Below are 57,671 nucleotides of genomic sequence, written 5' to 3' on the forward strand. Positions count from 1 at the left end.
CGCAGCTAAACCATGGCATTTTCTCGGTGATATCGGAGCCGTTATTGAAAAAAATGCCCATGCGAACCACTATTCCGTGGTTACTGCACTGGGAGGACATGGTGTTGGCAAAAAATTCCACGAAGAACCCTTTGTTAACCACATCGGCGAAAAAAACACCGGCATGCTCTTAGTTCCAGGTATGGTCTTCACTGTCGAACCAATGATCAACGCAGGAGATTTTGATGTATATACCGATGAAGACGACGGCTGGACTGTTTATACTAAAGACGGTTCTTTATCGGCACAATGGGAAAAAACTATTCTTATAACTGAAACCGGTACAAAAGTTCTTGCAGAATAAATTTTCTTTCCCGCCATGAAATCGGCAGTAATAACAGATTTATGATAAAACCCTCTTATATTTCAGTAAAATTCCGGTATTAAGGAGAGTTGCCTCAATGAAATCACCTAATGAGATAAACATCATAAAAATGAAAGATATCTCGATGGTATACGATAATGGCGCAATTGCCCTGGACAAGGTCAATATCAATATAACTCGCGGTGAGTTTGTCTTTATCGTCGGCACCAGTGGTGCCGGAAAATCCACTTTCATTAAATTATTGCTTCGTGAAATTCTTCCCACATCTGGGTTGTTAGTTGTAAACGGTTACAATATAAACAATATGTCTACACGTGAATTACCATATCTAAGGCGCAGTCTGGGTGTAATATTTCAGGACTACCGCCTGCTGCCCAATAAAACAGTCTATGAAAATGTTGCTTTTGCTATGCGAGTTATCGAATCACCCCGACGGCTAATTTTGCGTAGTGTTAACAGCGTACTGGATATTGTCGGGTTACGGGAAAAATATAAGTGTTTTCCCTCTCAATTGTCCGGCGGTGAACAGCAGCGTGTTGCTATAGCAAGAGCCATTGTAAATAACCCATCCGTAATAATTGCCGACGAACCGACAGGAAACCTTGACCCCGAAACTTCATGGGAAATAATGGATATTTTTCAGCGCATCAACGCTGTCGGTACCACAATAGTGATGGCCACACATGACAAGACAATTGTGGACACAATGCAAAAGCGTGTCATAGCCATAGAAAATGGACGCATCATACGTGATGAAGCTTCGGGAGGATATGGCTATGAAACTTAAGACCTCAGAGTATTTTATAAAAGAAGTTGCAACATCATTAAAACGTAATAATTGGATGTCTTTGGCATCAATAGGTACAGTTACAATCTCCTTATTCATTCTGGGTATGTTTTTGATGATTGTAGTAAATCTTGATCGTATGGCATCTACTCTGGAATCACAAGTGCAAATAAGTGTTTACTTAAAAGATGACATCAGTCAAAAGCAAAGTGAAGAGTTAAAAGAAAAACTCGAGGCCATGCAGGGAATTGACTCTGTTGCTTACATTTCTAAAGAAAAAGCAATGGAACGTTTCCAGGAAAGACTGGGTGATCAAAAATATCTGCTGGATTCACTTGACAGCACTAATCCTTTACCCAATGCTTATGAAATCACTGTCAAAAACCCTCAAATGGTAAAAACAGCCTCCAAAGAAATAGAAAAACTTCCCGGAGTTGATACTGCTGTCTATGCCCAGGATGTAGTGGAACATTTATTTGATTTGACACAACTAATAAGATCAATCGGCCTTGCGATAATAATTTTCATGTTCGGCGCTACTATCTTTATTATTTCCAACACGATCCGCCTGACTGTCTTTGCCCGGCGTAAAGAAATCGCTATCATGAAATATGTTGGCGCCACAGACTGGTTTATTCGTTGGCCATTTCTTTTGGAAGGTGTTGTATTAGGTTTCATTGGTGGCAGTGTTGCTATAATATTGTTGCGTCTTTCATATTTGGCTCTGACACAAAAAATTTACGATATGATGACCTTTTTCCCATTAATTCCACTTTACCCCTTTTTAACTTATATGACTATTGCTATAATTTTCAGCGGTATAATTATTGGCGCCTTGGGCAGTGTGATATCAATAAAACGTTATCTTAAAGTATGAGGGAGATTAGTATATGTTATTTCATAAACGTATTTGCCATATATTAATCACATTTCTAATAACAATCTGCCTTACCGATTCCGTTTTTGCCGAATCATTACAAGATAAACTAGATACCCTCAAACAACAGGCTACCAGCAAACAAACTGAAATCAATTCGGCAAAGTCAAAAGAAATGACCGTATCTGAACAGTTGCGCAGTATTGCTGAACAAGTCGACAATGCAACAACGGCATATAATGATGTAAAAAATCAGCTTGACGGCACTAACAAAAAAATTAACGACAATGAAATCCTATTAAAGCAGACCCAACAAAATCTTGATAAACGGGAAAAAATTCTCGGCAAAAGGTTACGTGATATTTACATGCATGGTCAAATCAGCTACATTGATGTTCTCGTTGGTGCTAACAATTTTTCTGATTTTTTAACTCGTATTGACCTTATAAAGCGCATCATTAAGTATGATTACGACCTTATAAGTGGTATACTACAAGAAAAACAAACTATAACCAACACCCAAAAAGACCTTGAAACCGAACATGCTAAAATAGAAAAACTTACTCAGGCTGCCAAGGAAAAAGCTGATATTTTACAAAACAAAAAAGATCAACAACAGGCTTTGCTTAATAAAGTTAAGAATGATCGTCAGACTGCCGAACAAGCTTATGATGAGATTATGGCAGCGTCCCGCCAAGTCGAACAAATGATTTTAGCTTACACCAGCAGCAATTCCGATGATTATTCCGGCTCTGGCAGCGGACAATTTATCTGGCCGATATCAGGCCCTATTACATCACCTTTCGGCTGGCGGATACATCCAATATATGGCACGCGCATTTTTCACAGCGGTATAGATATTGGCGGTGACTATGGTATGCCGATACATGCAGCAGCTGCTGGTACTGTCATCTATGCTGGCTGGATATCAGGGTATGGTAATGCTGTCATTATAAGCCATGGCGGTGATCTGCAGACTCTATATGGTCATAATCAATCCCTTAATGTAAGTGAAGGACAATATGTTTCCCAAGGCCAGGTTATCGCTTATTGTGGTTCAACCGGTAATTCTACCGGACCACATTGTCATTTTGAAGTACGTAAAAACGGCGAACCGGTAAATCCTCTCAATTATTTATAACCAGCTCCACAAACCGTCCTATACAATTCGTTCTCTATAAGGCCGGTACTAAACTCTATTGGATGTGATAATTATGAAAGTCAATAAAAAGTTTCTGGCGGCGCTGGTATTTATTGTATTTATAGCCTCTTCTTTAATTACTTTATCTATATTTTATTTTCTATTCGGTTTTAATAAATATAAACTTGCTGACACAGTGCGTTTTTTTGGGGCCTTGCGACTAATCCAGACTGATTATGTCAATAATGTGGATAATAGTAAATTAATTGATGGTGCTATAACCGGTATGGTTAATTCCCTGGGTGATCCACATTCTGTTTATCTCAATCAGGATCTTTATAAACGCTTGATGGAACAAACAGAAGGTTCATTCGGCGGAATCGGCGTCGTTATGCAATATAACAAGGATAACCAATCTGTTAATGTTGTTACAGTAATGAAAGACACTCCCGGCGAACAGGCCGGTATAAAACAAGGTGACGAAATAGTTGCCATAGATGACACCCCAACTAAAGATTTTTCTTTTGACCAAATAGCTTCACACATCAGAGGCCCTGTCGGTACCGATGTTACACTCACACTGAAAAATGCTGATGGACAGCGCAGTGTAAAACTAACCCGGGCAACTATTAAAACATCCACTGTAACACATCAGATGCTTAATAACAATATCGGTTACTTACGAATAGGTATGTTTTCAGAAAACACTGGTAAAGAATTTTCTGCAGCATATACTGATTTACAAAATCAAGGCATGAAAGGCTTGATAATTGATTTACGTTCAAATCCCGGCGGACTTTTAACCAGCTGCGTTGAAATTGCCAAGCAAGTAGTTCCCAAAGGTACAATCGTTTCAACTGTTGACCGCAGCGGCAACAAGGAAACTTATAGTTCGGAACTGGAACAATCTGCTTATCCGATTGTCGTCCTGATTGATGGTAACAGTGCCAGCGCATCTGAAATTCTTGCCGGTGCTTTGCAAGATACTAAAGCTGCCACTCTTGTTGGTACCAAATCTTACGGTAAAGGTTCCGTACAACAAATAATTCCTTTAGGTGAAGGAACTGCTATCAAGCTTACTATTGCTAAATATTATACGCCAAGCGGTCGTTCAATAGATGGTACCGGTATTGAACCCGACGTTCCTGTAGAACTTGATACCAGCGGTAACGTTGATAATCAGCTCAATACAGCTATAGATGTCATGAAACAAAAATTAGCACAATAAATCATGACCACCCGTAAAACGGGTGGTTTGCACAACGGCTATAAGCCGTTATTATTAGGCCAGCGTCTAAAGGCGCTGGCTTTCACTTTGTTCAAGCCGCATTGCCCTTGCCACTTTGGCCGCTCCTAAAGGAGCTATATATCAATTTCTAAATGGATCTGCATATTCTTTTACACTAAGTTTATCCAAAGCTATATCGTGTTTATCTTGTTCTTTTATATATTTTCTTATTGTAGCTTCGTTTAAACCTACTGTTGTTACGTAATATCCTTCTGCCCAAAAGTGCCGATTACCATACTTGTATTTTAAACTTGCATGTTTATCAAATATTTCTAAGGCTGATTTTCCCTTCAGATATCCCATAAAACTTGCTACACTTATTTTGGGTGGTATCCTTACTAACATGTGTACATGATCTGGCATCAAATGTCCTTCTATCAATTCAACTCCTCTATATTGGCACAATGTTTTTAGTATTTTACCAATATCCACACGGTATTGATTATAGATTACTTTTCGTCTATACTTAGGTGTAAATACTATATGGTATTTGCACAACCATTTTGTATGTGCTAAGTTATTGGTTTGATTTGCCACATGATCACCTTTCTTTTCCTTAATAGCAGCTTGAACACTACTATTATCTTACGAAAGGTGATTTTTTTGTATAACTTTTTACTGCCCACCCGCATAGCAGGTGGTTTTTCGTTTCGTACATAAAACGTACTCAACAGGCTAAAGCCTCATAATATAAATAATGGGGCAATGACAGTAATTCTTTTATTTTACTGCCATTGCCCCATTATTTTATTATTAATTTTTTATATATCATCATCAGTGAGTTTTTAACTATTCAAGTTATTTTGCATCAAGAAAAGAACCGTCAATAATTGATGCGGCATCTACATCCTTGTTTACAAGACCGAGATCCTTCCACAATTTAGCTGCCAAAGCAGTAACCTTATAAAAATCACCCTGATTATCAGCAGTTCCAAAATAAGCCTTATTACCAGCTTGGTCATAAAATTTTACATCATTTAACTCAGATTTTATGCTTTCCGGTTTTTCGCCCATTCTTTTTGCAATAATAGCTATAGCATCATCCGGGTTGGATTTCATATAATTAATAGCTTCATACCAGCCTGCTACAATTGCTTTTGCTACTTGAGGATGATCCTTTATATAGGATTTTTTCATAGCGAATGTATCTACTATTACGCCAGGGCTTGCCTTACTGTCTATTATGGTATGCCCAAAATCAGTTTTTTCCGCTTTTGAAAGCCATGGCTGCCAAGTAATAGCAGCATCAACTTTTCCTGCAACAAAAGCAGCTCCAGCATCCCCTGCTGACATATTCTGCACATCAAAATCCTTAAGTGTCATTCCTTTTTGCTGTAATAAATATTGAAACCAAAAATAATCAGCACCGCCTGTAGTATCAAGTGCAATTTTCTTACCTTTTAAATCCTCAATTGAATTATATTCCTTCTTAGCTACTATGCCATCACCGCCGGCTGAAGTATCTAATGCCAGAATTTGTGCTAAATCAATGCCTGCTGCCGCATTCATGACCTGCGTGGACATATCGGTGGATACACCTTGAATCCGATCAGCTGCCAGCGCTGTTTTGCTGTCAGTCTTGCTTTCAATTGACTGAATTTCAACATCAGCACCATGTTCTTTAAAAAATCCTTTTTCTTCAGCTATATAAAGTGGTGCGAAACCTATCCATGACGACTGTCCTATGATTACCTTGTCACTTTGTGCCGACCCCGATCCTGTCCCAGATCCCGAACCGGATGACGTACCTGTACTTCCACCACATCCTGCAGCCACAATCAGCATAGCTGATGCTATTCCAGCCGCAATCAATTTTTCCCATTTTAATTTCATAGTTGCTACCTCCCAAAATATATAAATTAAATAACCACCATATTGAATGAATAAATTATTCATTTCTTAATATAAAATAAAACAAAAACGCCTACTCCCTTACTTGGAATAAGCGCCTTTGCTTTGCCATTAGAGTAATACCATCACACCTTATTGTTAATATTTGTTTTATGATTTTCATCCGAAAAGGACTATAAGCCCATACTAAAATTGTAGCTTTTTATTACCAAAATCATCCTATTATTAGAATTTATTGCCTTTTTCTATTAGACTCATTTCACGAACCCAAAAAGCCATCTTTTTACCTGATTTATTATAATAAAGTATCTTACCGCCTGTAATATCTTCTATAGAATCAGGCTCACCATAATTAATTTCAATGGATTCTACCGCATTTTCCAATTCATAGGTATATCCTACAACCAGCCTGGTTTCCTGCTGATTCTCAGTAATAAACTTTCTTATCAAATACATAAAAATTCTCCTTTTTATACACTATTTAAAAGTTTCATACTTTCTTCCCTGATAATATCAGTTGCCCTTTCTTTATATTTGATAAACTCCTGTGATGTTTTTACATGATAGTTACGCGGCCTTGGCAGTCCTTTTTTTACATCCAGTATTTCTTTAATTTTACCGGGCCGGGCTGACATTATCGCTACCCTGTCAGCCAAAAATATTGCTTCATCTACATCATGAGTCACCATTATTATCGTTTTTGGTGATTTTTGCCATATGTTCAACAATAGTTCCTGCATAACTCCTCTTGTCTGCATATCCAATGCTCCAAAAGGTTCGTCCAAAAGAAGCACGCTGGGATCATTGGCTAAAGCTCTGGCAATTGCCACCCTCTGCCTCATCCCTCCGGAAAGAGAATTAGGATACTGCGTTTCAAAACCGTTAAGACCAACAAGATTTGTATAATGTTCTGCTATTTCCCTGGCTTCTTTAGAAGAAGCTTTTTTTTGCTTTAAACCAAATTGAATATTTTCAGAAATAGTCATCCATGGAAAAAGATTATATGCCTGAAAGACCATTCCTCTATCTGCCCCCGGACCTGTTATAACTTTCCCCTGATTTACTATTCGACCTTCCGTTGTTTTCTCTAATCCACAAATGATCCGCAGTAATGTCGATTTGCCACAGCCTGACGTTCCCAACAGCGATAAAAATTCATTGGGATGTACATGCAGACTAACATTATCCAATGCTAAAACATTGCCTTTTTTTATGTTATATATTTTAGTTACATTCTCTACCTCAAGTCCTAAATTGGTATTTTCTATATCTCTAATCTGCATTTGTATCCCTTCCTGTTATGCATTAATTATTCCAGAAGAAAAATTTCTTATGACAAAGTTTAAATAAAACATCAATAATCATTCCTATAAATCCTATAGATAAAATACCAACAAAAATATTAGCCGTATTCATCATCCTCTGTGACTGAATTATCATAAACCCTATGCCGGAAGATGCACCTACTAGTTCTGCAACTATTACATATGTCCATGCCCAGCCTAAAACAGTACGAAATGTATCCATTATATCGGGCAGCGCTTTTGGTAAAATTACTTTCCATAAAACATCAGCCTTTGATGTTCCCAGTGTATAAGAGACTTCAATCATTGACATCGGTACATTGCGCACATTAGTTGCAATCATCAAAATCAGCTGTGGAAAACTTCCCAGGATAATCACCGCTATCTTTTCCGGTTCATCTATTCCTATCCACAAAATAAACAATGGAATAAATGCTGATGCCGGCAGGTATCTGACAAAGGAAACTACATATTCCAAAAAAGCTGACATAGGTGCATAGGTTCCTATCATAAGTCCCAGCGGCAACGCTACTGCAGCCGCGATTATGAACCCTGCCATAACACGAAAAACCGTTATCCCTATATCTTTTATGAAATCTCCCTGAGTAAATAAACTTATAGCTGTTTTTATTACATCAGTAGGCGGTGGCAAAAAAAACGGATCAACCGCTCCTGTTAAAGTAAATGCCGACCACAGCAGTAAAATTATTGCAAATGCTATTGCTGCAACTGCAACGACATATGTAGATTTCATTTTTCCCTTAGGTGTAAATGCATCTATTAATGATCCCATTTTTTACCTCCATAATATTATAAATACTTAAGCTTATATATTATCCTTATATTGTGATTGTAATAAATCATTCACTTGCATTAATGATAATTTCATTTATGCCTAAGTATAATAAAAAATGGCACCTATCCTCTAAAGGATAAGCGCCATTGCTTTTTATGTACTCATTATAATATGCATTTATTAGGTTGTCAATTATACATTTTATCATGATATTAAAATATCTTTATTTTATTATATCAAACTTATATATTTATGCATTCAATATTCATTTTTCTTATTTTAATAATCTTTTAATGATAATATATATACTTAATTTTTACGAATGCAATTGCATTCGCTAATGCTTTTATATGAGTCTTTATTATATCCCGGGCACGAAGCAGATACCATTTCATCATTTTCTGCTTACTCCTCAATTTTAATGTCAATCTACCCGGTAACATAAACTTATTCATCAAACATTTTATCAACAAGAGTATTTATCATATCTTCGTCTGCCACAAAAGGTATAGTGATATGTCCCTTGCCTTCATATTTTTTATTAAATTCTTCTGCCACTTCCATGGCATGAGGATTGCGTGCCCAATTACGGCGGGCTACTCCTCCCATTACATCCCAGAGTATAGCTGATTTTATTATCTTATCAATTCTTTCACTGCCATCAAGTACCAGTCCAAATCCACCGTTTATAGCTTTACCTATACCGGTACCACCACCATTGTGCAGTGAAATCAGACTCATGCCGCGGGCCGCATTACCGGCATAGCACTGTACAGCCATATCAGCCATAACATTACTGCCATCTTTAATATTAGACGTTTCTCTGAATGGCGAATCTGTGCCGCTGACATCATGATGATCACGTCCCAGCATTATTGGTCCGACTTTTCCCTTCCGTACCATTTCATTAAATTTAAGAGCAATTTTTATTCTTCCTTCAGCATCCTGATAAAGTATGCGTGCCTGTGTACCAACTACCATTTTATTTTTTTCTGCATCACGTATCCAGTTATAGTTATCTCTATCCTGGTAACGGCGATCGGGATTGATACAGGACATAGCGGCCTTATCAGTCTGCACAAGATCTTTGTGCTTACCGCTAAGGCATACCCAGCGAAATGGACCATAGCCATAATCAAAAAGATGCGGTCCCATTATATCTTCAACATAGGACGGCAGAGTAAATCCATCTTTTTCATCAATGCCATTCTTGGATAATTCTTTTACACCGGCATCATATACTGCTTTAAGAAAAGAATTGCCATAGTCAAAGAAATATGTCCCTTTTTTTACACAGCTCATTATAAGCCTATACTGACGCCGCAGACTTTTATCTACAAGTTTTTTAAAAGTTTCACGGTCTTCTGACAGCATGCGTGTACGTTCTTCAAAGGTAATTCCCTGCGGGCAGTATCCACCCTCATAGACAACATGGCATGAAGTTTGATCACTCATAAGGTCGATTTTTATATCATTTTTTACAATATACTCTAAAAGATCAACTATATTGCCATTATAAGCTATAGATATGGTCGTCCTATTTTTCATATGCTTATTAGCTGATTTAAATACTTCATCAAGATTGTCATAGCATTCACTTACCCATCCCTGATCCAGACGCGTTTTAATACGGGAATAATCAACTTCGGCTATTATACCCACCCCATTAGCTATTTCAACAGCCTTAGGCTGTGCGCCACTCATTCCACCCATTCCTGAGCTTACGAATATATGTCCGCGCAAATCCTCGTCATTAGGAATTCCCAAGTGCAGACGACCGGCATTTAAAAGTGTGTTATACGTACCATGAACAATTCCCTGCGGTCCAATATACATCCAGCCACCGGCTGTCATCTGCCCATAATTGGCTACACCCATTTCCTCAGCGATTTCCCAATCCCTTTCATTATCAAACATACCAATCATCAAGGCATTAGTATTTATAACACGCGGTGCATTCGGTTTGGATGGAAACAAACCGATTGGCATGCCAGATTCTATTACCAGAGTTTGTTCATTAGTCATTATTTCCAGATACTTTTTTATCAGTCTATAACCAAGCCAATCATGGCATACACTGCCTGTTTCACCATATGTTACGAGTTCATAAGGATAAAGTGCCACTTCAAAATCAAGATTATTATCGATCATTACCTGAAAAGCTTTTCCTTCAATACAGTTTCCCTTATATTCATCTATCGGTTTACCGTAGATGCGTCCTTGCGGCCGCCACCTATATGCGTATATACGACCATATGTTTTCAATTCATGTAAAAATTCCGGTGCAGCTTTTTCATGCAGTTCTTTAGGCAGATAACGCAGTGCATTTTTTAAAGCTGTTTTCGTCTGATCATTGCTAAGTAGAAACCCGCGGCTCGGTGCACGGCGAATGCCTTTTTTGACTTCCGGCATATCTGGAAAAACATTGTCCAGCTTTACATCAGTTACTAATTTTGCCATTCCAAATTACTCCCTTGCATAATTTTTTAAAATAACAGTTTGCCATTTTTTATAACATGCTCAACTATATTTACACCAGTTAGATAAACTAAAAAACGATAATCCGGTTTGTTTAAAAGCAGAATATCTGCCTTTTTACCTATTTCCAGGCTGCCTGCCGTTTCAGCCTCATCAACAGCTGCCGCAGCATTCAGCGTTATAGCCGTAACAGTCTCATTAATACTCATCTTCATGCTTATAACAGCAAGTGCCAGTAAAAGCGGTGCTGCATATGAATAACAGCTGCCCGGATTATAGTCGCTTGCCAGTGCTACAGCACATCCTGCATCTATCATGCGGCGAGCCGGGGCAAAGTCTTTTCGCATACAAAATGCCGTGATTGGCAAAAGTACTGCCACTGTGTTGCTTACTGACAGCTTTTCAATATCAGTACTCGATACAGCCAATAAATGATCGGCACTAATTGCTCTGACCTGCACAGCAAGTCCGCCGCCACCAGTGGATACTATCTCATCAGCATGTATTTTTGACTTTAATCCCATTTGCTGGGCAGCCAGCAGCAGTTTCTTGGACTGCTTTACAGTAAATACACCTTTTTCACAAAAGACATCGCAAAATTGTGCCAGATTATCTTTTGCAACTTCCGGTAAAACTTTTTCAATTAAAAAATCTATAAACTCATCTGCATTATCAGCAAATTCCGGTGGAACAGCATGTGCCCCGAGAAATGTTGTTTTTAATGATACTGGTAAAGTTTCATTCATTTTTTTCATAGCGCGCAGCATCTTTAATTCTGTATCATGATCAAGCCCATAGCCGCTTTTTCCTTCTATCGTGGTGAAACCCTGTTTTATCATATTTTCCAGTGTTTTTTTACCAGCCGCATACATTTCATCTTCCGTCATAGCACGTGTAGCCTTCATCGTGCTGACAATTCCACCGCCCCTTTTCAAAAGCTCCATATACGGTACACCTTCCAGCCGTGAAATAAATTCATCAGCACGAGTGCCGCCAAACAAAAAATGCGTATGCGGATCAATAAAACCTGGTACAGCGCATTTTCCTCTGCCATCAATTATTTTCATTTCAGCTGCAGGTTTTAATCTGTGCACTATCGCCTGAGTATTACCAACTGCTTGTATTATTCCATCTTCGCAATAAATGGCTCCATCATGATAAAACTTTATATCTTCCATTTTCTTGCCCTTTAAAGCCGACTTTCCTATAGGTGTTGCAATCTGTGACAAGTTTTTTATCAGTAAACGTTCCATTTTATCACCTTGTTCTTTCAGTTCACTAAGTCATCAGGTCTTTCACCGCGCAGCATTTTTATAGCATTATATGCCGTACGTTCCTTCAATTCTTTATAAGATTCAGCCGATATGTAGCATATATGCGGTGTTACTGTGATATTTCCTGTATTAAAAATTTTTTCCCTGCCTGTCGGTGGTTCAACATTTACAACATCAATAATAGCTCCTGCAATGGTTTTGTTTTCTACTGCTTCAATAAGTTCTGCTTCATTAAGTATCTTTCCACGGGCGGTGTTTATAAGATAAGCTGTCGGTTTCATCATGGAAAAATATTTCTTCGTTATAAGATTGGTTGTTTTTTCATTACATATTATATGTATACTTGCAAAATCTGCTTGTTTAAATCCATCTTCCAAACATACCGGCATAACGTGCATTTCCTGCATTTTTTCTTCCGGTACAAAAGGATCATAAGCTATTACCCTCATCCCCATTGACAATGCTTTTTGTGCCACGCCTCTGCCGACCAGACCAAATCCTGCTACAAACAGCGTCCGCTGCGAAATTCTGTGAGAAGTTACATTTTTTACTGCCTGTGCTCCCCACATTCCTGCTTCAATATTATCCTTATAACCGTTTAATGGTTTGCATACGCTGTATACTGCCGCCATAACGTAATCTGCTATATCTTCTATACAATAACCATGAACATTGGTAACACCTATTCCTCTGGCACGCGCTGCTGCGACATCAACTCTGTCATAACCGCCTCCATAAACGGCTATTCCTTTGCAGCATTCCAATTTATCTATTATCCGTGCGGAAAGGTCAACATATATCTGAGCTAAAATGATATCGGCATACCGGCCGAATTCTTCCAAATCTTTTTCATTGTCATAGGTTGAATATCTTATTTCACAACCTGGCAATTCTCTTTTTAAAATAGTAGTTTCATATTCATATTCCGGCCATTCTTCATCAATTATCCAAATTTTTACAGGTTTCATGCAAATATTCCCTTCATATTCTGGTTAAAATGCCATTATCTGCATCCAGCTCTGCCATATCTCCATTATGCAGCTCTTTGTAAAAATCACCGCTCATTTTATTTACCATCGGCGCTTTAAGAATGATTGCGCTTGCAGCTAAAGTAGTATCGGCATTTACAACTATCATCGCCGCTGGATTCATGCCAGTCATCTTCAATTGATACATACCGTCAGCCTGCACTACGGAGCTTCCCTTGCCATATGGGAATACGAGAATTTTCCCGGCAATAGACTGTCCATAAAGGCAGTGTTCTTTTTCTATAATTTTACCTGTCTTCGGATCTATCAGATAAAAACATAATCCATCTTTAGAAAACAGTAATTCACCTTTAACTTTACCACCGGATATTTTATGGCATTTATACTGCTTATCCATATCAATACTCCCCTTTCAATGCTGCAATGACACTGTCTTTTAATGGTGCTATCACAAACTGCATATCACGCCTTTTAGTATAATAAGCACATTTTGGTGAATCAGTTATTCCCTTTTTGCCATAAAGGAATTTCCAGCAGGGCTGATCCATACAGGTATCCTCTACTATTTCACCACCGGCAGCCCTTATGATATCCATATATCCCATCTTTTGTGCCAAACTGCGTGTCAAGGAAGAAGTCATTATAAAAAGCGGTACAGCGAGTTTTTTGCCATTCACCAGATCAGCTACCGTGCTTACCTGATCAATTGTAAAATGTGGACAACCATAAAGAGCAAAATCTATTTTGCCTTTTTTATCAGAAATTTCTTCCCGCATAGCCTTTAAATCATCATCAGTAATAACCACTTCATGCTGCGGTGCCTTTCCTTGAAATGCTTCTTCCATAGTTAATGCTTCCGGCGTAAACCCCAGTATATGATAAAGCGCTACATTTCCTCCAGTATTAAGCTGTGCACCAAGATTCATCAAAGCTTCTTTGCTTGGATTTTTCAATCCTTCAAATACAGGTATGTCAAATCCGATCTTTTTAGGTGCGAAATACCCCAGCATTTGATAGGCAAAATCATCTTCCATATCTGCTTCTACATGGACCAATACCTGTCCGGCACGATTTTCTTTGAGCAAATAACCATAATATGGTGTAACACCAGTTACGGCACTGCATAAGGCACTTTGTGCTGATTCTCTATTGGTGCGGGCTCCATAAACAGAATTAACAAATGGTGTGGCACTTGATTCCGAAAAAGAAATTATTTCACCAAAGCGGGGTACATTTTTTTCTAAATATGGCGTACAGTCATAAGTCATTATTGCACCGAGCTTATTATAAGCGGCATGCGTACGCATCACTGTTTCCTCGTCTTCCTTTTCCACCGTCGTTATTTCCTGAAACTGCTTTAAATTAAAGCTTGGATTCACAGTCGGACGAACACGGCACTTTGCTCCGCCGTTTGCCAATTTTTCTGCGAACCACAAATCAGCTTCCTGATTGCTGAGGGCAACATGGGTACGCGTCACTGGTACCATTTTAGGTGCATCATAAGCCTCACCTATGGCTGCCAATATTTCCATTGCCAGCTGTGTTCCCTGCCCATAATCGCCATTGAGCATTCTCTGTTCTTCTTCTGTAAGGTACATATATAATCTCCCCTATTATACAGTTTATTAATATTAGTCCTGTTCCAAATGATGCATTGTTATCGATATAAGTTCAAGCACTTTGCTCTCAGCTATATTGACAAGCTGATTATTTATCACGGTTGTTCTGCCGTTAACTGCCACCCGGCCAATCGCAGTAGGCTGCATAGAATAAACCAGGTTTGGCAGGAACTGCCCGCCTTTTTCCGTCAACGGCTGCATAGAAAAGTCCTTTACTGATATACCGACAAAATCCGCTTTATAACCCGGTGATATTTTGCCGATAGGCATATCCAATACAGTACCGCCATTTTGTGTTCCCATTTTAAAAGCGTCTTCATAATTTACGCAAAGTGCATTGCAGGTTTTTGCCTTCTGCAATATGGAAACCATGCGCATTTCTTCGAATACGCTGATACGATTATTACCACAGGCACCATCGCTGCCCAAGGCAATTGGTACGCCATTTTTCATATAAGCTGGTATATCAGTGATCCCATCAGCCAAAAACATATTGCTGGATGGACAGTATATAAGATGTGCTCCCTTTTGCCCCATTGTTTTTATTTCAGTATTATTGAGCCATACACCATGAATTATTGACATATGCTCATCAACTACTCCCAATGAATCCAAATAAGCAAGTGGTGTCATACCATGTTCCCTTTTGACCTGTTCCACTTCAAACATTTCCTCTGCCACATGAATATGATATGGCGTACCATATTCCTGTGCCAGCTTATGCCCAGCCATTATCATTTCCGGTGAAGCTGCATGAAGGCTGTGCGGTGCCGGTATTACTTTTACCATCCCGCCGGAGTATTTTTTCATCAAACCTTCAGTACGTTCTTTAGCTGTTTTTACATCTTCGACATATCCTGAAGGCGCCCCGTTCCAATCATACATGGTACTGGCAATTACCAGCCTTATGCCAGCATCCCTTGCCGCTTGAATTACTGCCTCATCACTCTGGCTGCCAAACTGATGCAGATAAAAAAAGTCTGACACGGTAGTTGCTCCGCATTTCATCATCTCAGTAAAAGCAAATAATGCACCGGCATAAATATCGTCAAGACGCATACGCGGCGAAAATTTGTAAAGAGAATTATCCCGCCATTCTAAAAAAGGTCTGTCAGCAGCTATACCTCTCAATAGACTCTGAAAGCTATGATTATGTGCGTTAATGCTGCCTGGAACGATTACAAGCTCTCCCCAGTCTTCTATGACTGTATCTGGATATTCCCGCTGCAACTCTTCAAATAGGCCTATTTTCTCAATATCGCCTGTATCTATATTCACAGCAACAGCTTTTTTATTTTCCAGAGTGTTATCATTAAAAATTGCTGCCGTTTTTATTATTTTTACCGTCATATTATTTTAGCTCCCTGTCTAGAATCAATAATGTGTCAAGATAAACCTGCGCCGCTATTTCAATTTCCCGTGGGGCTGTATATTCTTCCGGACAATGACTGTATCCTTCCACACTTTGTACGAACAGCATTGCAGTTTTAGTAAGACGTTCCATATTAGCCGCATCATGTCCAGCCATACTCACAAGCTGTATCGGCTTCTGTCCTTCAGTTTCTGATGCCCGCAAAACAGCATTTATTACATCTTTATCCATAGGCATTTCCGACTGGTCAAGATTAAACTCACGTATAATTTTCACGCCGCGTTTATCGGCTATTTCTTTTGCCTTGTCTGTCAATATTGCCAATGCCTGCTTTTTTTCTTCTGGATAAGCAGTTCTCATATCTATTGTAAATTTTGCTTCGCCGGGTATTATATTAGAAGCATTTGGCTTGATTTGTATACGCCCGACTGTAACAGACACATTCTTTAATTGTTTCATTATAGCCTCGATCGCAAGACACAATTCCGAAGCTGCGCACAATGCATCGCGCCTGTCCTGCAGATGAGTCGTTCCGGCATGATTGGCCTCGCCCTTTACCGTTATTATTTCACGATATATGCCTGTAATGCAATTTACGGCAGCAACTGCCTTTCCCTCTCTGTAAAGGCACTGTCCCTGTTCAATATGCATTTCCAAAAAAGCTGTCATCATTCCCCGCATAAGCCTGGCTTCATCTATTCTCTGACTGCTGCCGCCAAGCTCATCAATAGTTTCCGCTAAGGTTTTTCCGGTATTCTTGTCACTCAATAAATCTATGTCTTTTTTAGTCAAGCGTCCACACAATACTTTACTTCCTAGAGTTGATACAGAAAAGCTATTTGGTTCTTCACCTGTGAAAGAAATAATTTCCAACGGATGCTGCGTTGCAATATTATTTTCTTTTATCGTCTGAATAGCCTCCATTGCTATCAAAACACCTAATGCACCATCAAATCTGCCTCCATTAGGGACGCTGTCATGGTGCGAGCCAAAGACAATAGGCCTGTTTTTTAAATGCTGTCCATAGCTTCCCCAAATATTGGCAATAGCATCCACTGTAACATTGAGCCTCATTTCATTATCCCATATATTCTTCAGCCATTTTCTTGTATCTTTATCAGCCTGACTGCCAAGCTGACGGTCAATTCCACCTGTTTTCTTATTCAATCCAAACTGTGACATTTCTTCTAAACGATATAGAAGTCTCTCTTTATTAATTGAGACAGTTCTTTTTTTCATCTGTTCTATCACAAGCATCATCCTCTGCTAAAATATATATCCCATTGCTAAATTATTTCATTCATAAATGCTTTATAATGAAAATATCATTCAATAAATAATAAAAAAAAGCACTCTATTCCCTTTTGAATAAAGCACCGTTGCTTCTTATTAATATATCATATTATAAATTTCTATTAAATAAATGTCAATAGTAAACTTTATTTTGCAGTTCTATCTTCTCTATTTTATCCATGCGCATAGAAATTCCCGGTATTTTCTTTGCTGCATCCCGTAATAATATATTGAAGAAAATCATAGGTGTACTGTAAATATCAAAGATTGACGATACCGTAAGCGGTACACATACCGCAGCATCACTACATTCTATCAACGGAGAAAATTCACTATCAGTAATGCCATATATATGAAACCCTTTTTCTTTAAGCCGTTGACATTTTTCAACAAGTACACGCGGATAGCGCGGAAACATAACTGCCATTATATTTACTTTTTCAGGATCCATAAGTTCTACCGTATCCCATTGCGGCGTCGACGGCTTATATTCATAAACCATATTTCTCATTTTGTTCAATATATACCGTACATATGGAACTATAGTAGCCGACATTCTGGCTGACATTAAGATCAACTGCTTATCAGAAGCTATCATATCAACTATTTTCTTGTAATTATCTGTTTCCATTATGCTGCCAAGCTTTTCCATATTTGCTAATTCATTATCAAAAATAGAATGCATATATTTATCTTTTATGCCGTGCTTTTCACTGAACTGAAGCCTTTTAGGCGCTGTCAGCTCTTTGCTCACTATATTCTGCAGATTCTGCAGGAAATCATTATATCCCCTGTAGCCTAAAGCCATGAAAAATCTTGATATACTGCCTTGACTGACTCCGACCTGCTCTGCCAATTCATTTGTAGTCATGAATACTATCTGCAGATAATTATCATTTATGTACATAGCAATTTTTTTATAGGTAGGAGATGTGTCCGCAATAAGCTTAAGCATATTTGTAAGCTGCTCAAAGGTCTCAATATTCTTTCCCATATATGTTTCCTTTAGTAATAATATAATTAATTTCCATTGATTAATACTCAATACATTATACAAAGCATAGTACTCGCCTGCAGTCATTAATTAAGTCAACGCTTATGAACGTAATTTCTGTATAAACATTACCAGTTAATTTTACATACTACCATCTTTGACTGCATGTCCAGTCTTATAATTTTTCCCGCAGAAAAATCATCAAGATGCATCATATGTAAAGCCTGAAGTGTATAACTGCTGCCATCTTGTGTTATTACCTTGTATTCACCTTTATATACATATAAAAAACACTCATCTGCATCACCATACAGATCGAATTGCCCTGCCTCATTAAGAAAAAGCTTTGCTTTATTATATGAACCGTGCTTAAGCATGACATTAAAGTCCTCACAACATCCATAGCTCATAGTTTTATCGCCGCCGCTGAAATAATATGCCTCAAAAGGTTTCAATATGACCTTTTCCTGCTTATTATGCTCGAGTTCTATCTTTTTATTGAGACTCATCAAAATACGGTCTATATTCTTCAAATCAGTAAATTCGGATACTGGTGTTTTTACAGTTGCTGAACTTAGCCGCAATTTAAAATTTCTTTTATTATACTCAGCGTTTTCCGGAAATATATACATCTGCGTAGTGGTTCCGCCGCTCCAATCAGTAACAGTATAATTCTCTTTTAAAAACACCTCAACAGCCATCTATAATATCGCCCTTCTTTTAAAAATAAAAAGGCACTTACCCTTCTGATAAGCACCATTGCTCAGCATCAGTATAAAATTAACCGTCCAAAATGTCAAGATGGTTTATTATTAACAAATGTGCGAATATCTAATGATCTGTATCTCATATTCACCGTTACAATCTCACAAAACAGTGAGATTCATATTGACAACTCGTATGCATCTTTTTATTACTAATAAAATTCTCTTTACTAAATTACTTAAACAAAAAATGCCTGAGTTATTATAAGATACCCCAAGCATTTCTATATTACAAGTATTACTTTCACTAAAACACGTTCGTTTCATAAACCGGAAAATAAATATTAACAAAAAAAGGAAATAAATGATATAATCCAAAGTAAAAAAGTATAGGTGAAAAAATGGATTATATCAAAGAAAAATTTGCAATAATAGAAGATAACAGACATTCAAGCTATGTAGAACATAGTTTAACAGATATACTTATTATAATAATGTGTGCCGTATTGTGTGGATTAGATGAACTGGCAGATATAACAACTTATGCACAAAGCAATGCAAAATTTTTAAAAAAGAAATTTAATATCACTAAAATCCCTTCTAAAGCTACTTTCAGCCGTATATTAAATATGATGGACGCAGATAAAGTAGCCAGTGTAATTATTGAAATAATGCATGATGCAGCATACTGTGACTTGGGCGATGTTATTGCTGTAGACGGGAAGGCAATCCGTAGTACCTCTAAAAAAGGTACACCGCATTCAGCACTGCAAATATTAACTGTATATTTAACACAAAGCGGCATCGTTTTAGGGCAAAAATCTATACATGAAAAGACGAACGAGATTCCTGTATTCCAGCAGCTATTGGATAATCTAAACATTAAGGACAAGACAGTAACGGCTGATGCGATGCATTGTCAAAAAGAAACCTGCAAGAAAATTATAGCCAAGCATGGCAATTACGTTTTTGGGCTTAAGGAAAACCAAAAGACATTGCACGATGATGTTAAATTTTTCTTTGATGAAGAATTCGATAGCAAAACATTAGATTCTTATACGACAGTTGAAAAAAATGGAGGAAGAATTGAGAAACGCATCTGCAAAAAATGTTCAGATATTAAATGGCTGAATGGATATAAAGAATGGGCAGGACTGAGTTCAATATTTGCAGTTAAGCGTATTACAACAACGAACCGTGGAACCAGTGATGAAACTGGTTATTATATAACAAGTAAGGATACAGATGCCAAAGAGCTTTTACATATTTGCCGTGAACATTGGAAAATTGAAAGCATGCATTGGCTGTTAGATGTAACCTTTTCGGAAGATGAGTGCTCTATTATATCTGAAAATGGGCAAAAAACTTTAAACAGCCTTAGAAAATTGGCATTACTGCTACATAAAAGATATTTAGCTAAGCAGCTTAAAAAATGTAGCATTAAAGCTAATCTGTTAAAATGTCTTATGAATAGCCAACTGTTATGTGAGGTCGCTGACTTATAAACTAACATTTCTTATTTAAGAACAATTATCTTGTTTATGAAACGAACGTGTCACTAAAATTAAATATTTGCTATCTTTTCAACGTATTCATGTGCCTTTAATGCATATTCCAATGGGTTTGCAACAGCCGGATCTTGTTCGGCTTCTACTAATGCCCATCCACTATAATTGTTTTTATTTAAGATATCAAATATTGGTCTAAAATCAATGTCTCCATCACCGGGAACAGTAAACATTCCCATTCTTACACCTTTTAAGAAACTTAAATTTTCATTTTTTACTTTTTCAACAATACCTTTACGGACATCTTTTAGATGCACATGTTTAATTCTACCAATATATTTATCCAATACACGTAAATGATCTTCACCCGAACAAACCAAATGTCCTGAATCATATAATAAATACACTAAGTCTGGATCTGTTAATTCCATTAACCTGTCAATTTCAGTTTCTGTTTGTACACCAGTTCCCATATGATGATGATACACTAAGATCATATCTTTTTCCTTGGCCAATTTCCCCAGTTTATTAAGTCCTTCCGGAACAAATTTCCACTGTTCTTCAGTATAATGAGGTTTATTAGCAAAAAGCGGTGTATTTATTTGTCCCTGTATACTGTTCCCCTGTTCTGATACAACAATTACTTTAGCACCCATTTCATGCAGGAAATCTCGATGCTTAATAAAAGCTTCAGCCGTTTCTTTATATGGTCTAGTAGTTAAGTAAGAGCTAAACCATGCACTGGCAATTGATAAATTACGCAACGCCAATGCTTTTTTTAGAACTACGGCATCGTGTGGAAACTTACCACCAATTTCGCAGCCCGTAAATCCCGCAAGAGCCATCTCACTTATGCATTGTTCAAAAGTATTTTCTTTGCCCAAGTCTGGCATATCATCATTTGTCCAACCAATAGGGCAAATTCCTAGCTTCATTTTTCCCATATTATTGTCCCCTTTTTACCTAATTTTTGTAATTTTATGAGTATATAATATTATTATTTTATAGCATCGACAAGTCAGATCTTTTTGCTAATTATGTTTTACCTATTATTTACTACAAAGACTGCATGTACTAATTTCTATTCAAATAAGCAAATCAAATTTATACATTATCTGCCAAATCCATTTTTTATTACTGTCAGTCCCCAAAAAATTTAACTAAAAACACAATTATATTCTTTCAATATATTCTTTTGCTCTTTCTTCATCAGTTTTACCATAATTTCTAAAGTCTTCCTCAATTTTTTCCAATGAACGACCTTTGGTTTCCGGTACAAATAATTTTACAAAAATCAATGCTACTACACCGATACATGCGAATGTGTAAAATGTACCTGAAAGTCCTACTATTGACAATAATATTGGGAAAGTTAATCCAATAGCAAAATTAGTCAGCCACATACAAAGTACAGCTACCCCCATCCCTGTACCACGAAGACGCATTGGTAATATTTCAGAAAGTATAAGCCATGTTACCGGTCCAATAAGTCCTTGATTGCAAAACATAAAAGTTACTGTCATAAGTAATATAAAATATGGGAAAAATGCTTCATGGGAAAATAGTAAACTGGATGTACCTATAATAACGTGACATATCATTGTTGTAATAAATCCCAACATCAATAATTTACGTCTGCCATGTTTTTTCATTAAATATATAGCCATATAAGTGGCAATAACTGAAATTACACCATTTGCTATATTACCCACAATTGCCGCATTTGTGCTAAATCCGGCATTTTGGAGAATTTGTGTACCATAATACATAACAGAATTTACTCCACCAAACTGATTACACATTGCCACACCTATTGCAATAAAAACAATACGACGTACCCATGGCGTACCAAGTTCAGTAATTTTTACCTGTTTAACAGAGCTTTCTCTGGCTATATTAGTTTGAATTTCTTCCAATTCTGCAACGGCTTGCTCTTCTGTACGTATTTTTTTCAAAACACTCAACGCTTCACTAATTCTACCTTGTCTTACAAGCCATCTTGGACTTTCCGGCATTCTATACATAGTTACAAAAAGACAAACTGCCGGAATAGTTGCCACCGACAACATATACCGCCAAATATGAGCAAGTTCACCAAAAGAAACTGCTAAAACAGCATTTATTACGAAGGCCATCAACTGCCCGGAAACAATCATTAATTCATTTTGAGTAACTAACCGTCCACGTCCTTCTACCGGAGCACATTCTGATAAATATGCAGGAACTGTAACAGAAGCACCTCCGACTGCAATCCCCAGAATAAACCGAAAAACTAGAAGAATCTCAAAATTTGGTGATAAGGCACATCCGATAGTGGAAAAAAAGAATATTACCGATAAAATTAAAAGCATCTTACGACGCCCTTTACTATCAGCAATACGCCCACCAAAAAAAGCACCAATAGCCGCACCAAATAACAGACTGCTAGCTACCCCACCTTCTTTAGCCGGAGTAAGATTTAGCTGATCTGGTTTTGACATGAATGGTAGTGCTCCATTTATGACACCAGTATCATATCCAAACAACAGTGCCCCAAAAGTTGCAGAAAAGGCTATTTTTCGTAAGAAATTATTACCCTGCTCGTTTATACTACTAGACATATTTTTTCCTCCCAATAATGAATAAATTTATAATACGTGCCTTTGTTCCATCAATGTACTATATTAGTTCCAGAGAATATTTATTATGATTTTAATTTGTATCTTAATCAAATTAAAGAAATAATTATTATTATGTTATTTATCTGAAAATATATTTTATTAATATGGCCTAGCCTCTTTCAATTTTCTACTATTTTGGGTATATGCTTCTTTAATACGTGAATTATCAGAAACCTCTGCTACACCCACACGCCACCAATCTCCATAACCATGAGCCATGGTTTTAGGTAAAACTTTTATATCAATAAGTGTCGATACTTTTTGTTTTTTTGCATCAACTAAGGCATGTTCTAGTTCTTCGTCAGTCGTCACTTTATAAGTCTTGCAACCGTATGAAGCCGCATTCATAGCAAAATCAACCGGCACCATCTCTCCGTCCAATTTACCTGTTTCCTTATTACGGAACCTAAATTCAGTACCAAAGCTACCCATACCATGTCCTATTTCAAGATTATTAATACAACCAAAAGTCATATTATCAAATAAAATAACATTTATCTTCTTGTGTTCCTGAATAGAAGTAGGAAGTTCTGAATGCAGCATCATATACGAACCGTCACCTACAAAAGCATATACTTCTTTTTCCGGTTCAGCCATTTTCACTCCAAGAGCCGCATTAACCTCGTAGCCCATGCAGGAAAAACCATATTCAACATGATAACTATTGACTTCTTTTACACGCCATGCCCTTTGCAAATCACCTGGTAAAGAACCTGATGCACCAACCACAACATAATTTTTCTTCATAAAATCATTCAGCACACCCAAAGCTCGTGATTGTGTCAAATAAGACCCTGTAATATTATGAAATTCCTTATATACTTTTTCCCTGTCAAAATTATCAGCCACTTCAGGTACAAAGTTTTTTCCAGTATATTTTATGTTATATAATCTATCAATCTCCGATGAAAACTTTTCTTTAGCCATTTCTATTTCATCTGTATAGCCCGAAATATAACCGCCTAAATTGTTCAACTCTTTATCGATTTCTTCCAAGGCAACCCGAGCATCCGCAATCATTTGTACTCCATCCAACTTGTATGCATGAAATTCAGACACATTGATATTCAAATAACTTACTTCAGTATTTTGAAAGAGCCATTTTGATGAAGTGGTAAAATCTGTATACCGCGTACCTATACCGATAACAAGATCTGCCTGTTTAGCTATTTCATTTGCAGCCATACCTCCTGTTTCACCGATACCGCCAAGATTCATTGTGTCGTTTGATAAAATTAAGCCGCGGCCGGCCTGAGTTTCACCAAAAGGAATATTATATTTATGCGCAAACTTTTTTAATGTTTCTCCGGCTTCAGAATACTTCACCCCTCCGCCGCAAATAATTATAGGTTTTTTCTTTAATCTGATAATATTAACTGCCTCTTCAATCATTTCTGCTGTGGGTGGGCGACGATCAATACGGTGTACCCGTTTTTGGAAGAAATATTCGGGATAATCGTAAGCTTCCCCCTCCACATCCTGCGGCAGGGCAATCGTTACTGCACCAGTGTCGGCCGGATCAGTAAGCACCCGCATCGCATTAATCATAGCTGTCATAAGTTGTTCGGGTCTTGTTATTCTGTCCCAATATTTACTCACCGCTTTAAATGCGTCATTAGTACTGATAGAAAGATTTGTCGGTTGTTCAATTTGCTGCAGCACCGGATCTGGCTGCCGGGTAGCATATACATCACCAGGTAAAAAAAGTACCGGTATGCAATTAGCCGTCGCAGTAGCCGCCGCTGTTACCATATTAGCAGCACCAGGGCCAACTGAAGATGTACAGGCATACATTTGCTTTCTCATCTTTTGCTTCGCATACCCCATCGCTGCATGAGCCATGCCCTGTTCATTACGCCCCTGATGTACGATAAGTTTGCCAGGATTTTCTTCCAGTGCTTGTCCAAGACCGACAACATTGCCGTGCCCAAAAATGGTAAAAATACCCTTAAACATTCTATTTTCTTTTTTATCAAATTCAACATACTGATTATTTAAAAATCTTACTAATGCTTGTGCAGTAGTTAACCTGATTGTTTTTACCATATATTCTCCTCCTCAATAGCATTTTCTCAAATTATTTTTGTGGCCAAATTTTAACATCTTTTGCTAAAAGCCATTCATGTTCTTTATCGTCTGTACGTGTTTTTACCCATGGATTTCCAGGTAAATGCCTTATCATCCAGCTGTACCACATTACATAGCCAGGTGCCGCGACCTGAGGATGGGTCTGCCCACCCGGCACAGAACACCAGCTGTTATGCGATATTTTAAAAGCTTCATCACCAATAAAGCATCCACCGAACCCCTGTGGTTTATCAAATTTATAAGTATACACTTCCGGCTGCGGATGAAAATGAGGTATATAACTCGTCCAGCGTCCTGGTTTATTTATTATTTCACCATTTACCATATTGGAATACGGTGCATTTTCATAATCAAAAATCGTCCGCACAGTCCTTTCTGCACAACCGCCCCATTGTCCCTTACCAAAGACATCACATTGTACATCTTCAGGACGATAAAATTTTACCGAAAAAGATTTGTCATTGACCGTTTTTTGAATTAATACTTCTGAGTCTGATACAGCCTTTAGCAAAACATTTACACCAGCCGGAACATGTAAACAATAAGGATTTTCATCAAATAGCGATGCTCTTTTCATCGTTTTCGAATCATTATTCCAGCAAATTTCAACCTCACCCGTCAAAATAACGAAAGCTGTTTCCTTTTTTTCATCTATAAAAGATACCTTTTCACTTGGAGCCATCACCTGATACCCTATATCCATCATTGCATTGCTCTGCGCTGTAACTATGCTATTATAGCCATGTTTTAAAATTCTGCCTAAACGCCCAAATTTTTCTTCATTCATAATATAACCTTCCAATCTACAGGAGTAATTACCTGTTCGTCCATACGTTCATTTATGAATTTATCTATAGATGCCGCATCCTGCATAGCTTCCGAGCAACTGTGACTAGCTACTACCATAGCTGCATGCGCCGTGGCATGTCTCAGACACTGTGGCAAATCCCATTGTTCGAGCAATCCATAAATAAATGCTGAAGCATAAGCATCCCCGCCGCCGAATGATTTAAGTAATTTTACCTTATAAGACTCAACTTTATATGCATTTTTATCTGCACCATAAGCTACAGATCCTTTTTTGCCATGTTTTATTATCACAATCTTATTGCCAAATCCTATATATTTGTCGGCAAGTTGATAATCTGCTACGTCATTATTCTTATACTGAAGATTTTCCATTAAATCAAATTCTTCCCGTGAACCCATAATAATATCACTCATTTGACCAATAAGTGAATAATATATACTTACTTCAGCAAAACTTTTCCAATTATAAGGGCGATAATCAATATCAAAAATTATTTTTGTATTATGCCTTTTGGCATATCTGACTGCCATAAAACAGGCTTCACGCGAAGGACTGACTGCAAGAGCAGTTCCCGAAACCAATAACGCCTTGCTATTTTTTATATATTCTTCTGAAACATCCTCAGGAGTAATAGCAAAATCAGCTGCCATGTTACGATACATAAGTATTTGGCTGTCAACCGGACTTGAAATTTCAGTAAAAGTCAACCCTAACTTTTCACCGTTTTTAGCCCGTACAATTTGACTTGTATCAATATCTCGTTTTCTAAAAAAATTTTCCACGAATGTTCCAAATTGATCATCAGATACAGCACCAATAAAGCCTACTTTTTTACCCAGTCTAGCTATACCAACGGCAATATTTGCCGGACTGCCACCCAAATACATTGTAAATGTGCGTACTTCATCTAATGTTCTATTCAATTCATTAGGATTAAAATCTATGGCTGCGCGTCCCATCGGAATAATATCCATAGATTTCGATGGGTCAAATTCTAATAAAGCCATCTTATTTCTCCTTTGCAATTCATATTTTCCACAGCTAACATTTTCTGCTTTAGATCCTATTTTCTAATCCAAATATTTTCATATGCTTCATTATATTTGCCTGTGTTCCCTGCACAGCTGCGTCACTAATGTCAAAATAATTAGCATTTGGTTTTTCTTTTATGGTCTTTTTTACATATTTTGCTACACTATCGTAAGAGGCTGTGGCTATATTTATTTTCTTTATACCATTATGTATGCAATTATGAAAATCTTCTTCACTCAGTCCTGTCCCACCATGTAACACCAAGGGACACTTAACGACCGCGGCAATTTCCTTTAATCGATCTACTCTGAGCTTCGGTTCGACTTTATAATTACCGTGAGCCGTACCAATAGCAACAGCCATCGCATCCACTTTAGTTTCCTCTGAAAATTTTCTTGCCTCAGCTACACTGGTAATAGCTATATCAACTTCCTTATAATCTCCTTCAGCACCACCCACTTTACCGATTTCTCCTTCGACATCAGCGCCATACTTATCTGCTAATGCTTTAATTTCTTTAGTTCTATCTATATTTTCTTCCAGAGTATACTTAGAACCATCAAACATTACAGACGTAAATCCCAAATCAAGTGCCAACTTTATTACTCTCATCGATCCACCGTGATCAAGATGTACTGCAATCGGCACAGTTGACAACTTAGCTGCCGCCACCATGACCGGTCCCAATAATTCAAGTGGTGAATACTTTAATCTGCCTTCAGCTATTTGAATCATAATAGGTGCTTTTAACTCTTCAGCAGCTTTTATTGCTCCCATTGCCATTTCCATATTAGAAACATTAAATGATCCTATTGCATAAGAATTGCCATATACAGAATGGAGCAATTCACTCATTTTTACCAGCGCCATTATTCCACCTCCCTTCTTTATCCTTTAAAACAGTTTCTTATATATTTTTATAATATCTTCTTTTGTAGGTTGACGCATAGTATTGGCAGGGCTACCACTGTCTAAGGCATCTGAAGCCATTTTATCCAAATTATTAAGAAAAATTTCTTTATCAACACCTAATTCAGACAATCCAGGCACCTTCAAAGCTTTACAAAAATCTTCTAACTCTGTTATAAAAGCCTGTACTGCTTCGTCAATATTTGCATTATTACCAACTACCCCCATTGTACGGGCTATCTCAGCAAATCGTTCCTTATTTTCCTTAATAGCAAATTTCATGCAGACAATTAATAAAACAGCATTAGACAAGCCATGGGCAATATGGAACAATGCACCTATTGGACGGCTCATACCATGTATTATTGTCACGGAAGAATTATTAAAAGCTATGCCGGCTTCTGTAGCAGCAAGTGACATTTTCATTCTGGCTTGAATATTTTTTCCATCAGCAAAACACAATGGTAGATTTTCATGAATTTTAGCTATCGCTGATAAAGCAAATATATCGGACAAAGGTTGAGCCTTTCTTGAAGTATACGCTTCTATTGCATGACACAGAGCGTCTAATCCCGTCGCGACAGTGACTTTTACCGGTGCGGTCAATGTAAAATTGGGATCAATAATTGCCAATTTAGGTAAAATCGCCAGTCCTGACAAAAGCATTTTCACATTATTTTTAGTATCAGTGATAATTGTAAATTGAGTAGCTTCTGAACCTGTTCCTGCAGTTGTCGGTATTGCAACTAAATATGGAACATCAATATCTATATTTTGATGCATATAATCACTAATTTTACCATTGCTGACAGACATGAACCCAATTGCTTTTGCTGTGTCAATTGGGCTGCCCCCTCCTAAACCGATAAGAAAATCACAGTTATTTTCCTTATATACATCAACACCTTTCATTACCATTTCATCTGTAGGTTCTCCATTTACACCATCATAAACAGTGTATTTAATTTTACATTTATCAAGAGCGTCAGTTACTTTTTTTGCATTGCCAAATTGCACCATGAATTTATCGGTCACAAGCAATGCCTTGTTTCCTTTTCCCTTCAGATAATTGCCAATATCATTAACAGCACCTTCACCAGATAAAATTACATTGGGGACTAAAAATATTTTTGCCATTTTTGTTTCCTTTCATGAGTATATTATGGATGTTTTATAATTATGTTATGGTTATAAAATAATACAATATAACAAAAATGTCAATATTTTTTTACCATAAACAAAAAAAGAGATAAGAATTTTGCATAAAAGCAGCATTCTTACCCTCAAAAATTATCCAGCTTACATTAAATCAATAATTCATTATCACAAAATTATATTTTCCCCGAAAAATCATCATAATGTAATTTCACATTATTTTTCTTGAAATAATCTACATATTTTTGTGCCGGTTTCCTGTCGATAATCACATCATCAAAGTCTTTTAATTCAGCATATGTCATAAGAGATGATTTTTCAATCTTTGATGAATCGATAAGAAGTATTTTCTGCGCATTTCCTCCCATCAAATGTTTTTTAGTCTCACATTCGAGAGGCGATGTATTAGTTACACCATTTTCCAATGACACCCCCGCTGATGCCAGGAATATTTTTGATATATTGTAATTGTCGAGACATTTTAATACGCTTGACCCGACAAAAGCCCTTGAGGGAAAATAAAAATTCCCGCCGGTGCAAATTATATTAAAATGAGTATAATTTACTGCTGCGTTTATAACATAAAGACTTGTTGTGATTATAGTCAAGTTTCTAATATGTGCCAGTGCTGAGATTATATGCATAGTAGTAGTTCCTGAATCTATAAAGACTACATCATCATCTTTTATAAAGTTAGCAGCAAGTCTGGCAACAATTTTTTTCTCATTCGAATATTTCACTTCGCGAGAAGCAAATGGTTCCGGTTCACCCATGCTTTTCTTCAGCATTATACCCCCATATATTTTTTTTATTACATCTTGTTTTTCCAGTTCTGCTATATCACGTCTGATAGTATTTTTGGATACGTCAAAAGTTGCACAAAGTTTTTCAATGGAGATTGTATTTTTTTCCTGCAGCAATTCCTTTATTTGATTTATGCGATCTATCTTCATAAATTTCTGCCTCTCTTACTAAAAAAGTTAGGTAACTTTATCACAATAAAATAAATAATTTTGTTATAATATTGTTATCTGATGATGATATTATAAACTATTGTTTTTATTTATACAATAGCATTTCCCATAAATAGTTACCTTAATATTCCCCTTTATTGCTACATTATCCATATGAATATTATTTACACCACAAAATATATTAAATATCCCATTAAATCTGTATATGAATAGTTTAGATAAAGAATGTTAACCGTTCTACTTAAGTTATCTAATCATTTTTACTGTTTTTATATTTAATCATATTTTCGCTCAAATTTTATTTTTATTGTTTTTTATTGACACAAAGAATAAATAATGGTATTTTATATTCAATAGTTAATCATAATTTAATCATTATATGATCAGCTAGACTTAAAATTGTATTATTGAAAGGAGTTATATTATGTCCACAATCACTCAAACAGCTTACAGTATGATCGCATCAGCAGGTGATGCCCAAGCCTTACAATTCAAAGCTTTAGAATACGCAAAGAAAGCTGATTTCACAGCTTCTGAAAAAAATCTTGAAAAAGCAGATACCTTACTTATCAAGGCACATCAATTACAAACTGATCTTATTAAAGATGAGGCTAACGGTATTAAAAATGATTTGTCAGTATTATTGATTCATGCACAAGGTTATGTAAATAATGCCATTCTCAACAAAAAATTAATTGAACAAATGATTGATATATATCGAGAATTACGCGCATAATCAATATTTTAAATCAATAATCAAAATAAACTTTTTTTTGTAAAAATTCTTAAATTAATTAATAACAGGTGATATAAATGGTAAACATTGGTATTATTGGTATAGGACGAATCGGACGTGTTCACGGTGAAAGCATCACAAAATTTGTTAAAAATGCAAAGATCAAAGCTGTCGCAGATCCTTTTTTAAATGATAATAGCAAACAATGGGCAGCTTCCCTAGATATTGAGAGCACTTATATCGATTACAAAAAAATCTTGGCTGATCCAGATATTGATGCCGTTCTTATATGTTCCTCAACGGATACTCACTCATCAATATCTATAGAAGCAATTAAATCTGGTAAACATGTATTTTGCGAAAAACCTATAGACCATGACGTAAAAAAAATAAAAGAAGTTTTGGATGTAGTAAAAACTTCCGGATTAAAGTATCAAGTCGGATTCAATCGTCGTTTTGATCATAATTTCAAGGCTGTAAAAGATGCCGTTGCTACTGGTAAAATAGGCAAACAGCAAATAATAAAAATAACCTCCCGCGATCCACAAGCTCCCCCTATAGAATACATAAAAGTATCCGGTGGTATTTTTCTTGATATGACTATACATGATTTTGACATGGTGCGTTATCTGTCTGGTAGTGAAGTAGAAGAAGTATTTGCTATTGGTTCTGTGACTGTTGATCCTGAGATTGGCAAAGCTGGTGACATAGATACCGCGGTGATAACAATGAAGCTAGCCAATGGTGCAACCGCCATAATAGATAACTGTCGTCAAGCTGCTTATGGTTATGATCAACGAGCCGAAGTATTTGGCACCAAAGGTGCTGTTTCAATAAATAATGATAGTAATTCTACCGCTGTAATTAGTGATAAAGATGGCGTTACAGGTGAAAAACCAATGTATTTTTTCCTTGAACGTTATATGATGGCCTACGCCGCTGAAATCAATTCTTTTGTCGATTCAATCAGTAATAACACCCCAACCACCGTGAATGCCAACGACGGATTACAGCCTGTACTCATCGGTCTTGCTGCCAAAAGATCTGTTGAGGAAAACAGACCTGTCACAATAGCTGAAATAAAAAAAGCCTTCAATCTGTCTATTGACTGACTATAAGATAAGGTATAATATTTTTCGCAAAAACAAATAAGGAAAGACATGGTAACGGTCATTTGTTAGAATAAAGTTGCTGAACAAAACTCTACAAAGGAGACCGATTACCATGTCCAACAACATTATACAATTAAACGAGGATTTGATCAAAACGGAATTAAAAACCTTGGTTAAGCAGAGTGTTGAAGACACTTTGAATTCTCTACTTGATCAAGAGGCCCAACAGTTAACCAAAGCTGAAAAGTATGAGCGTATTGAAAAACGTAATGGCTATCGTTCAGGCCATTATACTCGCCAGTTACAGACTACTTCTGGTGAAGTAACTTTAAAAGTGCCTAAATTGAAAGGCATTCCTTTTGAAACGGCCATTATTGAGCGCTATCGTCGCCGTGAAAGCAGTGTTGAGGAAGCACTAATCGAAATGTACCTAGCGGGTGTTTCTGTACGGCGAGTTGAGGATATAACTGAGGCGCTATGGGGATCAAAAGTATCACCAGGAACAATCAGCAATTTGAATCAAAAAGCGTACGTACATATCGAAGAATGGCGAAATCGCAAGCTTACCAGTGAAAAATATCCTTATGTTTTTGTTGACGGAATTTATCTCAAACGTAGTTGGGGTGGCGAGTTTGAAAACATTGCTATCCTTGTTGCCATTGCTGTAAACCGCGATGGCTATCGCGAAGTAATCGGCGCAGCTGAAGGTATGAAAGAAGATAAAGAAAGCTGGAAAGATTTTTTGCGTTCACTACGCGAACGTGGCCTAAAGGGAGTACAGCTTGTCATAGGAGATAAATGCCAGGGTATGTGCGAATCCGTTACTGAAATATTTCCAGAGGCTAAATACCAGCGCTGCAGCGTACATTTTTTTCGTAACATTTTTTCTGTAGTACCAAGAACCAAAGGAAAAGAAGTAGCTCGAATGCTAAAAGCAATTCATGCCCAAGAAGATAAAGCCGCGGCTTTGGAAAAAGCAGCACATGTGGCAGAAAAGCTCAAGGAAATGAAACTGGCAAAAGCTGCTGAAAAATTAACGACTGGAATCGCTGAAACCTTAACCTATATGGATTTTCCTGAAGAGCATTGGAAGAAAATCCGAACTAATAATACGATTGAGCGGCTCAACCGTGAAATTCGCCGTCGAAGCCGTGTTGTTGGTACTTTCCCAGACGGAAACAGTGCGTTAATGTTGGTTTGTGCCCGCCTGCGGCATGTCGTTAACAGCCAATGGGGTAGCAAATTATATATGAACATGAAACACTTAGACAGCTATAATGCTGAGAAAGTGTTAGGCTAATTCCGACTATGACGGTTACCTATGAATTTGCGAAACAATATTGACAGTACCGACTATAATATAGATACTCACTATTTTATTTAATAAATTCCAATATAAATACCCCTTTATTGTTAGTTCTGCACAACAAAAAAGCTTTTGTACCAAAATCGTACAAAAGCTTTTTTGCTGTTTATCTCAATAATCAAGTCACATTTTTAATCTAAATGGTACGGTTACCACGATAACATTTTCTTTGTGTATCAACAAAGTCCGTAAAATCAAACCGGTCTGATTGTGTAAAAGACGATGCCACCATTTATTCGTCTGTACTTCAGGAATTAATACCGTAACATAATCTTCCGGATTTTTATCAACAAGCACCTTTTTAATAAAATCCAGCAACGGTTGTATAACCATCCGATAAGGTGATTTGATTGTAACAATACCAATCTCAGGATCTTGTATATGCCAGACTTTTTTCACATATTCAGCATTTTGTTCATCTGCCGCAATATGCACAGCTATGACTTCATCACCAATTTTTCTGGCATAACGCATGGCTTCTATAACACTTCGTGTCGGATAAGATATCGGCAGTATTACATAGTTTTTAGCAATAGGTGAACTTATATACCTAAATTTTTCACCGGGTTTAAGTGCCAGTTCTTTACCCATTTCCGTATAATGCGAATTAATCTTCTTAAAGCAATATATCGTCGCCGGAATAAAAATAAGAACGATCCACGCCCCATAAAAAAATTTAGTCACCGCTATAATAACAACAACAATACCCGTTATTACAGCACCAAAAGCATTTATAGCCGCCCGCCAATGCCAATGCTGTATCTTATTTCTCGACCAATATACCACCATACCGGACTGGGCAATTGTAAAGGAAAGGAAAACACCTATTGCATACAAGGAAATCAAATGTTCCGTATTTCCATTAAATGCAATAAGTAATACAGCTGTTGCTAAACTGAGCAATATTATGCCATTAGAAAAGTTCAAACGTTCACCGCGTTGTCCCAAATAGCGCGGCAGATAACCATCTTTGGCAATTATTGACATAAGCGGCGGAAGTCCGTTATAAGCGGTATTAGCCGCCAAAAATAATATCAACATCGTTGCCAGCTGAAAAAAATAATAAAAATATCCCCGGCCTACCGTCATTTCCGCAATCTGAGACAACATCGTTATATCGGGATTAGGCATGACATGATAATGTAATACCAAAAATGAAATTCCCACCATCATCGTTGCCAATAAGCCCGACATATAATATGTCGTATGAATGGCATTTTTATATGCAGGTTCTTTAAACATTGGCACACCATTGGCTATTGCTTCCAAGCCGGTCATGGAACTGCACCCATTGGCAAAAGCCCGCAATATCAGGAAAAATATCATCATATTCATTGGCTGACGCTGCATAGACACTTCCGGTACAACCGGTGCAGTACCAGTCAAAGCCTGAACCACACCAACCAATATTATCGCTAACATACTGCCGACAAATAAATATGTTGGCAGCACAAAAAATTTAGCAGATTCACTTACCCCACGCAAATTAATAATAGTAAGGACGCCAAACAAAACAAACAAATCCAAAGCAATCTTATAATCACCTAAAAAAGGAAAAGCCGAAGTAAGTGCGGCTGTCCCGGATGTTATACTAACAGCTACAGTGAGCACATAATCAGTAAACAATGCAGCACCTGCCACTAAAGCCGGTCCCTCTCCCAGATTTTCCCTGGCAACCGAATAAGAACCGCCGCCGCCCGGATTTGCTCTAGCCACTTGTGTATAAGAAATAGTTACTACTGCCAGTAGTATTACTATCGGAATAAGTGAATAAAGATAGTAACCATAAGTTACCATACCAGATAATGCCAATACGACAGCTATCTGTTCCGGGCCATAACTTACAGACGACAACGCATCTGATGAAAATATTGCCAAGGCTTTCCACTTTGGCAGACGCTGATAAAGGGCCTCTTCATTTTTGAGCGGACGCCCTATCAGCAGTCTTCTTATTCTGCTAAACACCGCAAAGTCCTCCAGTACACTAATTACATATTAAGATTGTATAAATTCAGCCTATTTACTATAATATACATTACTGTTTTATGCAATATAATATCCTTATAAAATTAAGATTAAATTAAAAATTTATAAAGATTGTATAAATATGATTCTAGCACATTTGATAATAAAATGTATACTATTGATAAAATTTCTCTAAACTTTCCCTTTTTGAATATATTACTATTAGAGGGAATTTTCTTTTTATACAGAATTATTATAATAATAAATTATACTAGGAGGCTGGAATTATGACGGAATTCAGCAGTGTTCAATTGAGAAACATCAGTGTAGTAGGACATAGCAAATGCGGTAAAACATCTATAGTCGAAAATTGCCTCTACAAATCAGGTTCGATCAACCGTATTGGTAAAACCGCTGATGGCAGTTCTGTTCTTGACTATGAACCGGAAGAAATAAAACACAAAATGACTATCAATACCACATTGGCTGCCTGTGAATGGCATGGTTATAAAATAAATTTTCTCGACACACCAGGTTATCCTGACTTTACAGCACAGGTTCAGTCAGCGATGTCTGTTTCCGAAGCGGCTTTAATCATTGTTTCAGCATCCTCCGGCGTGGAAGTTGAAACAGATAAAGCCTGGCAGTATGCCGAAAAAATCTCTCTGCCACGTGCAATTTTTATAAATAAGCTTGACCGTGATAATGTTGATTTCAATAATATAATAGATGAATTGCGCATACACTTTGGTAAAGGAGTTGTTCCTATACAGCTGCCCATTGGGCAGGCAAACAGTTTTCATGGTGTAGCTGATCTTATAACTATGAATACAAAAGTGCTGATTAAAAATCAGACCCAGATTTATAAAATACCAGACTATATGCAGTCGACCGTGACAGATGCCCGGCATATACTGATTGAATCATTGGCTGAATTTAATGATGAACTTTTGGAAAAATACCTGAATGGAGAAGAAATAAGTGAAACCGAAACGGCAGCAGCCCTTATCGAAGGCATTGTAACCGGAAAAATTTTCCCGGTATTATGTGGCTCGGCAGAAAAAGGCATTGGCTTCAGGCAGCTTTTAAATAGTATTATAGAATACCTACCGACACCTTATTTCAGGACATCTGTCGGCAGCAACCCCTTTACTAATAGTCTTGAGGAACGCAATACAGAAGATGCCTTTTCTGCTGTCATATTCAAAACTGTCGTTGATCAATTTATCGGTCGAACCAGCTATATAAAGATATTATCCGGTAGTATGCGGGAAAATAGCACATTATACAATTCGTCATCACAAAAAACTGAACGTATTGGCACTATCTGTACTGCCTGCGGTAAAAACATCCTGCCGATAAAAAGAGTATCTGCCGGGGATATAATTACTGTGACTAAACTCCAGTCCAGTAAAACCGGTGACACGCTCTGCTATGAAGAGACACCCATATGTTATGAAAAACCAGATTATCCTGAACCAATGCTAAAGCTGGCTATAACCGCCAAAGATAAGACAGATGAGGATAAAATCAGTCCCGCTTTATCCCGATTGATTGACGAGGAACCATCATTAAAACTTGAAAAAGACAACAGAACCGGAGAATTATGTATAAGCGGCATCGGAGAACTTCATCTTGATATTGCTCTGGAAAAACTCCAGCGTAAATTTGGCGTATCAGCTTATCTTACTGAGCCGGCTGTTGCTTATCGCGAAACCATTAAGACTGCCGCTAAAGCTGAAGGTAAATACAAAAAACAAAGCGGCGGTCATGGTCAGTATGGTGATGTCTGGCTGGAAATATCTCCCTTGGAACGTGGCAGCGGCATACAATTCACCGAAACAATTTTTGGCGGAGCTGTCCCCCGTCAATACATTCCCGCCGTTGAAAAAGGTATCAGAGAAACATTAGCAAAAGGATTATTTTCCAACTATCCAATGACTGATATAAAAACAAATCTTACCGATGGTTCTTATCACACTGTCGATTCATCAGAAATGGCTTTTAAGACGGCCGCGGGATTAGCCTTGAAAAAGGCTGTTTCAGAAGCATCACCAACAATACTGGAACCATATTGTTCCATAAAAATAACAGTTCCTGAATACTATATAGGTACGGTTATCGGTGGCTTGAATACCAAGAGAGGTCGTATTCTCAATACAAGCAACCCTGCCCATGATATCAGCATCATTGAAGCTCAAGTACCTGAAGCTGAACTTATAAAATATGCTACGGAACTTCGCTCACAGACACAGGGAAGAGGCAGCTACAGCATAGATTTTTCTCACTATGAAGAAGTCCCCGATAAAATTCGTGACAAATTACTGAAAAAATAACCGCAAAATAGATTTCAAAATCAGTGCTGTTACGCTATACTAAAAATAGTACTGATTTTTTTATTTCGAGGGATGTAATATGGCTACTGTACCAAAATTAAACACACTTCATTTGGTGGAAAAAACACCATTCAAAGTCGTTGCCCCATATCAACCTACAGGTGACCAGCCTGCAGCGATAAAAGATCTTGCCGCCGGCATTGAAAACGGACAAACTGCCCAGGTCCTGCTTGGCGCCACAGGTACCGGCAAGACCTTTACCATTGCCAAAGTTATTGAAAAAGTACAAAAACCGACTCTGGTAATAGCTCACAACAAAACTCTGGCAGCGCAGCTTGCCAGCGAGTTCAAGGAATTTTTCCCCAACAATGCTGTAGAATATTTTGTAAGTTATTATGATTACTATCAGCCGGAAGCTTATATTGCCCAGACTGATACCTATATTGCCAAAGATTCTTCGATCAACGATGAGATTGATAAACTGCGCCATTCAGCCACTTGTTCATTATTTGAACGGCGTGATGTCATAATTGTGGCCAGCGTATCCTGTATTTATGGTTTAGGTTCACCGGAACAATATTATGAATTGGTGTTATCGGTACGCCGTGGTGAAGACTATCCCCGCGACGCCATGCTGCGCAAGCTGGTGCAAATACAATATGAAAGAAATGATATCAACTTTGTCCGTGGTAAATTCCGTGTACACGGCGATATAATTGAAGTCTACCCGGCCGGTTATCAAGATCGCGCCGTTCGTATTGAATTGTTTGGTGATGAAGTGGATCGCATAAGTGAATTTGATCCACTGACCGGTGAGATACTCGGCGAACGCAAAAGCATAACAATTTTTCCCGCTTCACACTATGTCACTTCACCGGAAAACATGGACAGAGCCGTAAAAACTATAGAAGAAGAACTAAATGAGCAACTCAAATATCTTACAAGTGAAGGCAAACTGCTGGAAGCTCAAAGGCTCAAGCAGCGCACTAATTATGATTTGGAAATCATGCAGGAAATGGGGTACTGCTCCGGCATCGAAAACTATTCACGTCATTTGACCGGACGTAAAAAAGGCGAATCACCTTACACCCTTTTAGACTACTTTCCTGATGACTTTCTTATTGTCATCGATGAATCTCATGTCACACTACCTCAGTTGCGCGCAATGTATGCCGGTGACCGTTCCCGCAAGGTTTCTCTAGTCGATAACGGATTTCGTCTGCCGTCTGCCTTCGACAACCGACCATTGCGTTTTGAAGAATTTGTAGAAAGAATCAATCAAATAATTTATGTATCAGCTACACCGGCACCATATGAACTTTCACAAGCCAGTCAGATAGTTGAACAAATTATTCGTCCCACTGGTCTGCTAGACCCCAAAATCGAAATACGACCGCTGGAAGGTCAAATGGATGATCTGCTAAGTGAAATAAAAATCCGAATGGATAAAAAAGAACGTGTGCTAATTACCACTTTGACTAAAAAAATGGCCGAAAATCTGACAGATTATTTGAAGGAAATGGGCATAAAAGTCCGTTATCTTCATTCTGACATTGCCACTATTGAACGCGCTGAAATAATAAGGGATTTGCGCCTGGGCGTTTTCGATGTGCTCATCGGCATAAATTTATTGCGCGAGGGTCTTGATATGCCGGAAGTTTCGCTGGTAGCCATTCTTGACGCTGATAAAGAAGGCTTTTTACGCTCAGAAACTTCCTTGGTTCAAACTATTGGCCGGGCAGCTCGCAATTCACACGGCACAGTAATCATGTATGCTGATCGCATCACTGATTCCATGCAAAAAGCCATTGATGAAACAGATCGCCGCCGTGAAATTCAAGATAAATACAATAAAAAACATGGTATCATCCCCAAGACCATTCAAAAAAAAGTTAAAAATCTCATCGAAACAACAATGGTTGCAGAAAATAATTCACAATATAAACCCGGACGGAAGAAATTAAAAATGACTGCCAAGGAAAAGCAAAAACTGCTCAATACCCTTACCAAAGAAATGCAGGCAGCTTCACGGGCCTTAGAATTTGAAAAAGCAGCCGAACTGCGTGACGTAATTTTCGAACTGCAAAACGAAAAAAACAGCAAAAAGAAAAACACCCCCTCGCAAACTGCCTGAATTTATGCCATTTATAACTCTATAGACAAACCATCAATTATTTTGACTCAGTCAGGAGGAATGTAGAACGACTTTATTGCAACTAAAATATATCGTAACCGTCGCTGCCGTGGGAACTATCAGTAAAGCCGCCAAACAGCTTTATATTACCCAGCCCAGCCTCACAGCTGCTATAAAAGAACTGGAAAATGAGCTGGGTATTACTATCTTCGTCCGTACCAATAAAGGTGTTATACTTTCGACTGACGGTGAAGAATTTCTTGGTTACGCCCGTCAGGTTATCGAACAAACCGACTTAATAGAAGAAAAATATTTTGGCATCACACCAACAAAGCATCAATTTTGTATATCCACCCAGCATTATTCTTTTGCCGTAGAAGCATTTGTTACACTGCTGAAAAATCATGGCGGTGAAGAATATGATTTTCGTATCCGGGAGACTCAGACTTATGAGATTATTGAAGATGTTGCTAAATTGCACAGCGAAGTAGGTATTTTATATCTTAACAAATTCAATGAAACTGTCCTTCGCAAAACTCTGCGGGAAAATGATTTGACTTTTCAACGGCTTTTTATTGCCAAACCTCATGTGTTTGTCAGCACTTTTAGTCCGCTTGCCGGCCAACACACCGTATCACTTGAAGATCTTGCTCCCTACCCTCGTTTATCTTACGAGCAGGGTACACATAATTCTTTTTATTTTTCAGAGGAAATTCTGAGTACCCGGGACAGCAAAAAAGATATTATGGTTTCTGACCGCGCTACTTTATTCAATCTACTCATTGGACTCAATGGTTATACGATCTGCAGCGGAGTTATCAGTGAAGAATTAAATGGAAAAAATATCTTGGCTTTACCACTCACTGTTGATGACTATATGGAAATAGGCTATATCACTCACACAAAAGTACGTCCAGGTCGTTTTGCCCAATTGTATATCAATGCCTTAAAACATTATGCTGCAGAGTTATCAGAGAAATAAAACTGCTAACGTAAATAGTTTATTTTCATTTAATAAAGCTAATTTAAATTAATTTATTACTAAATAACGGCTGTTATAGATTCAAGCTATAGCAAACCGTTATTTTTTTATATTTTACGTTAAACGATCATTGCGCTATTCTATATACAAATAAAACATTAATTTGGAGATGAACTTATGCAATATTCAGTAGTCGGGTTTCCGCGAATCGGCGCCCAAAGGGAGCTAAAATTTACTGTCGAAAAATATTTTCGCAACGAAATCAATACAGATGAACTTTTACAAACTACGGCTAAACTCAGGGCAAAGCAATGGAAACTCCAGCAAACCGCTGGTGCTGCTTTCATTCCTTCTAATGATTTTTCCCTGTATGACGGCATGCTGGATACTTCTTTTATGCTCAACGCCATTCCACAGCGTTATCTTGATTTGAATCTTGATGATACCGCTGCATATTTTGCCATGGCCCGCGGTTACCAGGGTCACCACGGTGATGTTAAAGCGACTGCCATGAAAAAATGGTTCAATACCAATTACCACTACATGGTACCGGAACTTGATGACACAACCGATATCCTGCTCCGTTCTGACCACTTTCTCGACGGTTTTCATCAGGCACAATCTCTTGGTATTAATACCAAACCGGTAATAATCGGTCCGTTTACTTTTCTGAAACTTGCCAGCTTTACCGGTCATAAAAACATTGCAGATTATGTGGATTCGATAAAAACCGCTTACAATAACATCTTAAAGAGCTGTGCAACAAACAAAGTTGACTGGCTGCAAATTGATGAACCATATCTTGTAATGGATTTGACTGCAAATGATATAGCACTGTTTACCGATATGTATCAATTTATATTAGAAAAAAAAGGAACTGTTAAAGTCTTACTGCAAACTTACTTTGGTGACGTGCGTGACTGCTGCCGTCAGCTATATAATCTGCAATTTGACGGAATCGGACTCGATTTTCTTGAAGGAAAGGAAACTACTCGATTAACAACTAATTTCCCTGATGATAAAATTCTATTTGCCGGTCTGATAAATGGCAAAAACATCTGGAGATGCAACTATAATTCAATTTTATCGCAGCTGAAAAATTTAAAAGCCCATTGCCATAAAATTATTCTCAGCACTTCCTGTTCATTACTCCATGTTCCCTATACAGTAACCAATGAACCTCAGCTCGCACCGGAAATCACACGCTGTTTTTCCTTCGCCTATGAAAAACTTGAAGAATTGCGGGAAATATGCCGGCTGACCGAATTACCTGACTACCAAAACGACCCCGCTTACCAGCAAAATTGCCAGCTGTTTCAATCCACTGAGCTGCGTATAGACAAGACAGTACAAGAAAAAGTTGCTGCCTTGACCAATAATGATTTTACCCGCGCAATGCCGCGGAAAAAACGTCAGGCGCTGCAAAGAAAAATCTTAAATCTGCCATTGCTGCCTACAACCACTATCGGTTCATTTCCTCAGACCAAGGCTGTAAAACAAAATCGTTCCCAATACCGTCACGGTGTAATTAATGAAACACAATATCGCAGTACCGCCAAACATTTTATTAAAGATTGTATCAAATTCCAGGAAGAAATTGGCCTTGATGTACTTGTTCATGGTGAATTTGAACGTGATGATATGGTCGAATTTTTTGGAGAAAATCTCAAGGGTTACGTGTTTACCACCAATGCCTGGGTACAGTCTTATGGTACTCGCGGACTTAAACCACCAATTATCTTTGGTGATATCAAAAGAGAAAAATCAATTACTACCGATTATATCAAATACGCTGCTTCACTAACTGATAAAGATGTTAAAGGCATGCTGACCGGTCCGGTTACTATCTTAAACTGGTCATTTCCCCGTGAAGATATTTCCACAAGGGAAATGATGTATCAAATAGGTCTTGCTATTCGGGAAGAAGTACTGGAATTGGAACAGGCCGGTATCCGCATCATTCAGATTGACGAAGCCGCTCTGCGGGAAAAATTACCACTGCGCCATGCCGACTGGCACAGTGATTACCTTGATTTTGCCATCAAAGCCTTCCGCCTTTGCCATGCCAAAGTAAAACCCACGACCCAGATTCACACTCATATGTGCTATAGTGAATTTGAAGATATCATCCCTGAAATAGATGCCATGGATGCCGACGTGATTACTTTTGAAGCCTCACGTTCCAAGCTTACGATACTGACAGCACTGCAAAATAATCACTTTGAAACTGAAGTTGGTCCTGGTGTATATGATATTCATTCACCACGTGTTCCATCCGTCACCGAAATTGAGGCAGCTATTCATCTGATGCTGCAAAAAATTCCTCAAGAAAACTTATGGATAAACCCTGACTGCGGTCTAAAAACCCGCGGTAAAACAGAAACTGCAGCCAGTCTTAAAAACCTTGTCCAGGCTGCCAAAAACGTACGCACACAATTAACCGAGGGAGATAAAAACTTATGAATAAATTACAGGTACCATTTCGCTATGATTATGTAGGCAGTTTCTTACGTCCTGCCGCTTTAAAGCAGGCGCGGGAAGATTATAAAAACAAAAAAATAACGCAAAATCAGCTAACTGAAATAGAAAACAAAGAAATCACTGCGCTGATCACCAAACAAAAAGCAGCCGGCTATCATGTGATTACTGATGGTGAATTCCGCAGGAGTTACTGGCATCTTGATTTTATGTGGGGATTTAATGGTATTGATGCCATTGAACTTAACCATGGCTATTTTTTTCATGATGAAGAAACCACTCCGGGTTCTATCAGACTAACCGGAAAAATTGACGGAAAAAATCACCCTTTCGTCGAACACTTTAAGTTCGTTAAACAATTTGAAGATGAAAACACCGTTGCAAAACAGACATTGCCGGCTCCGGCCCAGTTGCTGGCTGAACTGTTTCGTGAAGACAATGCGGCTTATACCAAAAGCATTTATCCCAATCTGGAGGATCTAATCCAAGATATCGTCCAAGCTTACCATACCGTACTGCATGATCTTTTTACCGCTGGCTGCCACAATGTCCAGTTTGATGATTGCACCTGGGGAATGTTTTGTGACACAAAATATTGGTCAGCCAGGCAAAACAGCAATATTTCTCTTGAAAACGAAGCAAAAAAATACCTGCGTATCAACAATTTAGTAATCAATGGCAAACCACAAGGTTTAACGCTTACAACCCATGTGTGCCGCGGCAATTACCACTCCACCTGGGCTAGCTCCGGTGGTTATGCACCAATTGCGCCATTTTTGTTTGCCAACGAAGACGCTGCTGCTTTCTATCTTGAATTTGACGATGAACGTTCCGGTAATTTTGAACCTTTACAGTATGTACCGGCAAACAAAAAAGTCGTGCTCGGCCTGATTACCACAAAAGCTCCCCGGCTGGAAGACAAAACTTCCGTCATTGCCCGCATTCATGAAGCAGAAAAATACATTCCATTAGACAGACTTTACCTAAGCCCACAGTGCGGTTTTGCCTCCTGTGAAATCGGCAATCAGCTGACCGAATCCGAACAATGGGCAAAACTTGCCTTGGTAAAAGAAATAGCCGAAACAATTTGGTAAAACACTAAGTGATATATTGGCAGTATCTATACAAAACCGTATGCAGCCCGCGTATTGATTGCATACGGTTTTGTCTTTTATCTATAGCTATATCCGCTCATTAGTACTTCATAAAAAGAGACTGTCGCACCTAAGCATTTTTATTCATAAATTGCAATTTCACTTTCTTTATCCGCCAAAAGTGTAGAAAAATACAATTACATCTTCATGAGATCAATGCTGTCATTCGACAGTCCCTTTTCATTATATCAATTTACTTCTTAACCTGTACTTTATTCACCTAATACTATTACTTTACACTTACGTGCTCTGGCCCTTGTCCTGTCAAAATCAACAAAATAAACATATCCCGTTGGTCCTGCTCCGAATTCACCATCGTCAACATCAAATATTTGACTGGAACCAAGCAATGTGGCCTTTAAATGTGCATCACAATTCAATAATGCTCTACGGTCTCCATTCGGTAAATATTTTTCGGCATCGGGCCATGCTTCCACTGCCTGATAATGTTTTTCACCAGGATAATTATACTGACCTTGTGCTATATTATCCGGAATTATTTTTTTCAATATGTTATTTAAATCTGCCTGTAAAAACTCGTCACCATTTTCATTATAGTCATGGACAAATTCCTCAAAAAAAACCGAGCAGGTCGTATGCGGTGATATAACCGCACAAATGCCATTTTTGATACCACTTGATACTATTATTTTTTTAACAGATTTTGTAATATCAATAAATGTAGGACTTTCACCATGAGACTGTAAATTTAAGGTTTCCTTGTAAATAGCCATACTATTGCCTCCCAGTTACATTTTTTCTATCTCTTTGGGCCTGCAAAACAGCTTCAGCCATTTCCTGCACCCGCCTAACAGGATCCGGTGCCTTAAGAATACCACTTGTCCCTCCTGTTCCATCTGCACCCAATTTAATTACATTATAAACATCCTCTGCAGTTGTTATTCCTGATGCAATCATTACAGCAATATCGGGATTAATAGACTTGATTTGCTCAGTAGTCTTTAAAATATAACTGTCATCGGCAACTTGCCCTGTTCCAATTAAATCAGTGGGTTCGCATAACAAGATGTCTGGCTTAAATTCAGCAATAGCAGTTGCTTCCAGTAATGAATCCGCACATACTATAGTTATTAATCCCAATTTCTTTGCCCGGATTATTGTTTTGGAAAGCTGCGACACGGTTAAAGGATTTTCTGCATGATTAAGAAAAACAGCTCCTGCACCAGCCTCTTGTAAAGATTCCGGTAATATATGCCCCATCCCACGCCCCGGTTTTAAATATTCCATATGCTGAGCTGTCACAATAATAAAATGAGTATGCTCTCTAATATATCGAATATCCGTAAATGGACAAGTGAAGAAAATTTGCAGCCTGCTTTTTTCTGCAATTTTATCTGTTGATTCCGCCAATTGTAAAATTTTTTTACCATAAAGATATGATTTAGGATTTACCACTAAAAAAGGATTTTTCACTTTTCCCATTTATAATCTCCTGATTTCAAAAATATTTCTAAGTAATTCATTTGCCCTATTCATTAATAATAAAGACCTATACTGAAAACATATGCTATAAGCACTGCAACAGGGCCCGTTATAAGTCTTGAATACAACACTGCCGGTACCCCAAGCTCTATTGTTTCCGGTTCTGCTTCACCAAGACTCAATCCCACCGGTACAAAGTCGGCTCCTGCTTGTGCGTTTATAGCAAAAAGCGCAGGCAGTGCATATTGCGGCGGTATATGCCCCAGACCTATTTCAACTCCTAACAGGCTTCCTACTACCTGGGCTATGACTGCTCCCGGTCCAAGGATCGGTGAAAGAAAAGGCAGTGCGCATATAATAGATATGCCAAGCATTCCCGGCAATGTACTCGCTAACGGTGATAAAGTATTTGCTATTACATTACCTATTCCCGAAGCACTGATTATTCCCAATATCATACTGACAAATGCCATAAATGGTAAAATATTCTTGATTACCATATCTATTGTTTCACGACCGGCCTGATAAAATTTATTGACAACAACGCCGACACCTATACCAATCCGCATTACTAAATTTTTATTTTTCTTTTTATCATCACTGGATTTACTGTCATTCTCTGTAATATGTGTTTTATTCGCCGTATTTAGGGACGATTGGGTAATATGATCCTCATTTTCCGCATCAATTACCCAGCTTATACATTTTTCCGTTACATCGGATACGTAAATATCTTCTGTCATAAATTGTGCCAGGGGACCTGATTTTCCCACGGGTGTAAGATTAACTGTAAATATTTTTTTCTTTGGGTAAACTCCGCAGCGCGCAGTACCGCCGCAGTCCACCACTGCAACCATTATCTGTTCATCCGGTATGCCTGTGCTAAATCCATCAACAACAGTTCCTCCTGTCATTTCTGCAATTTTTTTTGCTACAGGATGAATTCCTCCGCCCGTCACACAAAGTACTTTATTGCGAATATCTGTCGGGGTTATTTGCAGCGGCCCGCCCCAACCCGATTTACCTTTTCGTATAATAATCGACTTATACATTTTGCTCCTCCTGTCCACGTATAATTATATATTTGGTCATCTACTCATTCTTCCATAAATTTTTTCCGTTACTATGCCTCTAAGCAGTATCACTACTATCCCAACAAGAAAATATCTTACAGCTAAATCACCAAGCGGCAAGCCCAATTGACTTATGCCCGTTGCAATTCCCATATAAACGAATAACTCCCCACCATTGGCGTGAGGGAACAATCCGGTTACCGGATGAACAAAACTCACTGCTGCATCATAAAATGCCGGTTTATATTTTTCTTCGACAAAACGACCAAAAGTATAGCACATAGGATTAGCTAAAAATATTACTGCCAATATAGGTACGATAGTATAACGAGTAATTGTGTACTTTGTTGCTTTTTTGGCAACATTGTATACACGTTCTTCACCTATCAATTTAATAACTGAACTTACGGCCGTCATCAAAACTACTACCAAAGGAATAATACCAGTTACCCATCCTATAAAAATCGTCGCGCCTGCTTTAAATAATTCAATAAAGCTATTTGCTAACATCGCAATAACTTCCATAATATCCCTCTTTTCTAATTTTTAAAAAATAATAATTTATTTTAAAATTATAAAAATAATACTACCACATTTTTCATTTTATTCTTTCTTATTATAATGGTTGCGTATGAAATACTTTATAATAATGTTTTAAAGTTGATATCATTCCCTTCAATAATAAATTTTTAACGTCAAAATAATTATTCGTTGTATTTTGCTTTAAATTATCATATGCGTTTACCACAAAATCAGTGTAAATATTTATTTTTGCTATTCCTCCCAATGCACATTTCTCTAAATTTTTATCTCCTGACGATGAACCCCCATGAAGGACCAGTGGTATTGCTATGTTTTCTGAAAGTTCTTTTAACCTTTCAAAATTTATTTTAGGTGTTCCTTTATATAATCCATGCGCTGTTCCTATGGATACAGCCAAACTGTCAATTCCGCTTTCCTGCACTAATTTTTCTGCTTCCTCCACAGTGGTGTAAATACTGTCATCATTTGTATCAGTCTCACTCTGTCCAACATTTTTACCTGTTCCGACATGTCCTATCTCTGCTTCAACTACCACATTATTTTTATGGGCAAATTTAACTACTTCCTGAGTCATTGCTATATTGCCTTTAAGCTCTTGCTGAGAAGCATCTATCATTACAGAAGTAAATCCCAATTCAATCGCTTTTTTTATAAAACTAAGATCCATACCATGATCTAAATGTAATGCTACTGGAATTTGAGCTTTTTTTATATAAAAATGCCCCAGCAATGCAGCTTCCTCTATATCCTGATACACACAATGGGCCTGTGCATATGACAGTATCAGCGGCAGCCCCATTTCCTCCGCTGTTTTAATATGAGCTTTAACCGATATTTGATCCACAAAATTTGCCGACGGAATCGCAAATTTATTTTCTTTTGCTTTTTTCAGCATATCTTTCGTTGACACTAACATATATATTTCACCTCAATAATAACTATAGTAAATTTCACAGCCATCATAAATATTGACTATCCAAACTTTGCAGTTCAAATCATATTGGTTATGTACGGGACAAATCCAATAATAATTACATCTGCAAAGTTTGAATGGTCATTTAAAAATCACTTGCTTCAAGTTTATTGGTTTTTATCAATACCAATAAATATTTATAATATTGACACTTTTCTCCGATTGCCGTATTCTTATAGATGGTTAATGTCATCCAAGATAATAACCATCTGTGTCATTACAAAGTTGCTGCTTTGTAATGACTTTTTTATTTTTTTACGCATATTCAGTCACCAATATTATTTGCCCTTATTTTTTATACATAGAATCTTGTTCCTTGCGCACTTTATAAAGCTGTGTACTCGTATCGAGTTCCACCATATCAAGTGTCAGCAGCTGTCCCTTTTTAACGTCCTTCTTCATGCGCGTCTTTTTATTAATCAGCCCATAAATTACATATTTATTAGTATATGTTTCTTCAGCTGTAGCTATTGATCCATAAGTCGTATAACCACCAATACCATCAATATATTCACCGGCTCTAAGATCCTTCTTAGCAACCGTTATGCATTCACTGACCGGCCCGTCAATAGGAATAATTGTCGGTTCTCCATCAATTACCGCTTTAGCTACTGTAAGCGGTGTTTCTAAATTACATAAATGATACGGACGGTATAACGTCCACAATGGTCCTCGTCCCATGCTATGATACTGCATTTGATAAGAAATTTCTTTATTTTCGGTTGCAACTGTAACAAATACACCAGGTGCTATGCCGTTAACAAATTCTACTACTCCATGCTTATTTAAAATACCACCATCTTTTTTCAGCCTGAATATAGAATTTAACTCCTTGCATCGTTCAGCCGGTGAAGCACTGGGTCCATGTCCACCGATTACATCTGGAATAAGACCTGTAGCATTTGACATAGCAGTCATTTCAACCATTGTCTTTGTCCCATCTTTAAATGCGCAAAGCATTCTGGGACTCATCTTACGTCTTGTGGCTTCAGGTAAAACAGTATCAGGATTACATTCATAATCAAGCTTATTATTCTTACCCTTTCCCATAACTTTTATCTTCATTCCCATAGCTTTAGCAAACGAATACAGTTCCATTACGGCTCCCGGTTCATCACCTGCGGATCCTGTGTAAATAACACCATTTTTATCGCCCAGCTTTTTCAAGTATGGACCAATCACTACATCAGTTTCCACATCCATCATAACAACATGTTTACCGTTATTCATTGAATCAATAGCAATTTTTACTCCTACTTCAGGAACACCTGTTACATCAATTGCACATTCCACCAAATTTGCTTGAGAGACAAAGTCTGACTTTTCAGTGGCTACAAATTTTCCCATCTCCATGTATTTATTAGCATCTTCCAAAGTTTTGGCCACAGCTATCTGTTCATCAGAAATACCCGCGTAGTGAAAGGCATTAATTACACTTTCCAAGTTGATGTCAGCAACGATTGCCGGAGTTATCCCCTTCATAATTACCATCTGTGTAACCATACCGCGTCCCATTTGTCCGGCCCCGACTATACCGGTACGAATTATTTTTCCCTCCTCTTGTCTTTTCAATAATTTTTTGTCCATGTTAAGCATAACTAACACACCTCATATTTATATAAATTTAAGAACAAGCTAAATTAATAAATATTTATTCTAATACCCTTTTGTATATCTTTTTCCAGCAATGGAATATTACCATAAAGAACTATATGCCCCGGTAATGGAGCTTTATTTTCTCCTGAAAAATTTAAAGTGGCATGTCCCAGCTCTTTAAAAGTGTTATAAGCTTCATTGCCAATTGCAGTAACGTCAAATATTTTCTCTCCGATAATAAAAGTATCACCCTTTAAAATATTTCCATATAATGGCGCTTTCTCATGTAAAATAGATATCTCTGCCAATTCCGGCGGTGCATCGTCATTAAATATTATCAAATAATTTAACTCTTTAAAAAGTTTTATGGCATCTTTTCCCCAACTCGTTATTTTGCTGTCATATTTCATTTAAACAACTCCAATACAGTCATAATAAAAATATTTATTATTCAGGCAGCTTTGTTCTCTTTTACCAATCGCTCACAAAGCATATCAACAGCCTGAATATGTCCTTGCATTTTATTTTTTTGATTTTTAGCAAGTACTGCATAACCAGCTTTAACGGCAAATATATTTTTTCCTATAATTTCAGGTATTTTCTTAAATCTGTTAAATATAGTCAATCCTGCCAATATCTCACCATCAATTATTTCTCCGCTATTATTGCAGACTATTATGACAATATTTCCTGAAAATCGTGATTTCTTACCACCAATTCCAATATTGCCTTTTTTATGCAATCGTCGCACTGCACTATGATAAAATTTCACTTGTAAGTATGTCCCCGCTGCCTGAATCAACATGAACAAAAATAATCCGGCAATTATCATCTTCATAATAAATTATTCTCCCTATGATTAAACAATTCCTTAGCACAATCTGAATCAGTAATCAGCACATTTATCAAATTTCCCCGTATTGCTCCTATTAAACTATTGATCTTATCCTTACCGGCTACTATGCCAATCCTGCATGGTACTTTTTTTAAGTTTTCTATAGACATGGCTGCTATTAAGTTATTAAATGATTCGAATTGCTCCGTATTGCCATCTTTATCATAAAATTGTGCTGCAACATCTCCCACCATTCCTTTTGCAATAAATTCATCAAATAATTTTTCCTTTATATATCCTGCTTTGACCAAAGTCGATTTTTGCTTTGCCGGCATACCTATCCCCATTATTGCTATTGAAATCTTCTTAAATGCCCTCATAATTTTTTGCATTGAATATTCACACAAAAAATTATGAAGCATATCCTTATTAGAAAACACCAATGGAGCGAAAAACTGCAAACAATCTGCATGATATATTTCTGCGAAAGAAGTAGCCAGATAATTTGAATGTATATCGTAACTATTTTCAGCTACCCCACCCACAATAGGTACAAAAGTGCACTTGCGGAACTCGACATCATGATGTCCTTTTAAAAGATTTTTAAGCGTTCTTCCCATAGTAATACCCACATAATCTTTGTTCTCCAAAACTCTTGAAAGAAATTTAAATGTTTCATTTGCTAAATTTTCATTTGGTTCATATACAGGATCAGCATTACCAGACGGTACTATTATCACTTCTTCCAATCCAAAGTTTTTCTCGATTTCTCTTTCTAAATTACCAAAAATCAAACTATCCGGATTAATGACTTTTATTTTAACGATTCCCTGTTCCCGGCCATTTTTTATCATTCTTGCAACAGAAGGACGAGAAACCTGCAGCATATCCGAGATTTCCTGTTGACTTAATCCATCTTCGTAGTACAAACCACAACATTTAAATATCAATCTTATATCATCAATTATCTTTTTCATAATTTTATCCTATAATTTATGTTTTTCTTTTTATTCTGATAATTATTATATAGCAATGCGATTATATTTTCAATATAATCAATTAAGAACAAAAGTAAAAGTGTTTTTATAAATATAAATTTTTTTGCATTTGTTCCAAGATCCTAATTTAAGTTCTATTTTCAGTAACTTGAATTTTTATTTTCAGTTTTTATTAATATATACTGGAAAAAATATATTATTTAATATATACTATTCCTATAATAAATTTGTCGATATTTTACACTAAATATATCAATAAGTACCTTCGTTTTACATATATTTGCTGTGATTATTTCGTAAAATACAGGAGTTGACCACTTTGCCGGATTCACTGAAAATAAAAGGTGCCCGTGCCCATAATTTAAAAAACATTAACGTTTCCATACCCCGTGACAAACTTGTCGTCATTACCGGTCTGTCCGGTTCGGGAAAATCCTCCTTGGCTTTTGATACTATCTATGCCGAAGGACAAAGGCGCTATGTGGAATCCTTATCTTCTTATGCCCGGCAATTTCTCGGGCAAATGGATAAACCGGATGTCGATTATATTGAAGGACTTTCTCCAGCCATATCTATCGATCAAAAGACCACCAGCCGTAATCCCCGTTCAACAGTTGGGACCGTCACTGAAATTTACGATTATCTCCGCTTATTGTTTGCCCGTGCAGGAAAACCGCACTGTCCAAAATGCGGCAAACCTATTTCACAGCAGACTGTAGATCAAATTCTTGACAGTATTTTAAAACTGCCGGAAAAAACAAAACTATTAATAATGGCGCAAGTTATCCGCGGTAAAAAGGGTGAGCATAAAAAACTACTGGAAAATATTCGCCGTCAAGGCTATGTCCGCGTGCGTATTGACGGTGATATCATGGACATCAACGATGAAATCAATTTGGAAAAAAACAAAAAACATACGATAGAAGTAATTGTTGACCGTTTAGTAGTAAGGGAAGGCATTGAATCCCGCTTGGCCGATTCCATTGAAACTGCGCTTGACCTCGGCAATGATATTGTTTATGTCCAAATAATCGATGGTGAACTTTTAATGTTTAGTCAAAATTTTGCCTGCATTGATTGCGGCATCAGTCTGCCAGAAATCGCACCACGCCTGTTTTCCTTTAACAGTCCCTATGGTGCCTGCCCTGAATGTGACGGACTGGGCAGTAAACAAGAATTTGACATTGATCTTGTCCTGCCTGACAAAAGCCTTACATTTGCACAAGGTGTATTTGCTCCGCTGTCAAAAAATCCGGCATCTTATGCCATGTGTCAGATTGATGCCGTATTAAAAGCATATAAATACACGCTTGATACTCCTTGGAACAAGGTAAAATCTAATGTTCAAAAAATTCTCTTGTATGGCAGCATTGACGAAACCTTTCACTTTTTTTACGAAAACATGTTTGGTGAAGAAAAGGAATACAATACGGCTTTCGAAGGCGTAATGCCGCTTCTGGCACGCCGTTATAGAGAAACCGGCTCAGACATAATGCGTGAAGGATACGAGGCTTATATGAGTACGACACCTTGTCCCGTATGCGGCGGTGCCCGTCTCAAACCGGAAGCGCTGGCAATAACTATCGGTGAAAAAAATATTAATGAAGTCACCAATATGACCATTGCTGAGGCAGATAAATTTTTCCGCCTGCTAAAGCTGGACAAACGCCAATTACTCATTGCCGCACAAATATTGAAAGAAATAAATGCCCGTCTGGGATTTCTTCTTAACGTCGGTTTGGATTACCTTACCTTAAGCCGTGCTGCCGGAACTCTGTCCGGCGGCGAAGCTCAACGAATAAGGCTTGCCACACAAATAGGTTCTGGTCTCACCGGTGTCTTATATATACTTGATGAACCCAGCATCGGACTGCATCAGCGCGACAACAACCGTCTGCTGGCTACATTAAAACATCTGCGGGATCTCGGTAATACTCTTATTGTTGTTGAACATGATGAAGACACAATGTATGCTGCTGACGACATCATTGACATTGGCCCGGCTGCGGGCGCTCACGGTGGTGAAGTGATTGCCCAGGGAACAGCAGATGAAATAAAAAAAATCCCCGCATCCATAACGGGGCAATACTTAAGCCGCAAAAGATTCATTCCGGTACCGTTGCAACGCCGTAAGGGAAATGGAAACTACATTGAAGTAGTCGGCGCTGCTGAAAACAATCTCAAAAATATTAATGTAAAATTTCCTCTTGGTGTTCTGACTGTCGTCACCGGCGTATCCGGGTCCGGCAAATCAACGTTAGTAAACGAAATACTATACAAGGGACTTGCCGCGCATTTTTACAGCAGCAAGGGAAAACCCGGTAAACATAAAATTATAAAGGGTATCGACAATATCGATAAAATAATCAATATTGACCAATCACCAATCGGACGTACACCACGCTCCAATCCCGCTACTTATACTGGTATTTTTGATACCATACGTGAAGTTTTCAGCCAAACAAACGAAGCTAAAATACGCGGTTATAAACCAGGCAGATTTAGTTTCAACGTCAAAGGCGGCCGCTGTGAGTCCTGCCATGGTGATGGTATCATAAAAATTGAAATGCATTTTCTTCCTGATGTATATGTCCCCTGCGAAGTATGCAAAGGCGCACGCTACAATCGTGAAACCCTTGAAGTCAAATATAAGGGAAAGAACATTGCCGATGTACTACACATGGTAGTCGACGAGGCTGTTGATTTCTTTCAAAATATTCCTAAACTAGCCAGACAGCTAAAAACTCTTCAGGATGTTGGGCTCGGTTATATACAGCTTGGACAACCGGCCACAACATTATCAGGCGGTGAAGCTCAGCGAATAAAATTATCTACTGAATTATCCAAACGCAGTACCGGCCGTACACTTTATATTCTCGATGAACCCACTACAGGCCTTCATACAGCAGATATCCACAAATTAATGAATGTACTGCAGCGACTTGTTGACAACGGTGATACAGTCATTATCATTGAGCATAATCTCGATGTAATAAAAACAGCTGATTATATCATCGATCTTGGTCCGGAAGGCGGCGACAAAGGCGGTACAGTAGTCGCCAAGGGAACACCCGAACAAATAGTAAAAATAAAACGGTCCTACACCGGACAATTTCTTGCACCTGTCCTGAAAGAAGGCATCGCCCTTACAAAAAAAGCTCTTACTGACCATCAAAAGATTTGATTTCATACAATATATCATTCATCGGCAACTGGCATCTCAACAATAAGCATCATATCTAACCATAAAATAATCGGAATTAACCGCAGGATATTGCAGTTAATTCCGATTATTTTTTATACCAATTAAAAGTTCTCATAAACATTGCCCTTAATCCCATCAGTATTTGCCGCACATAAATCATTCACGCAAATTCGGTTACGTCCTTCCCGCTTGGCCTGATATAGAGCTTTGTCCGCTGCATCCACCAAATTGTGCGGAGATAAATTATCGTCAGGAATAATAATTGACACCCCCACACTTATAGTAGTCAGTCTTTTCAAGTCTTTCAAGGCAGCAATATTCATACGTATTTTTTCCGCTATAGCAATGATATTTTCTTTTTTCAGCTCCTCTATTAAAACAATGAACTCTTCTCCTCCAAAGCGGACTGCCAATGCATTATTTTCTTTTGCAATATTTTTCATAACCGATGCAACTATCTTAAGACAGTCATCACCCGCAAGATGTCCATAAGTATCATTATACTGTTTAAAGTGATCTATATCAGACATAATAATTGCTATTTTATTCTTATGCTGTTGACAAATATTCCATGTTCTTCGCAAGCATTTTCTAAAAAACCATCTATTGGCAATATTTGTCAAAGCATCCACAGAAGATAGCCGCCACAATTTTCTATTAGCTTTTTCTAATTTACTATTGGCCAATTTCAAATCACAAGTCCGCTGCTCAACCTCAGATTTTAATTGCACATTCATTTTTTTTATTCTCACTATGATTACTCCTGTTGCAAATAAAATGACAAAAATAAATAACATACTTCCCCATAAGATTACTTTTTTTATGTCACTTTGCGTAAAAAATACAACTTTCTGGTTATGCCAATTATCCAAAATAGTTCTCATAGTGCCATCATTTTTCATTTTCTGTAATCCTTGATTAATCGAATTGAGTAAATCCCTGTTACCTTTTTTCACGGCAATACGTGAATATGATACTTCCACAGGATTTTCAATCAATTTTATATTTTTGATATTACTTTTTGCTAATACATATTCTCCCACCCAGCGATCAACAAGCACAGCATCCAATTTTCCTGCTTCAACCATACTAAAACCGGTTTTCCAGTCAGGAATTACTACTGTTTCTATCTCCGGATGTTTTTGCAAAATCTGTATAGGATACCCTTCTTTCTCAACTCCCACTTTTTCTTTGTTCAAGTCATCTATCGTCAATATATCCCGTCTGTCTGCAGCAACAAATATTGTAAACTTTGATTCCAGCAATGAATCGGAAAAATCATAATCTTTTTCTCTTTGTTCAGTAGGATTTATCTGCAACAAGGCATCTGCCTCCCCTGAAACGACTTCTTCTTGCGCTTCTTGCCAATTCATAGCCTTTATTTCCACCCTTCTGTCCATTTCGCTGCCAAGGGTTTTAGCTATATCAACAATAATTCCTTCCGGTTTTCCATTATTTAAGTAAACCATTGGTGGAATGTCCTTATTGCCTAAAAAAATTAACGTTTTTTGTTCTGCAGTGAACGATGATTCTGCCAATGATAAATTATCTTTATTGTCAAACAGCCAGTCAAAAATAAAAAAACTAAACATTAACAGAAAAAAGGATATAAATATTCTCCTTATCAACTCAGTATCACTCCTGTAACAAATATAGTCATAAGCAATTTATACCTTTATTATTTAATGAAACCAATAAAAAATTACTATTTGTTAATATTTATATCGGAATTTATGCCGAATGTATTAATACCCTAAAATCAAATAATATATTAATTTATTATAAATACAAGTTACCTGAATAAGCACTTTGTATTAATAATATTATCGGTCTTTAAAAGTAATTTTATTAAAGTGATAAATGTCACTTGTTTTTTTTTATAAAAAGTGACATTATGCAGCTGTATTTTTTCTGTTTTTTTGGTAAATTAAAAATTAAATAAAAATTCCAATATTAAAGGAGCTAAACATAATATGCGCTATATCATTTTAGTAAGCCATGGTGAATTTGCTTCAGGGCTTCACAGTTCTATTAAAATGATTGCTGGGGACAGGAAAAACCTTTTATCTTTAGGACTGAAGACTGATATGTCTATTGACAGCTTTGCCCAACATTTTAAACAACTTATATCCTGCATTACCAAAAATGACAGCATTATACTCTTGGCTGATATTATTGGTGGATCACCGTTGACGACAGCCTTAGCTGTGCTATCTGAACTAAATCTACTGACAAATGCCAGAGCATTTACCGGTATGAATCTGCCATTATCACTTTCCTTCGTTTTAAATGAATATATGGATTACGATTTCATACTCAATGAAGCAAAAGATTCTATACAAGAAATTTTTTTACATATTGACGAACCGGACGATGAAATTTAAGGAGGTCAACAACATGTCAATATCTTTCGTAAGAGTGGACGATCGTATGATTCACGGCCAGACATGTACCCGCTGGGCATTAGAGTATCC

The 57,671-nt window shown here is 37.5% G+C and carries 50 protein-coding genes (2 of these 50 running past the window's edge); 17 read left to right on the top strand and 33 right to left on the bottom strand.

The features are described from left to right. The 5 genes from F8M42_RS08375 to F8M42_RS08395 form a co-directional block, all read left to right on the top strand. A protein-coding gene (locus F8M42_RS08375; RefSeq protein ID WP_229711312.1) for a methionyl aminopeptidase crosses the window boundary here: on the top strand, positions 1 to 343 show its 3' portion. 530 nt of this gene lie to the left of the window's left edge; 343 of the gene's 873 nt are visible here — the last part of the coding sequence; its start codon lies off the left edge, out of view; the stop codon is at positions 341 to 343. 121 nt (positions 344 to 464) lie between these two features. Then, entirely contained in the window at positions 465 to 1,151 is a 687-nt protein-coding gene (ftsE, locus tag F8M42_RS08380; protein ID WP_182188692.1) for a cell division ATP-binding protein FtsE, read from the top strand. Beyond that, a complete protein-coding gene (ftsX, locus tag F8M42_RS08385) occupies positions 1,141 to 2,028 on the top strand; it encodes a permease-like cell division protein FtsX (protein WP_182185928.1) in 888 nt (295 codons plus the stop codon). The genes ftsE and ftsX overlap by 11 nt, the downstream gene beginning before the upstream one ends. Positions 2,029 to 2,041: 13 nt before the next feature. Further along, positions 2,042 to 3,169: a murein hydrolase activator EnvC family protein gene (locus F8M42_RS08390; protein ID WP_182185929.1), complete on the top strand. Its 1,128-nt coding sequence runs from the start codon at positions 2,042 to 2,044 to the stop codon at positions 3,167 to 3,169. 73 nt (positions 3,170 to 3,242) lie between these two features. Then, complete coding sequence (locus F8M42_RS08395; RefSeq protein WP_182185931.1) at positions 3,243 to 4,397, top strand: S41 family peptidase; 1,155 nt, start codon at positions 3,243 to 3,245, stop codon at positions 4,395 to 4,397. 141 nt (positions 4,398 to 4,538) lie between these two features. Here F8M42_RS08395 and tnpA read toward each other — a convergent pair whose 3' ends face one another. The 14 genes from tnpA to F8M42_RS08465 all read right to left on the bottom strand — a co-directional run bounded on the left by tnpA (position 4,539) and on the right by F8M42_RS08465 (position 19,128). After that, positions 4,539 to 4,994 (bottom strand): IS200/IS605 family transposase, encoded by a 456-nt coding sequence (gene tnpA / locus F8M42_RS08400; RefSeq protein ID WP_182185933.1) that lies wholly within the window; start codon positions 4,992 to 4,994, stop codon positions 4,539 to 4,541. Between the two features lie 261 nt (positions 4,995 to 5,255). Then, positions 5,256 to 6,290 carry an ABC transporter substrate-binding protein gene (locus F8M42_RS08405; RefSeq protein WP_182185935.1) on the bottom strand — a complete coding sequence of 345 codons (1,035 nt, stop codon included), beginning with the start codon at positions 6,288 to 6,290 and terminating at the stop codon, positions 5,256 to 5,258. Positions 6,291 to 6,533: 243 nt separating this feature from the next. Continuing rightward, positions 6,534 to 6,764 (bottom strand): hypothetical protein, encoded by a 231-nt coding sequence (locus F8M42_RS08410; RefSeq protein ID WP_182185937.1) that lies wholly within the window; start codon positions 6,762 to 6,764, stop codon positions 6,534 to 6,536. A 14-nt stretch (positions 6,765 to 6,778) separates the two neighbouring features. Further along, positions 6,779 to 7,591, bottom strand: coding sequence for an ABC transporter ATP-binding protein (locus tag F8M42_RS08415; RefSeq protein WP_182185938.1), 813 nt, complete (start codon positions 7,589 to 7,591; stop codon positions 6,779 to 6,781). Between the two features lie 22 nt (positions 7,592 to 7,613). Beyond that, positions 7,614 to 8,405 (bottom strand): ABC transporter permease, encoded by a 792-nt coding sequence (locus tag F8M42_RS08420; protein ID WP_182185940.1) that lies wholly within the window; start codon positions 8,403 to 8,405, stop codon positions 7,614 to 7,616. Between the two features lie 450 nt (positions 8,406 to 8,855). After that, complete coding sequence (locus tag F8M42_RS08425; RefSeq protein WP_182185942.1) at positions 8,856 to 10,868, bottom strand: urocanate hydratase; 2,013 nt, start codon at positions 10,866 to 10,868, stop codon at positions 8,856 to 8,858. 26 nt (positions 10,869 to 10,894) lie between these two features. Continuing rightward, positions 10,895 to 12,139: an imidazolonepropionase gene (gene hutI / locus F8M42_RS08430; RefSeq protein WP_182185943.1), complete on the bottom strand. Its 1,245-nt coding sequence runs from the start codon at positions 12,137 to 12,139 to the stop codon at positions 10,895 to 10,897. A 17-nt stretch (positions 12,140 to 12,156) separates the two neighbouring features. Continuing rightward, entirely contained in the window at positions 12,157 to 13,128 is a 972-nt protein-coding gene (locus tag F8M42_RS08435; protein WP_182185945.1) for a C-terminal binding protein, read from the bottom strand. A gap of 13 nt (positions 13,129 to 13,141) precedes the next feature. After that, complete coding sequence (locus F8M42_RS08440; RefSeq protein WP_182185947.1) at positions 13,142 to 13,546, bottom strand: aconitase X swivel domain-containing protein; 405 nt, start codon at positions 13,544 to 13,546, stop codon at positions 13,142 to 13,144. 1 nt (position 13,547) lies between these two features. Continuing rightward, on the bottom strand, positions 13,548 to 14,747 hold the full coding sequence (locus tag F8M42_RS08445; RefSeq protein ID WP_182185948.1) for an aconitase X catalytic domain-containing protein: 1,200 nt from the start codon (positions 14,745 to 14,747) through the stop codon (positions 13,548 to 13,550). A gap of 33 nt (positions 14,748 to 14,780) precedes the next feature. After that, a complete protein-coding gene (locus F8M42_RS08450) occupies positions 14,781 to 16,118 on the bottom strand; it encodes an amidohydrolase family protein (RefSeq protein WP_182185950.1) in 1,338 nt (445 codons plus the stop codon). Position 16,119: 1 nt separating this feature from the next. Beyond that, positions 16,120 to 17,391, bottom strand: coding sequence for a Zn-dependent hydrolase (locus F8M42_RS08455; RefSeq protein WP_182185952.1), 1,272 nt, complete (start codon positions 17,389 to 17,391; stop codon positions 16,120 to 16,122). Between the two features lie 175 nt (positions 17,392 to 17,566). Then, entirely contained in the window at positions 17,567 to 18,427 is an 861-nt protein-coding gene (locus tag F8M42_RS08460; protein WP_182185954.1) for a MurR/RpiR family transcriptional regulator, read from the bottom strand. A 128-nt stretch (positions 18,428 to 18,555) separates the two neighbouring features. Beyond that, positions 18,556 to 19,128, bottom strand: a complete 573-nt coding sequence (locus F8M42_RS08465) for a HutD/Ves family protein (protein WP_182185956.1) — start codon at positions 19,126 to 19,128, stop codon at positions 18,556 to 18,558. Positions 19,129 to 19,532: 404 nt separating this feature from the next. Between F8M42_RS08465 and F8M42_RS08470 the strand changes: the two genes are divergently transcribed. Further along, positions 19,533 to 20,636, top strand: a complete 1,104-nt coding sequence (locus F8M42_RS08470) for an ISAs1 family transposase (RefSeq protein WP_182185957.1) — start codon at positions 19,533 to 19,535, stop codon at positions 20,634 to 20,636. Between the two features lie 59 nt (positions 20,637 to 20,695). Here F8M42_RS08470 and iolE read toward each other — a convergent pair whose 3' ends face one another. From iolE to F8M42_RS08510, 8 genes are all read right to left on the bottom strand, one after another. Next, positions 20,696 to 21,583 (bottom strand): myo-inosose-2 dehydratase, encoded by an 888-nt coding sequence (gene iolE, locus F8M42_RS08475; protein WP_182185959.1) that lies wholly within the window; start codon positions 21,581 to 21,583, stop codon positions 20,696 to 20,698. Positions 21,584 to 21,811: 228 nt separating this feature from the next. Then, on the bottom strand, positions 21,812 to 23,239 hold the full coding sequence (locus F8M42_RS08480) for a sugar porter family MFS transporter (RefSeq protein WP_231037647.1): 1,428 nt from the start codon (positions 23,237 to 23,239) through the stop codon (positions 21,812 to 21,814). 159 nt (positions 23,240 to 23,398) lie between these two features. Further along, a complete protein-coding gene (gene iolD, locus F8M42_RS08485) occupies positions 23,399 to 25,345 on the bottom strand; it encodes a 3D-(3,5/4)-trihydroxycyclohexane-1,2-dione acylhydrolase (decyclizing) (protein WP_182185961.1) in 1,947 nt (648 codons plus the stop codon). Between the two features lie 31 nt (positions 25,346 to 25,376). Continuing rightward, a complete protein-coding gene (locus tag F8M42_RS08490) occupies positions 25,377 to 26,174 on the bottom strand; it encodes a 5-deoxy-glucuronate isomerase (RefSeq protein ID WP_182185963.1) in 798 nt (265 codons plus the stop codon). Next, positions 26,171 to 27,205 (bottom strand): 5-dehydro-2-deoxygluconokinase, encoded by a 1,035-nt coding sequence (iolC, locus tag F8M42_RS08495; RefSeq protein ID WP_182185965.1) that lies wholly within the window; start codon positions 27,203 to 27,205, stop codon positions 26,171 to 26,173. The genes F8M42_RS08490 and iolC overlap by 4 nt, the downstream gene beginning before the upstream one ends. Positions 27,206 to 27,254: 49 nt before the next feature. Beyond that, positions 27,255 to 28,100, bottom strand: coding sequence for a class II fructose-bisphosphate aldolase (locus tag F8M42_RS08500; protein ID WP_182185966.1), 846 nt, complete (start codon positions 28,098 to 28,100; stop codon positions 27,255 to 27,257). A gap of 24 nt (positions 28,101 to 28,124) precedes the next feature. Then, complete coding sequence (locus tag F8M42_RS08505) at positions 28,125 to 29,276, bottom strand: iron-containing alcohol dehydrogenase (protein WP_182185968.1); 1,152 nt, start codon at positions 29,274 to 29,276, stop codon at positions 28,125 to 28,127. A gap of 194 nt (positions 29,277 to 29,470) precedes the next feature. Beyond that, positions 29,471 to 30,247: a DeoR/GlpR family DNA-binding transcription regulator gene (locus F8M42_RS08510; protein WP_182185970.1), complete on the bottom strand. Its 777-nt coding sequence runs from the start codon at positions 30,245 to 30,247 to the stop codon at positions 29,471 to 29,473. A 445-nt stretch (positions 30,248 to 30,692) separates the two neighbouring features. On the opposite strand from F8M42_RS08510, the gene F8M42_RS08515 reads away from it, so the two are divergent. The 3 genes from F8M42_RS08515 to F8M42_RS08525 all read left to right on the top strand — a co-directional run bounded on the left by F8M42_RS08515 (position 30,693) and on the right by F8M42_RS08525 (position 33,416). Continuing rightward, entirely contained in the window at positions 30,693 to 31,004 is a 312-nt protein-coding gene (locus tag F8M42_RS08515; protein ID WP_182185971.1) for a PTS lactose/cellobiose transporter subunit IIA, read from the top strand. 77 nt (positions 31,005 to 31,081) lie between these two features. Further along, positions 31,082 to 32,116 carry an inositol 2-dehydrogenase gene (iolG, locus tag F8M42_RS08520; RefSeq protein WP_182185973.1) on the top strand — a complete coding sequence of 345 codons (1,035 nt, stop codon included), beginning with the start codon at positions 31,082 to 31,084 and terminating at the stop codon, positions 32,114 to 32,116. 112 nt (positions 32,117 to 32,228) lie between these two features. Then, positions 32,229 to 33,416, top strand: coding sequence for an IS256 family transposase (locus F8M42_RS08525; RefSeq protein ID WP_182185974.1), 1,188 nt, complete (start codon positions 32,229 to 32,231; stop codon positions 33,414 to 33,416). A gap of 189 nt (positions 33,417 to 33,605) precedes the next feature. Here F8M42_RS08525 and F8M42_RS08530 read toward each other — a convergent pair whose 3' ends face one another. Then, positions 33,606 to 35,447: an APC family permease gene (locus F8M42_RS08530; protein WP_182185976.1), complete on the bottom strand. Its 1,842-nt coding sequence runs from the start codon at positions 35,445 to 35,447 to the stop codon at positions 33,606 to 33,608. A 287-nt stretch (positions 35,448 to 35,734) separates the two neighbouring features. Here F8M42_RS08530 and fusA point away from each other — a divergent pair, with 287 nt between their 5' ends. The 5 genes from fusA (at position 35,735) to F8M42_RS08555 (ending at position 44,471) form a co-directional block, all read left to right on the top strand. Further along, positions 35,735 to 37,783: an elongation factor G gene (fusA, locus tag F8M42_RS08535; protein WP_182185978.1), complete on the top strand. Its 2,049-nt coding sequence runs from the start codon at positions 35,735 to 35,737 to the stop codon at positions 37,781 to 37,783. 79 nt (positions 37,784 to 37,862) lie between these two features. Beyond that, entirely contained in the window at positions 37,863 to 39,917 is a 2,055-nt protein-coding gene (uvrB, locus tag F8M42_RS08540; RefSeq protein WP_182185979.1) for an excinuclease ABC subunit UvrB, read from the top strand. A gap of 76 nt (positions 39,918 to 39,993) precedes the next feature. Continuing rightward, positions 39,994 to 40,899, top strand: coding sequence for a LysR family transcriptional regulator (locus F8M42_RS08545; RefSeq protein ID WP_182185981.1), 906 nt, complete (start codon positions 39,994 to 39,996; stop codon positions 40,897 to 40,899). A 177-nt stretch (positions 40,900 to 41,076) separates the two neighbouring features. Continuing rightward, positions 41,077 to 43,362 carry a 5-methyltetrahydropteroyltriglutamate--homocysteine S-methyltransferase gene (metE, locus tag F8M42_RS08550; RefSeq protein WP_182185983.1) on the top strand — a complete coding sequence of 762 codons (2,286 nt, stop codon included), beginning with the start codon at positions 41,077 to 41,079 and terminating at the stop codon, positions 43,360 to 43,362. Continuing rightward, positions 43,359 to 44,471, top strand: a complete 1,113-nt coding sequence (locus tag F8M42_RS08555) for a 5-methyltetrahydropteroyltriglutamate--homocysteine S-methyltransferase (protein ID WP_182185984.1) — start codon at positions 43,359 to 43,361, stop codon at positions 44,469 to 44,471. The genes metE and F8M42_RS08555 overlap by 4 nt, the downstream gene beginning before the upstream one ends. A gap of 272 nt (positions 44,472 to 44,743) precedes the next feature. Here F8M42_RS08555 and F8M42_RS08560 read toward each other — a convergent pair whose 3' ends face one another. The 9 genes from F8M42_RS08560 to F8M42_RS08600 form a co-directional block, all read right to left on the bottom strand. After that, complete coding sequence (locus F8M42_RS08560) at positions 44,744 to 45,265, bottom strand: YjbQ family protein (protein WP_182185986.1); 522 nt, start codon at positions 45,263 to 45,265, stop codon at positions 44,744 to 44,746. 1 nt (position 45,266) lies between these two features. After that, on the bottom strand, positions 45,267 to 45,974 hold the full coding sequence (locus tag F8M42_RS08565) for a triose-phosphate isomerase (RefSeq protein WP_182185988.1): 708 nt from the start codon (positions 45,972 to 45,974) through the stop codon (positions 45,267 to 45,269). A 53-nt stretch (positions 45,975 to 46,027) separates the two neighbouring features. Then, positions 46,028 to 47,026, bottom strand: coding sequence for a PTS glucitol/sorbitol transporter subunit IIB (gene srlE / locus F8M42_RS08570; protein WP_182185989.1), 999 nt, complete (start codon positions 47,024 to 47,026; stop codon positions 46,028 to 46,030). Positions 47,027 to 47,062: 36 nt separating this feature from the next. After that, positions 47,063 to 47,572 (bottom strand): PTS glucitol/sorbitol transporter subunit IIC, encoded by a 510-nt coding sequence (gene srlA, locus F8M42_RS08575; protein WP_182185991.1) that lies wholly within the window; start codon positions 47,570 to 47,572, stop codon positions 47,063 to 47,065. A gap of 91 nt (positions 47,573 to 47,663) precedes the next feature. Continuing rightward, the gene (locus F8M42_RS08580) at positions 47,664 to 48,506 is read right to left on the bottom strand and encodes a class II fructose-bisphosphate aldolase (protein ID WP_182185993.1); all 843 of its coding nucleotides are present in this window, start codon (positions 48,504 to 48,506) and stop codon (positions 47,664 to 47,666) included. Between the two features lie 345 nt (positions 48,507 to 48,851). Further along, a complete protein-coding gene (locus F8M42_RS08585; RefSeq protein ID WP_182185994.1) occupies positions 48,852 to 50,159 on the bottom strand; it encodes an NAD(P)H-dependent oxidoreductase in 1,308 nt (435 codons plus the stop codon). A 44-nt stretch (positions 50,160 to 50,203) separates the two neighbouring features. Beyond that, complete coding sequence (locus tag F8M42_RS08590; protein ID WP_182185996.1) at positions 50,204 to 50,569, bottom strand: PTS glucitol/sorbitol transporter subunit IIA; 366 nt, start codon at positions 50,567 to 50,569, stop codon at positions 50,204 to 50,206. A 41-nt stretch (positions 50,570 to 50,610) separates the two neighbouring features. Beyond that, positions 50,611 to 50,997: a transcriptional regulator GutM gene (locus tag F8M42_RS08595; RefSeq protein ID WP_182185997.1), complete on the bottom strand. Its 387-nt coding sequence runs from the start codon at positions 50,995 to 50,997 to the stop codon at positions 50,611 to 50,613. After that, positions 50,994 to 51,971 (bottom strand): sugar-binding transcriptional regulator, encoded by a 978-nt coding sequence (locus tag F8M42_RS08600; protein WP_182185998.1) that lies wholly within the window; start codon positions 51,969 to 51,971, stop codon positions 50,994 to 50,996. Before F8M42_RS08600 ends, F8M42_RS08595 begins: the two co-directional genes overlap by 4 nt. Before the next feature lie 340 nt (positions 51,972 to 52,311). On the opposite strand from F8M42_RS08600, the gene uvrA reads away from it, so the two are divergent. Further along, entirely contained in the window at positions 52,312 to 55,176 is a 2,865-nt protein-coding gene (uvrA, locus tag F8M42_RS08605; RefSeq protein ID WP_182185999.1) for an excinuclease ABC subunit UvrA, read from the top strand. A 122-nt stretch (positions 55,177 to 55,298) separates the two neighbouring features. Here the strand turns inward: uvrA and F8M42_RS08610 are convergent, their stop codons facing one another. Further along, positions 55,299 to 56,825, bottom strand: coding sequence for a diguanylate cyclase domain-containing protein (locus F8M42_RS08610; protein WP_182186000.1), 1,527 nt, complete (start codon positions 56,823 to 56,825; stop codon positions 55,299 to 55,301). A gap of 345 nt (positions 56,826 to 57,170) precedes the next feature. Here F8M42_RS08610 and F8M42_RS08615 point away from each other — a divergent pair, with 345 nt between their 5' ends. After that, entirely contained in the window at positions 57,171 to 57,581 is a 411-nt protein-coding gene (locus F8M42_RS08615) for a PTS sugar transporter subunit IIA (RefSeq protein WP_182186001.1), read from the top strand. Positions 57,582 to 57,594: 13 nt separating this feature from the next. Then, on the top strand, positions 57,595 to 57,671 hold the 5' end (the start) of the coding sequence (locus F8M42_RS08620; RefSeq protein ID WP_182186002.1) for a PTS system mannose/fructose/N-acetylgalactosamine-transporter subunit IIB. The gene runs 418 nt beyond the window's last position; only the first 77 of its 495 coding nucleotides appear in the window; its start codon is at positions 57,595 to 57,597; its stop codon lies beyond the right edge, outside the window.

This window comes from Pectinatus frisingensis, from assembly GCF_014076555.1.
Lineage (GTDB): Bacteria > Bacillota > Negativicutes > Selenomonadales > Selenomonadaceae > Pectinatus > Pectinatus frisingensis.

What these genes read in the sequence shown, in the direction of transcription:
- F8M42_RS08560 (WP_182185986.1), bottom strand. Translation starts at nt 45,265, where the DNA reads ATGGCTATTTACAAGGAAACCTTAAATTTACAGTCTCATGGTGAAAGT.
- F8M42_RS08450 (WP_182185950.1), bottom strand. Translation starts at nt 16,118, where the DNA reads ATGACGGTAAAAATAATAAAAACGGCAGCAATTTTTAATGATAACACT.
- F8M42_RS08405 (WP_182185935.1), bottom strand. Translation starts at nt 6,290, where the DNA reads ATGAAATTAAAATGGGAAAAATTGATTGCGGCTGGAATAGCATCAGCT.
- hutI (WP_182185943.1), bottom strand. Translation starts at nt 12,139, where the DNA reads ATGGAACGTTTACTGATAAAAAACTTGTCACAGATTGCAACACCTATA.
- srlE (WP_182185989.1), bottom strand. Translation starts at nt 47,026, where the DNA reads ATGTATAAGTCGATTATTATACGAAAAGGTAAATCGGGTTGGGGCGGG.
- F8M42_RS08595 (WP_182185997.1), bottom strand. Translation starts at nt 50,997, where the DNA reads ATGAAGATGATAATTGCCGGATTATTTTTGTTCATGTTGATTCAGGCA.
- F8M42_RS08565 (WP_182185988.1), bottom strand. Translation starts at nt 45,974, where the DNA reads ATGGGAAAAGTGAAAAATCCTTTTTTAGTGGTAAATCCTAAATCATAT.
- F8M42_RS08510 (WP_182185970.1), bottom strand. Translation starts at nt 30,247, where the DNA reads ATGAAGATAGATCGCATAAATCAAATAAAGGAATTGCTGCAGGAAAAA.
- F8M42_RS08425 (WP_182185942.1), bottom strand. Translation starts at nt 10,868, where the DNA reads ATGGCAAAATTAGTAACTGATGTAAAGCTGGACAATGTTTTTCCAGAT.
- fusA (WP_182185978.1), top strand. Translation starts at nt 35,735, where the DNA reads ATGACGGAATTCAGCAGTGTTCAATTGAGAAACATCAGTGTAGTAGGA.
- F8M42_RS08470 (WP_182185957.1), top strand. Translation starts at nt 19,533, where the DNA reads ATGGATTATATCAAAGAAAAATTTGCAATAATAGAAGATAACAGACAT.
- iolG (WP_182185973.1), top strand. Translation starts at nt 31,082, where the DNA reads ATGGTAAACATTGGTATTATTGGTATAGGACGAATCGGACGTGTTCAC.
- F8M42_RS08415 (WP_182185938.1), bottom strand. Translation starts at nt 7,591, where the DNA reads ATGCAGATTAGAGATATAGAAAATACCAATTTAGGACTTGAGGTAGAG.
- F8M42_RS08580 (WP_182185993.1), bottom strand. Translation starts at nt 48,506, where the DNA reads ATGTTAGTGTCAACGAAAGATATGCTGAAAAAAGCAAAAGAAAATAAA.
- uvrB (WP_182185979.1), top strand. Translation starts at nt 37,863, where the DNA reads ATGGCTACTGTACCAAAATTAAACACACTTCATTTGGTGGAAAAAACA.
- F8M42_RS08445 (WP_182185948.1), bottom strand. Translation starts at nt 14,747, where the DNA reads ATGTACCTTACAGAAGAAGAACAGAGAATGCTCAATGGCGATTATGGG.
- F8M42_RS08600 (WP_182185998.1), bottom strand. Translation starts at nt 51,971, where the DNA reads ATGAAAAAGATAATTGATGATATAAGATTGATATTTAAATGTTGTGGT.
- F8M42_RS08435 (WP_182185945.1), bottom strand. Translation starts at nt 13,128, where the DNA reads ATGAAACCTGTAAAAATTTGGATAATTGATGAAGAATGGCCGGAATAT.
- F8M42_RS08615 (WP_182186001.1), top strand. Translation starts at nt 57,171, where the DNA reads ATGCGCTATATCATTTTAGTAAGCCATGGTGAATTTGCTTCAGGGCTT.
- ftsX (WP_182185928.1), top strand. Translation starts at nt 1,141, where the DNA reads ATGAAACTTAAGACCTCAGAGTATTTTATAAAAGAAGTTGCAACATCA.
- F8M42_RS08515 (WP_182185971.1), top strand. Translation starts at nt 30,693, where the DNA reads ATGTCCACAATCACTCAAACAGCTTACAGTATGATCGCATCAGCAGGT.
- F8M42_RS08505 (WP_182185968.1), bottom strand. Translation starts at nt 29,276, where the DNA reads ATGGCAAAAATATTTTTAGTCCCCAATGTAATTTTATCTGGTGAAGGT.
- srlA (WP_182185991.1), bottom strand. Translation starts at nt 47,572, where the DNA reads ATGGAAGTTATTGCGATGTTAGCAAATAGCTTTATTGAATTATTTAAA.
- iolC (WP_182185965.1), bottom strand. Translation starts at nt 27,205, where the DNA reads ATGGCTTTATTAGAATTTGACCCATCGAAATCTATGGATATTATTCCG.
- F8M42_RS08440 (WP_182185947.1), bottom strand. Translation starts at nt 13,546, where the DNA reads ATGGATAAGCAGTATAAATGCCATAAAATATCCGGTGGTAAAGTTAAA.
- F8M42_RS08590 (WP_182185996.1), bottom strand. Translation starts at nt 50,569, where the DNA reads ATGAAATATGACAGCAAAATAACGAGTTGGGGAAAAGATGCCATAAAA.
- metE (WP_182185983.1), top strand. Translation starts at nt 41,077, where the DNA reads ATGCAATATTCAGTAGTCGGGTTTCCGCGAATCGGCGCCCAAAGGGAG.
- F8M42_RS08395 (WP_182185931.1), top strand. Translation starts at nt 3,243, where the DNA reads ATGAAAGTCAATAAAAAGTTTCTGGCGGCGCTGGTATTTATTGTATTT.
- iolD (WP_182185961.1), bottom strand. Translation starts at nt 25,345, where the DNA reads ATGGTAAAAACAATCAGGTTAACTACTGCACAAGCATTAGTAAGATTT.
- F8M42_RS08390 (WP_182185929.1), top strand. Translation starts at nt 2,042, where the DNA reads ATGTTATTTCATAAACGTATTTGCCATATATTAATCACATTTCTAATA.
- F8M42_RS08460 (WP_182185954.1), bottom strand. Translation starts at nt 18,427, where the DNA reads ATGGGAAAGAATATTGAGACCTTTGAGCAGCTTACAAATATGCTTAAG.
- F8M42_RS08525 (WP_182185974.1), top strand. Translation starts at nt 32,229, where the DNA reads ATGTCCAACAACATTATACAATTAAACGAGGATTTGATCAAAACGGAA.
- F8M42_RS08585 (WP_182185994.1), bottom strand. Translation starts at nt 50,159, where the DNA reads ATGCTTAACATGGACAAAAAATTATTGAAAAGACAAGAGGAGGGAAAA.
- F8M42_RS08555 (WP_182185984.1), top strand. Translation starts at nt 43,359, where the DNA reads ATGAATAAATTACAGGTACCATTTCGCTATGATTATGTAGGCAGTTTC.
- F8M42_RS08500 (WP_182185966.1), bottom strand. Translation starts at nt 28,100, where the DNA reads ATGGCGCTGGTAAAAATGAGTGAATTGCTCCATTCTGTATATGGCAAT.
- F8M42_RS08420 (WP_182185940.1), bottom strand. Translation starts at nt 8,405, where the DNA reads ATGGGATCATTAATAGATGCATTTACACCTAAGGGAAAAATGAAATCT.
- F8M42_RS08490 (WP_182185963.1), bottom strand. Translation starts at nt 26,174, where the DNA reads ATGAATGAAGAAAAATTTGGGCGTTTAGGCAGAATTTTAAAACATGGC.
- iolE (WP_182185959.1), bottom strand. Translation starts at nt 21,583, where the DNA reads ATGGGAAAAATGAAGCTAGGAATTTGCCCTATTGGTTGGACAAATGAT.
- F8M42_RS08465 (WP_182185956.1), bottom strand. Translation starts at nt 19,128, where the DNA reads ATGGCTGTTGAGGTGTTTTTAAAAGAGAATTATACTGTTACTGATTGG.
- F8M42_RS08480 (WP_231037647.1), bottom strand. Translation starts at nt 23,239, where the DNA reads ATGTCTAGTAGTATAAACGAGCAGGGTAATAATTTCTTACGAAAAATA.
- F8M42_RS08410 (WP_182185937.1), bottom strand. Translation starts at nt 6,764, where the DNA reads ATGTATTTGATAAGAAAGTTTATTACTGAGAATCAGCAGGAAACCAGG.